The organism is Massilia sp. Se16.2.3 (assembly GCF_014171595.1).
Lineage (GTDB): Bacteria > Pseudomonadota > Gammaproteobacteria > Burkholderiales > Burkholderiaceae_D > Telluria.
In genome coordinates, this window is record NZ_CP050451.1 from 5,287,976 (window position 1) to 5,345,646 (window position 57,671).

At 66.3% G+C, this 57,671-nt stretch carries 46 protein-coding genes, 1 tRNA gene and 6 pseudogenes (2 of these 53 running past the window's edge); 25 read left to right on the forward strand and 28 right to left on the reverse strand.

Annotated elements, in window-relative coordinates; translation table 11 throughout:
• Both waaF and msbA read right to left on the reverse strand, forming a co-directional pair.
• Positions 1–557, reverse strand: a pseudogene (gene waaF, locus G4G31_RS24265) (lipopolysaccharide heptosyltransferase II) (it extends 465 nt beyond the left edge of the window).
• A gap of 2 nt (positions 558–559) precedes the next feature.
• Positions 560–2,219, reverse strand: a pseudogene (msbA, locus tag G4G31_RS24270) (lipid A export permease/ATP-binding protein MsbA).
• 284 nt (positions 2,220–2,503) lie between these two features.
• On the opposite strand from msbA, the gene G4G31_RS24275 reads away from it, so the two are divergent.
• The 7 genes and pseudogenes from G4G31_RS24275 (at position 2,504) to G4G31_RS24305 (ending at position 8,481) form a co-directional block, all read left to right on the forward strand.
• Positions 2,504–3,538 (forward strand): O-antigen ligase, encoded by a 1,035-nt coding sequence (locus G4G31_RS24275; protein ID WP_182989738.1) that lies wholly within the window; start codon positions 2,504–2,506, stop codon positions 3,536–3,538.
• 2 nt (positions 3,539–3,540) lie between these two features.
• Positions 3,541–3,777 carry a hypothetical protein gene (locus G4G31_RS24280; RefSeq protein WP_182989739.1) on the forward strand — a complete coding sequence of 79 codons (237 nt, stop codon included), beginning with the start codon at positions 3,541–3,543 and terminating at the stop codon, positions 3,775–3,777.
• Between the two features lie 47 nt (positions 3,778–3,824).
• Positions 3,825–4,436: pseudogene (locus G4G31_RS24285) on the forward strand (glycosyltransferase family 2 protein); the annotation flags it as partial.
• Positions 4,437–4,735: 299 nt separating this feature from the next.
• Positions 4,736–5,371 carry an SAM-dependent methyltransferase gene (locus G4G31_RS24290; RefSeq protein ID WP_182989740.1) on the forward strand — a complete coding sequence of 212 codons (636 nt, stop codon included), beginning with the start codon at positions 4,736–4,738 and terminating at the stop codon, positions 5,369–5,371.
• A gap of 371 nt (positions 5,372–5,742) precedes the next feature.
• Positions 5,743–6,483 (forward strand): hypothetical protein, encoded by a 741-nt coding sequence (locus G4G31_RS24295; protein ID WP_182989741.1) that lies wholly within the window; start codon positions 5,743–5,745, stop codon positions 6,481–6,483.
• On the forward strand, positions 6,384–7,586 hold the full coding sequence (locus G4G31_RS24300; RefSeq protein WP_182989742.1) for a hypothetical protein: 1,203 nt from the start codon (positions 6,384–6,386) through the stop codon (positions 7,584–7,586). Before G4G31_RS24295 ends, G4G31_RS24300 begins: the two co-directional genes overlap by 100 nt.
• 10 nt (positions 7,587–7,596) lie before the next feature.
• Positions 7,597–8,481, forward strand: a complete 885-nt coding sequence (locus G4G31_RS24305; RefSeq protein ID WP_182989743.1) for a hypothetical protein — start codon at positions 7,597–7,599, stop codon at positions 8,479–8,481.
• Between the two features lie 60 nt (positions 8,482–8,541).
• On the opposite strand, the gene dnaE is transcribed toward G4G31_RS24305, so the two are convergent.
• Complete coding sequence (gene dnaE / locus G4G31_RS24310; protein WP_182989744.1) at positions 8,542–12,039, reverse strand: DNA polymerase III subunit alpha; 3,498 nt, start codon at positions 12,037–12,039, stop codon at positions 8,542–8,544.
• Positions 12,040–12,230: 191 nt separating this feature from the next.
• On the opposite strand from dnaE, the gene G4G31_RS24315 reads away from it, so the two are divergent.
• The 5 genes from G4G31_RS24315 to G4G31_RS24335 all read left to right on the forward strand — a co-directional run bounded on the left by G4G31_RS24315 (position 12,231) and on the right by G4G31_RS24335 (position 20,116).
• Positions 12,231–13,109, forward strand: coding sequence for a sulfurtransferase (locus tag G4G31_RS24315; RefSeq protein WP_182989745.1), 879 nt, complete (start codon positions 12,231–12,233; stop codon positions 13,107–13,109).
• Between the two features lie 248 nt (positions 13,110–13,357).
• Positions 13,358–14,158: an ABC transporter permease gene (locus tag G4G31_RS24320; RefSeq protein ID WP_182989746.1), complete on the forward strand. Its 801-nt coding sequence runs from the start codon at positions 13,358–13,360 to the stop codon at positions 14,156–14,158.
• Positions 14,159–14,169: 11 nt separating this feature from the next.
• Positions 14,170–15,390, forward strand: coding sequence for an ABC transporter ATP-binding protein (locus tag G4G31_RS24325; RefSeq protein ID WP_182991912.1), 1,221 nt, complete (start codon positions 14,170–14,172; stop codon positions 15,388–15,390).
• Positions 15,387–16,904, forward strand: coding sequence for a bifunctional 2-polyprenyl-6-hydroxyphenol methylase/3-demethylubiquinol 3-O-methyltransferase UbiG (locus G4G31_RS24330; protein WP_182989747.1), 1,518 nt, complete (start codon positions 15,387–15,389; stop codon positions 16,902–16,904). The genes G4G31_RS24325 and G4G31_RS24330 overlap by 4 nt, the downstream gene beginning before the upstream one ends.
• A 149-nt stretch (positions 16,905–17,053) precedes the next feature.
• Entirely contained in the window at positions 17,054–20,116 is a 3,063-nt protein-coding gene (locus tag G4G31_RS24335; protein WP_182989748.1) for a glycosyltransferase, read from the forward strand.
• A gap of 185 nt (positions 20,117–20,301) precedes the next feature.
• Here G4G31_RS24335 and G4G31_RS24340 read toward each other — a convergent pair whose 3' ends face one another.
• The 9 genes and pseudogenes from G4G31_RS24340 to rfbB form a co-directional block, all read right to left on the reverse strand.
• Positions 20,302–21,894 (reverse strand): sugar translocase, encoded by a 1,593-nt coding sequence (locus G4G31_RS24340; RefSeq protein WP_182989749.1) that lies wholly within the window; start codon positions 21,892–21,894, stop codon positions 20,302–20,304.
• Complete coding sequence (locus G4G31_RS24345; RefSeq protein WP_182989750.1) at positions 21,858–22,595, reverse strand: hypothetical protein; 738 nt, start codon at positions 22,593–22,595, stop codon at positions 21,858–21,860. Before G4G31_RS24345 ends, G4G31_RS24340 begins: the two co-directional genes overlap by 37 nt.
• A complete protein-coding gene (locus tag G4G31_RS24350; RefSeq protein WP_182991913.1) occupies positions 22,582–23,013 on the reverse strand; it encodes a GtrA family protein in 432 nt (143 codons plus the stop codon). Before G4G31_RS24350 ends, G4G31_RS24345 begins: the two co-directional genes overlap by 14 nt.
• Positions 23,014–23,032: 19 nt before the next feature.
• Positions 23,033–23,854 carry a WxcM-like domain-containing protein gene (locus G4G31_RS24355; protein WP_229425228.1) on the reverse strand — a complete coding sequence of 274 codons (822 nt, stop codon included), beginning with the start codon at positions 23,852–23,854 and terminating at the stop codon, positions 23,033–23,035.
• A 70-nt stretch (positions 23,855–23,924) separates the two neighbouring features.
• Positions 23,925–24,716: a hypothetical protein gene (locus tag G4G31_RS24360; RefSeq protein WP_229425705.1), complete on the reverse strand. Its 792-nt coding sequence runs from the start codon at positions 24,714–24,716 to the stop codon at positions 23,925–23,927.
• Between the two features lie 70 nt (positions 24,717–24,786).
• Positions 24,787–24,990, reverse strand: a pseudogene (locus tag G4G31_RS27270) (glycosyltransferase); the annotation flags it as partial.
• Positions 24,987–26,122 (reverse strand): annotated as a pseudogene (locus tag G4G31_RS29570) (DegT/DnrJ/EryC1/StrS family aminotransferase). The pseudogenes G4G31_RS27270 and G4G31_RS29570, both read right to left, overlap by 4 nt.
• Before the next feature lie 217 nt (positions 26,123–26,339).
• Positions 26,340–27,233: a glucose-1-phosphate thymidylyltransferase RfbA gene (gene rfbA / locus G4G31_RS24370; RefSeq protein ID WP_182989751.1), complete on the reverse strand. Its 894-nt coding sequence runs from the start codon at positions 27,231–27,233 to the stop codon at positions 26,340–26,342.
• Positions 27,230–28,312 (reverse strand): dTDP-glucose 4,6-dehydratase, encoded by a 1,083-nt coding sequence (gene rfbB / locus G4G31_RS24375; RefSeq protein WP_182989752.1) that lies wholly within the window; start codon positions 28,310–28,312, stop codon positions 27,230–27,232. The genes rfbA and rfbB overlap by 4 nt, the downstream gene beginning before the upstream one ends.
• Positions 28,313–28,745: 433 nt before the next feature.
• Here rfbB and G4G31_RS24380 point away from each other — a divergent pair, with 433 nt between their 5' ends.
• Positions 28,746–30,443: a histidine kinase famiy protein gene (locus tag G4G31_RS24380; RefSeq protein WP_182989753.1), complete on the forward strand. Its 1,698-nt coding sequence runs from the start codon at positions 28,746–28,748 to the stop codon at positions 30,441–30,443.
• Positions 30,444–30,485: 42 nt separating this feature from the next.
• Here G4G31_RS24380 and G4G31_RS24385 read toward each other — a convergent pair.
• From G4G31_RS24385 to G4G31_RS24405, 6 genes and pseudogenes are all read right to left on the reverse strand, one after another.
• Positions 30,486–32,032, reverse strand: a pseudogene (locus G4G31_RS24385) (DEAD/DEAH box helicase).
• A gap of 352 nt (positions 32,033–32,384) precedes the next feature.
• Positions 32,385–32,507 carry a hypothetical protein gene (locus G4G31_RS27810; protein ID WP_267873637.1) on the reverse strand — a complete coding sequence of 41 codons (123 nt, stop codon included), beginning with the start codon at positions 32,505–32,507 and terminating at the stop codon, positions 32,385–32,387.
• An 84-nt stretch (positions 32,508–32,591) separates the two neighbouring features.
• Complete coding sequence (locus G4G31_RS24390) at positions 32,592–33,134, reverse strand: anti-sigma factor (protein WP_229425230.1); 543 nt, start codon at positions 33,132–33,134, stop codon at positions 32,592–32,594.
• A 7-nt stretch (positions 33,135–33,141) separates the two neighbouring features.
• Positions 33,142–33,762, reverse strand: a complete 621-nt coding sequence (locus tag G4G31_RS24395) for an LON peptidase substrate-binding domain-containing protein (protein ID WP_182989754.1) — start codon at positions 33,760–33,762, stop codon at positions 33,142–33,144.
• Between the two features lie 362 nt (positions 33,763–34,124).
• Complete coding sequence (locus G4G31_RS24400) at positions 34,125–35,009, reverse strand: acyltransferase (protein WP_229425231.1); 885 nt, start codon at positions 35,007–35,009, stop codon at positions 34,125–34,127.
• A gap of 224 nt (positions 35,010–35,233) precedes the next feature.
• A complete protein-coding gene (locus G4G31_RS24405; RefSeq protein ID WP_182989755.1) occupies positions 35,234–35,524 on the reverse strand; it encodes a hypothetical protein in 291 nt (96 codons plus the stop codon).
• A gap of 503 nt (positions 35,525–36,027) precedes the next feature.
• Here G4G31_RS24405 and G4G31_RS27815 point away from each other — a divergent pair.
• Entirely contained in the window at positions 36,028–36,666 is a 639-nt protein-coding gene (locus G4G31_RS27815) for a CHASE domain-containing protein (RefSeq protein ID WP_267873638.1), read from the forward strand.
• Positions 36,624–38,312, forward strand: coding sequence for an ATP-binding protein (locus tag G4G31_RS27820; RefSeq protein ID WP_267873639.1), 1,689 nt, complete (start codon positions 36,624–36,626; stop codon positions 38,310–38,312). The genes G4G31_RS27815 and G4G31_RS27820 overlap by 43 nt, the downstream gene beginning before the upstream one ends.
• A 78-nt stretch (positions 38,313–38,390) precedes the next feature.
• On the opposite strand, the gene G4G31_RS27295 is transcribed toward G4G31_RS27820, so the two are convergent.
• The gene (locus tag G4G31_RS27295) at positions 38,391–38,534 is read right to left on the reverse strand and encodes a homocysteine S-methyltransferase family protein (protein WP_229425667.1); all 144 of its coding nucleotides are present in this window, start codon (positions 38,532–38,534) and stop codon (positions 38,391–38,393) included.
• Positions 38,489–39,391: a homocysteine S-methyltransferase family protein gene (locus G4G31_RS24415; RefSeq protein ID WP_229425232.1), complete on the reverse strand. Its 903-nt coding sequence runs from the start codon at positions 39,389–39,391 to the stop codon at positions 38,489–38,491. Before G4G31_RS24415 ends, G4G31_RS27295 begins: the two co-directional genes overlap by 46 nt.
• 263 nt (positions 39,392–39,654) lie before the next feature.
• On the opposite strand from G4G31_RS24415, the gene G4G31_RS24420 reads away from it, so the two are divergent.
• Positions 39,655–40,941, forward strand: a complete 1,287-nt coding sequence (locus G4G31_RS24420; protein WP_182989756.1) for a cytochrome P450 — start codon at positions 39,655–39,657, stop codon at positions 40,939–40,941.
• 24 nt (positions 40,942–40,965) lie between these two features.
• Here G4G31_RS24420 and G4G31_RS24425 read toward each other — a convergent pair whose 3' ends face one another.
• Both G4G31_RS24425 and G4G31_RS24430 read right to left on the reverse strand, forming a co-directional pair.
• Positions 40,966–41,823: a sensor domain-containing diguanylate cyclase gene (locus G4G31_RS24425; protein WP_182989757.1), complete on the reverse strand. Its 858-nt coding sequence runs from the start codon at positions 41,821–41,823 to the stop codon at positions 40,966–40,968.
• Positions 41,820–42,911 (reverse strand): cache domain-containing protein, encoded by a 1,092-nt coding sequence (locus G4G31_RS24430; protein ID WP_182989758.1) that lies wholly within the window; start codon positions 42,909–42,911, stop codon positions 41,820–41,822. The genes G4G31_RS24425 and G4G31_RS24430 overlap by 4 nt, the downstream gene beginning before the upstream one ends.
• Positions 42,912–43,196: 285 nt before the next feature.
• On the opposite strand from G4G31_RS24430, the gene G4G31_RS24435 reads away from it, so the two are divergent.
• Together G4G31_RS24435 and G4G31_RS24440 are read left to right on the forward strand one after the other, a co-directional pair.
• Entirely contained in the window at positions 43,197–44,165 is a 969-nt protein-coding gene (locus G4G31_RS24435; protein ID WP_182989759.1) for a ribonuclease Z, read from the forward strand.
• A 203-nt stretch (positions 44,166–44,368) separates the two neighbouring features.
• Positions 44,369–44,869 (forward strand): hypothetical protein, encoded by a 501-nt coding sequence (locus tag G4G31_RS24440; protein ID WP_182989760.1) that lies wholly within the window; start codon positions 44,369–44,371, stop codon positions 44,867–44,869.
• A gap of 77 nt (positions 44,870–44,946) precedes the next feature.
• Here the strand turns inward: G4G31_RS24440 and G4G31_RS29575 are convergent, their stop codons facing one another.
• From G4G31_RS29575 to G4G31_RS24460, 4 genes are all read right to left on the reverse strand, one after another.
• Complete coding sequence (locus G4G31_RS29575) at positions 44,947–45,435, reverse strand: HEAT repeat domain-containing protein (RefSeq protein WP_374011334.1); 489 nt, start codon at positions 45,433–45,435, stop codon at positions 44,947–44,949.
• Positions 45,436–46,003: 568 nt separating this feature from the next.
• Positions 46,004–46,711 carry an alpha/beta fold hydrolase gene (locus tag G4G31_RS24450; RefSeq protein WP_182989762.1) on the reverse strand — a complete coding sequence of 236 codons (708 nt, stop codon included), beginning with the start codon at positions 46,709–46,711 and terminating at the stop codon, positions 46,004–46,006.
• A gap of 179 nt (positions 46,712–46,890) precedes the next feature.
• Complete coding sequence (locus G4G31_RS24455) at positions 46,891–47,652, reverse strand: helix-turn-helix transcriptional regulator (protein WP_182989763.1); 762 nt, start codon at positions 47,650–47,652, stop codon at positions 46,891–46,893.
• A 259-nt stretch (positions 47,653–47,911) separates the two neighbouring features.
• A complete protein-coding gene (locus G4G31_RS24460) occupies positions 47,912–49,078 on the reverse strand; it encodes a diguanylate cyclase (protein WP_182989764.1) in 1,167 nt (388 codons plus the stop codon).
• Between the two features lie 404 nt (positions 49,079–49,482).
• Between G4G31_RS24460 and G4G31_RS24465 the strand changes: the two genes are divergently transcribed.
• The 7 genes from G4G31_RS24465 to G4G31_RS24490 all read left to right on the forward strand — a co-directional run bounded on the left by G4G31_RS24465 (position 49,483) and on the right by G4G31_RS24490 (position 55,281).
• Positions 49,483–50,631 carry an HAF repeat-containing protein gene (locus G4G31_RS24465; protein ID WP_182989765.1) on the forward strand — a complete coding sequence of 383 codons (1,149 nt, stop codon included), beginning with the start codon at positions 49,483–49,485 and terminating at the stop codon, positions 50,629–50,631.
• 214 nt (positions 50,632–50,845) lie between these two features.
• Positions 50,846–52,006, forward strand: a complete 1,161-nt coding sequence (locus G4G31_RS24470) for an HAF repeat-containing protein (RefSeq protein ID WP_182989766.1) — start codon at positions 50,846–50,848, stop codon at positions 52,004–52,006.
• A gap of 424 nt (positions 52,007–52,430) precedes the next feature.
• Positions 52,431–53,516, forward strand: coding sequence for an HAF repeat-containing protein (locus tag G4G31_RS24475; RefSeq protein WP_182989767.1), 1,086 nt, complete (start codon positions 52,431–52,433; stop codon positions 53,514–53,516).
• A gap of 268 nt (positions 53,517–53,784) precedes the next feature.
• Positions 53,785–54,255, forward strand: coding sequence for a PAAR domain-containing protein (locus tag G4G31_RS24480; protein ID WP_229425233.1), 471 nt, complete (start codon positions 53,785–53,787; stop codon positions 54,253–54,255).
• Between the two features lie 8 nt (positions 54,256–54,263).
• Positions 54,264–54,635, forward strand: a complete 372-nt coding sequence (locus G4G31_RS27300; RefSeq protein WP_229425234.1) for a hypothetical protein — start codon at positions 54,264–54,266, stop codon at positions 54,633–54,635.
• Positions 54,626–54,868 (forward strand): hypothetical protein, encoded by a 243-nt coding sequence (locus G4G31_RS27305; protein WP_229425235.1) that lies wholly within the window; start codon positions 54,626–54,628, stop codon positions 54,866–54,868. The genes G4G31_RS27300 and G4G31_RS27305 overlap by 10 nt, the downstream gene beginning before the upstream one ends.
• The gene (locus tag G4G31_RS24490; protein ID WP_182989769.1) at positions 54,865–55,281 is read left to right on the forward strand and encodes a hypothetical protein; all 417 of its coding nucleotides are present in this window, start codon (positions 54,865–54,867) and stop codon (positions 55,279–55,281) included. Before G4G31_RS27305 ends, G4G31_RS24490 begins: the two co-directional genes overlap by 4 nt.
• A gap of 206 nt (positions 55,282–55,487) precedes the next feature.
• Here G4G31_RS24490 and G4G31_RS24495 read toward each other — a convergent pair.
• Positions 55,488–55,566, reverse strand: a tRNA-Ile gene (locus G4G31_RS24495).
• A gap of 180 nt (positions 55,567–55,746) precedes the next feature.
• Positions 55,747–57,671 carry the 3' portion of an RNA polymerase sigma factor RpoD gene (gene rpoD, locus G4G31_RS24500; protein ID WP_182989770.1) on the reverse strand. The gene runs 331 nt beyond the window's last position, so only the last 1,925 of its 2,256 coding nucleotides appear in the window; its start codon lies off the right edge, out of view; it ends in the stop codon at positions 55,747–55,749.

Sequence of the window (57,671 nt, forward strand, 5' to 3'; positions counted from 1 at the left end):
CCGAACTCCGCACCCGGCGCGAACACCACCAGCGTGCGTCCCGGCGCGACGCCAAGCCGCGCGCAGACGGCGTCGATGCGCTCGCCGGGCACTGCCAGGCGCGGACGCGGTGCCGGATGCAAAGGCTGCCTGGGGTCGCCGGCCAGCGCCGCATAGAAGGGCACCATCGGCCGCGGCGGCGTGTCGTCATGGTGCATGACGTTCACCAGGCCGTAGCGCATCTCTCCCTTGTAGCCGACCCGGCGTGGAATGCCGGCCAGCCAGGGGATGAGCGCGTACTTCAGGGTATTCGGCAGCACGTAGGCGTCAAGATAGCCGCGCGCGCGCAGCACCTGGGCGTACTTCCAGCGCTCGCGCAGCTGCAGGGCCTTGTGGCGGAACGGCGTCTCGAGCACGGTATCGACTTCGGGCGCGGCGCGCCACACCGGCGCCACCGAAGGCGGCGCCAGCACGTCGATCGCGCGTTCGGGATGCATCGCCTTCAGGCGCTGCAGCAGCGGCTGCGCCATCACGGCGTCGCCGATCCAGTTCGGAGAGATGACCGGGGTGCGCGCCATGCTCACTCCTGCGCCGTGAACTGCAGGCGATACAGGTTGGCGTACATGCCGCCCCGGGCCAGCAGCTCATCGTGCGTGCCCTGCTCGACGATGCGGCCCTGCTCCATCACCACGATGCGGTCGGCGCGCTCGATGGTCGACAGGCGGTGCGCGATCACGATCGTGGTGCGCCCGGCCATCAGGCCGTCCAGCGCTGCCTGCACGGCCCGCTCGGATTCGTTGTCGAGTGCCGACGTCGCTTCGTCGAGGATCAGGATCGGCGCGTCCTTGTAGATCGCGCGCGCGATCGATCGCCACGCGCTGGCGCTGGCCGCCCGACAGGCGCATGCCGTTCTCGCCGATCATCGACTCGACCCCGTCCGGCAGGCGCGCGACGACGTCCGTCAGGTGCGCCGCCTTGACCGCGGCAGCCAGGCGCTCGTAGTCGATGCGCTCCACGCCATAGGCGATGTTCGCGGCCAGCGTGTCGTCGAACAGCACCACGTTCTGGCTCACCATCGCCAGCTGGGCGCGCAGGCTGGCCAGGGTCAGGTCGCGGTAGGGAATCCCGTCGAGCAGGACGCGCCCGCCTTCCGGATCGTAGAAGCGGGTCGCCAGGTTGACGAAGGTCGACTTGCCGCCGCCCGAGATGCCCACCAGCGCCACCGTCTTGCCCGGTTCGATGTCGAGGCTGACGTCCTGCAGCGCCAGGCCGGCCGCGCCGGGATAGCGGAACGAGACGTTCTCGAACTGGAGGTGGCCGACGGCCTTGCCGATCGTGCGGGTGCCGGTATCCTGCTCGATCGGCGAATCGATCATCTCGAACACGGTCTCGGCGGCGGCGATCCCGCGCTGCATCGGGCCATTCACCTCCGCCAGGGATTTGAGCGGCGTGAGCAGCATCAGCATCATCGTCACGAACTGGGTGAATTCGCCGACCGTCATGTTGGCCCGGATCGCCAGCACGATGACCAGCGACAGCGTGATGGAGGTCGCGATCTGGGTTACCGGCGCGGTGGCGGCAAAGGCCACCGTGCTGCGCTGGGAAAAGCCGAGCAGCGCGCGGCTGCGGGTGTCGAAGCGCTGGCGCTCGTAGCGCTCGCCGGAGAACACGCGGATCACCTGGTGCCCGCGCGCGGCTTCCTCCACGACCTGGGTCATCTCGGCGGTGACGCGCTGGTTCTCGCGGTGCAGGTGGCGCAGGCGCCCGGTGGTGGTGCGCACGATGACGGCGGTGAGCGGCATCACGACGATGGCCACCAGCGTCAGCTTCCAGTTCAGGTACAGCAGGGTGCCGAGCAGGCCGAGCACCACCAGCACGTCGCGCACGCAGGCGATGAACACGGAATTGATCATGTCCACGACCTGGCGCACGTCGCCGATCACGGTGTTGATGATCTTGCCCGTCGATTCTTCATGAAAGCGCGCCACCGGCAGGCGCAGCAGGCGGTCGAACAGCTGGGCGCGCAAGTCGTTCAGGACGCGGCTGATGACCCAGTTGTTCAGGTAGGCGGTGGAAAAGGTACCGATGCCGCGCAGGATGAAGATCGAGACCAGGATCGCCGGAATCCACCAGAGCGAGAATTCGACCTTGTTCTTGAAGCCCTTGTCGAGCAGGAGCTGCAGGGCCTTGCCGAGCAGCGGCTGGGTAGCGGCCGTGAGCGCCATGGCCAGCAGGGCCATGTAGGCGCGGCTGCTGTACGGTTTGATGAACGCCCACAGGCGCTTGACGATGACACTGTTTTCCAATTTGCTTTGTTCCGGTGCGGTGGCGCCGCGGCGCGCCATGATGGGCGGCAGGCCCCAGGGAGGATCAACTCGCCATTTTCGCATACTCCAGTCCGGGTGCGGACGGCCACGCGGCGCACGGATCGGCCAAAGGGCCCGGTATTGCCTAAGGTACAATGCGACAGTTTTGCCGGGCTCGCTGCCACAGCGCTCCGGCAGCTTCGAGAAAAGGAAGACACATGCAGGCCTGGTTCGCCCCCTTCAGCGCTCCCGCGACAACCGACGGTCCCCCCGCAGGGCGAATCGAAGGGCTGGCACGCGCGTTGCTGCTGCTGGCAGTGTTCACCGTGCCGTTTTCGACCGCGCTGATGAACCTGTTCATCGGCCTCTCCCTGATCGTGTTCATCCTGGCGATCGTCGCCACGCCAGCGCTTGCCAGTCCCCTGCGTTCGCCGCCGGCGCTGCTGGCGCTCGCCCTGCTGGGCATGATCCTGCTGGGCTGCACCTGGACAATCGCGCCGCAGGACGACCTGTTCAACGCCGTCCGCAAGTACACCAAGCTGCTGGTGCTGCCGATCGCACTGTGCCTGTGCTGGCGCGCGCCGCGCCTGTCCACGCGCGCGCTGCGCTGGTCGCTGGCCGGCTGCGCGGTGCTGGCCACCTCGGTCTACCTGACGGCCCTGCACGCGATGCCGACCTCGAGCCTGGGCTGGTGGCGCGTGGGCGACGCCAGCGACCCGTTTGTCTTCCGCAACCACATCACGATCGGCATCCTGCTGTCGTTCGCGGCCTGCGCCAGCTTCCTGGCCGCGACCTACCCCATCGAGCGCCGCCTGCGCCTCGCCGCCATCGCCCGGGCCTCTATTTCACCCCTGCCCATCCTGATCGGCAACGGGCGCACCGGCTATGTCGGGCTGTTCGTCGGGATGTTCGCCGTCTACCTGCTGCGCGGACGGGTGACGCTGCTGGGCAGTGCGCTGGTGACGGCGGCGATGTCGTCGCTGTTCGTCGGCGTCTACCTGCTGTCGCCGAATTTCCAGACCCGCACGAACGAGCTGGTGAGGGAAGTGACGCAGCGGGTGGAAGCCTCGCCCAACGGCGTGCGCATGAGCTACATGCGCGTCGGCGCGCTGGCCGTGGCCGAGCGGCCGCTGTTCGGCCATGGCACCGGCTCCTTCGCCACGCTCTACCAGCCCGAAGCCTTGCGCATCTGGCACGGCATCCGGATGTCAGCGGTGTGCGCAACCAGCCGCACAGCGAACCCCTGCTGCTGACCGTGCAGCTCGGCATTGCCGGCCTGGCGCTGTATGTCGCCTTGTTCGTCGCGCTGGCCCGGGCCGCGCTTGCGCGCAGGAACCCGCACGGCGACGTGCTGGCGCTGCTGCTGGCCATCTACGGCGTGACGTCACTGTTCAACAGTTTGCTGTGGGACCCGACCGAGGCATACTGGTTCCTGCTGCTCGCTGGCGCCCTGTATGCGCATTGCGTTCGGCAGCGTGAGGCTTCAGAATAGACGTTTCGATAGAGCATCACGTCCGGCCTTCCAGCCTGCGCCCCACCATGAACAACGATACCCGCATCTCGCTCATCATTGCGACCTACAACTGGCCCGAGGCGCTGCGCGCCTGCGTCGAGGCCTGCTTCCGCCAGACCGACCGCAATTTCGAGATCATCATCGCCGACGACGGCTCGGGCGAGCCGACCCGCGCCCCGGTGGCGGAACTGGCCGCACGCTCGCCGGTGCCGCTGCGCCATGTGTGGCAGCCCGACGACGGTTTCCGCCTGGCCGAATCGCGCAACAACGGCATCCTGGCCGCCACCGGCGACTACATCATCACCCTCGATGGCGACTGCGTGCCCCAGCGCGACTTCATTGCCGCGCACCGCAAGCTGGCCGAGCCGGGCTACATGGTCACCGGCAGCCGCATCCTGCTGAGCCAGGCATTCAGCGCGCGCGTGCTGGCCGAAGGCATCGACCTGCAGTCGCTCACGCTGGCCGACAAACTGCGCTACCGCCTGCAAGGGGGCCTGGGCAAGGCGGCGCAGCTGCTGCTCAAGCTGCCGGACATCGGCCGCCGCCGCCACCGCTTCAGCTTCCGCCGCATCAAGGGCTGCAACATGGCCTTCTGGCGCAGCGACCTGGAACGCGTGAACGGCTTCGATGAGAGCTTCCGCGGCTGGGGCTACGAAGACTCCGACGCGGTGGCGCGCCTGTTCCACGCCGGCGTGATGCGCAAGGATGGCGCCTTCTCCACCGAGATCTTCCACCTCTGGCACCGCGAAGCCAAGCGCGACCAGGCCTCGAGCAACCAGCACATCGTGCTCGAGCGGATGAAGACGAAGGAAACGCAGGCCGCACGCGGATTGCGCGAGCACGGCGTGACGGACCTGACACGGGTCCGGCGGCGCGGATCGGCCTCGGCGGCCCCGCGCTTGCTGTATCATCCCGCTCCTGAAAACGAAAGCCGCGCATGCTCATCATCACCATCAAACAGGGTAAGGAAAAAGGCCTGCTGGCCGGCGACCCCCGGATCTATCTCTCCGCCATCGAGAAAGTCGACGGCAAGCCGCAGGAGCGCAACAAGCCCGGCGCCACGGCGATCGTGCAGTCCTCGTCGCGCCAGTTCCTGGCACGTGCCGCCTACAACGCCAGGTCGCAGATCGCCGCCCGCGTCTGGACCCTGCGCGAGGACGAGCCGGTCGACCATGCGCTGATCAAGCGCCGCGTGCAGGCCGCGTTCGACCGCCGTGCCACCGCCCGGCACATCGCCGATCCGCAGGCGCTGGTGCAGCTGGTCGACGGCGACAAGGACGGTTTATCGGGCCTGCTGGTGCACAGCTATGGCGGCGCCGCCGGCTACCTGGTTTGCCAGTTCAATGCGGCCGGAGTCGAGCTGTGGAAGGTGGCCGTGGTGCAGGCGCTGATCAAGGCGACAGGCTGCCAGAACGTCTACGAACGCTGCGACGAACTGCTGCGCAAGGGCGAAGGACTCGCCATGTTCGCGCGTGCCCTTGCCGGCGACGAGCCGCCCCAGCGCCTGTACGTGCGCGAAGGCGGGCGCCTGCTGCCGATGGATATCCGCACCGGGTTTACCTACCCGCGCTGAGAGTGCAAGCGGGACAATCCGCGCATTTCAAGACCCTGCAATAGTGAAACGCGCCAGCAGACGCCGGCGCCCCGGGCGCCTGTGCGCCGTGTTTCCCCGCCTTGATGCTCGCCGGCTCATTGCCTGCGGCAGCAAAATCCCGGGTGCAAGGAACCACGGCTAGAGTCTTTGATCTTTCTCAAACCTTGATGATCGTGAAAGCCGCCAAACCCCGGGCGCCTATACTCCAACGATAAAACAGGCAATCCATCCTCGGCGATTTTTCTGCCACACGTGCAAGGCGCGCTTTGCACGGTCAACCGCGGCGCGGCACGCGCCGCTCCCGACTTCCCTGACAAGAACGTGTCAAACCACATTCGATCGGAGGCGCCATGATCGACTATCGTGCACATTTGACGGCCCTGGCGGCATGCGAAAAGACGCTGGGCACCTTACCGCTGAGCGATCCCGGCCTCGCTGCGAAGCGGGACGAACAGCTCGACCAACTGAAAGGGGAACGCGCCAGTGCCGTGCTGGGCGCGCTGGCGGACCACCTGCTGGCGCATGCCGCGTCGGACGGCAGCGAGCTGTCCCTGCTGACGCGTGCCGCCGACTTGTGGCGGCAGGGCCTGGACCTGTACGCGGTCGTCGGCGCAAGCCGCGCCGACATCGAATCGGCCCTGCTCGACCCGGCCGCGCCGGGCGCTGCCGACAAATTCAATGACGGCGTCGCGCAGTTTCGCCAGCAGGCGCCCATTGTCCAGCAGGCGGGCGAGGCAATCGAAGCGCTCAGGGCCGACGTGATGCGCCTCGCGCACATTCCGGAACACCCGCGCCAGGCCGACCGCGACATCCCGTCCCGGGGATGGGGCGACATCTTCCTGGCGCGGCGCACCGATGCCATGGTACGCATGAGCTACCGTGCCGCGGGCAATGCCGCCGACCGCGCCTTCGCCTTTGGGCTGCTCTCCGGCTACGGCGCCAATGCTTGCGGCTCGGCCTACCGGGCCAGGTCGTCGGCGGTCCGCGCCGCATGCACCGCTTCCGCGACCGCATTGCCCGCAATGCCGTCGGCAGCTGGTTCGCAGCCCTTGACCCCGGCCTGCCCGGCCCTGCGGCCATCGCCAAGCTGATCCGCTTCGGCTCCGGCGCCGGTGCACCGGTCCTGCCGCCATCGCTCGAATCGCTGCTGGGCACGGCCCTGCTCGAAACCTATGACCCGGCCCGTACGCCCGCGCCGCCCGACCTGCAGCTAGGCTACACGCGCCTGGTGCGCCACCGGAACTGCTCGACAGCTTCGCCATGCCGCCCGCGCCCGCCCTGCCGCTGCCGGCCTTCCCCGGCCAAGCTGTACGGCGACCCGGCGAACCCGGCGCCGCCACTGTTTTCGGTCGCGGCCTCGAATTACGCGGATGGTCCCGGGCAGCCGCCGCCGCTGCATCCGACCAATCACTCCGGCACCCCGCACACGACGCCGACCGAGTCGGACAAGGCGCCGACGACGGGCGAACGCTGCGGCAGTTTCTGGATGGGGGTGATCGCCGCGATCACCTTCCTGGGCGGCGGCTTCATTCCCTGCATCGTCGTCTGGAGCGAGGGTGACCGCTGCCTCGTGTGGGACGAAATCTGGGATAACTTCAGCGATGCGAACCGTCCCAGCCAGGAGCAGATGGAATGGGCCGCCAGCCAGGGCCAGCGCTTGACGGCCGAAGAGTTCGGCAAGCTGGCCACGGTCGACCAGATGACGCGCATGGTGGGCTACCTGTTCGACCTGCAGAACCACCTGTGGGAAGGCCTGTCCAAGGCACGCGCGGTGCTGGCGATCCATGGCCTGATCTATCCGGACGGCCTGCTCGAGAACCCGGCATATGCCCAGTTCCTCGCCATCCCGCCGACGCCCGCGGCGCTGCCGCTGCGCCCCGACCCGGATCCTCCGGCAAACTTCTACCGTTATCCGCCGGCCGTGACCGAACACCCCGCCTCCGGCTGGGGCCCGTACCTGGCCGACGCGCGGCCGGACGCCTTTATCGGACCGGTCGGGCCGAACGGGTGCTGCCGACCGACTGCATGCGACAGCGCCCTCCAGTCGTGGCTGCAGATCGCGCGCGGCGACTTCGATGCCGACAACCTCGACCTCGATGCGGACCGGGGCGTCCGGCATCCCTGCTGGGCGGTCGACGGTTCGATCGCCAGCGATCCGGTGAGCGTGCGCCCCCTGCCCTATCCCGAGACCTGAGGAGACCGCCATGCCCAACAACGACTTCAACGACCGGCCGGTCCTGTTCGTTCCCTGCTATCCGCCGCCCTCCGGTTTTGGTGACGATACCGGGATCGACCGCCCGGTGCCCGGCGGGATTCCCTACTACCTGTGCCCGGGGATCCAGGTCGATACGCCTTACCGTCCCGGTGCCCCTTTGAGTGCCAGGGTGACCGTCGCCAACTGGCAAGGCGGCAACAGCGCGTCGATTGCCATGGTCGCCCTCTGGTGGTCGCCGCCCCTCTCCGGGACAACCGTGCCCGATCCGTCCAGGTTCATCGGCTTCGCCACGGTGCCCCTGCCTTCGCATGGCGCCCGCAACACGACGGCGCCGATGACCGCTACCATCCCGGCCAGCGCGCCATCCCACATCTGCCTGCTGGCCAAGGTGTGGCATGCGCTGGACATGCCGCCGACGACCCAGATTGCCGGAAAAGCCGTGGAGATTGCCGACCCCGTCCGGGACCGGCATTGGGCCCAGCACAACCTGGTGGCCGTTGCGGCGTCGGCAATGCAACTGCTGCCTTTCCTGGCGACCAATCCGCTGGCGGAGGAAACGGTGTGCGAACTCCTCATCCAGCCTGTCGACTTCCGGAAAAGCATGGCGTTCGCCGACCGCGAACACACCGAGCCGGTGCAGACGAATGCGCTGTTTCGGCTGGAGGGCTTGCCTGACGGCGCCCGGCCGGCCGGAGAAAACGGCTTGCGCCACCGCTTTTACCTGCGGCCGGGCGAAGCGCGCGAGCTGGTGCTCTCGGTCGAGCCGGGCCATGAGCTTCAGCCCGGCGCGTTTTCCGCTTTTGAGGTCTTGCAGTTCAACGGGGGAGAGCCTGCCGGCGGCTTCGGTATCGCCATTCGTGCCTCGCCTGCATGACAGCAGCCGTTGCAGCCGCCTGCGGAGGCCGCACTCGCGAGCGCGGCCTCCGCCGGGATCTCAATACTCGACGGCCACGTCCTTCGCCCCCAGGTTGAGCTCGAGCGCCAGCTTGAGCGCATCCGACGGCGCCACGCGCCACTCGTCGCCCAGCTGCATGATGCACTCGACGCCTTGCGGCTTCACGCGCAGGCTGACCGGCAGGCCGTCCGGGTTGCGGTAGGGGCTGAGCACCTCGGCCATCTTCGCCGGGCTCACCGTGCAGGCGATGTCCATTTCCAGCTTGTGGCCGTAGTGGATGCGCGCGGCAGCCAGGTCGAACACTTTTTCGGCCGTGATGCGCAGGCCGCCGTTGAAGCGGTCTTCGGACACTTTACCGACCACCAGCAGGAACTCGTCCTCCTTGAACATGTTCTTGTTGGCCTCGAACACCTCGTTGTAGACGGTGACTTCGACCACGCCGGTCTTGTCGTCCAGCGCCACGATCAGGATTTTCCCGCGCTGGGTCATCTGGGTGCGCACCCCGCTGATCACGCCGCACAGCATGCGCGGCTCGCGCGAGGGTTCCAGGTCTTTCAATTTCGTCTTGGCAAAGCGCCGCACTTCCTGGGCAAACGAGTCGAACATGTGGCCCGACAGGTAGTAGCCGAGCGCGATCTTCTCTTCCGACAGCTTCTGGCGGTCGGTCCACGGAGTCGCCTTGACGTATTCCGGTGGCGCGACCATGTCGCTGTCGTCGCCGCCGAACAGGCTGACCTGGTTGGCCGAGGCCGCGGCCTGGTCGGCCACTTCGACCGCGAAGGCGACGGAGGCCAGCAGGATCGCGCGGTCGACGCCGAAGCAATCCATGGCACCGGCGCGGATCAGGGACTCGATGGTGCGGCGGTTGATCTGCTTGCGGTCGACGCGCTTGCAGAAGTCGAACAGGCTGGTGAACTTGCCGCCGGCAGTCCGAGCCGCGATGATCGCCTCGATCGCGCCCTGCCCCGCACCCTTCACGCCACCGAGGCCGTAACGGATGTTGGTGACGCGCTTGCCGGTGACGGACGGTGCCTCGCCCTCGGGCGTGAAGCGGAACTGCGATTCGTTCACGTCCGGCGGCAGCAAGGTGAGCTTGCAGACATCGATCGCGTCCTCGACCAGGATCTTGATCTTGTCCGTGTCTTCCATCGCCAGCGACATGTTGGCTGCCATGAACGCGGCGGTGTGGTGCACCTTCAGGTAAGCCGTGTGATAGGACAGCAGCGCGTAGGCGGCGGCGTGCGATTTATTGAAACCGTAGCCCGCGAACTTCTCCATCAAGTCGAAGATCTCGTCCGCTTTTTCGGTCGACAGCCCATCCTTGGCGGCACCGGCGCGGAAGATCTCGCGGTGCTCGGCCATCTCCTCGGCCTTCTTTTTACCCATCGCGCGGCGCAGCATGTCGGCGCCGCCCAGCGAATAGCCGCCGACGATCTGCGCCATCTGCATGACCTGCTCCTGGTAGACCATGATGCCGTAGGTCTCGGACAGGATGGACTCGGTGCGCGGATCGGGATAGTCGAACTTCTCGCCGTGCTTGCGCTTGCAGAAGTCGGGAATCAGGTCCATCGGGCCCGGACGGTACAAGGCGACCAGCGCGATGATGTCCTCGAAGCGGTCGGGACGCGCGTCCTTCAGCATGCCCTGCATGCCGCGCGACTCCAGCTGGAAGATGGCGACGGTCTTCGCATCCGACAGCAGTTTGTACGAAGGCCGGTCGTTCAGCGGCAAGGATTCCAGGTTGAATTCGGCGTCGGCCGGATCGAGCGCCCGGATGTAGTTCACCGCGCGGTCCAGGATCGTCAGCGTGGTCAAGCCCAGAAAGTCGAACTTCACCAGGCCCACGGCTTCCACGTCGTCCTTGTCGTATTGCGAGACGACGCCGGTATCGCCGCCCTGGGTGTACAGCGGGCAGAAGTCTGTCAATTTGCCCGGCGCGATCAGCACGCCGCCGGCGTGCATGCCGATGTTGCGGGTGATGCCTTCGACCTGCTGCGCCAGCTCGAGCAGCTGCCTGACCTCTTCCTCGTTTTCCTGCCGTTCCTTGAGCATCGGCTCTTCTTCGATCGCTTCCGCAATCGAGACCTGCTTGCCCGGCTTGAACGGAATCAGTTTCGAGATGCCGTCGCAGAAGTTGTAGCCGAAGTCGAGCACGCGGCCGACGTCGCGGATCGCGCCCTTGGCCGCCATGGTACCGAAGGTGGCGATCTGCGAGACCGCGTCGCGGCCATACAGGTCCTTCACGTGCTGGATGACCAGTTCGCGCTTTTCCTGGCAAAAGTCGATGTCGAAGTCGGGCATCGAGACGCGTTCCGGGTTCAGGAAGCGCTCGAAGAGCAGGTTGTACTTCAATGGATCGAGGTCGGTGATTTTCAGCGCGTAGGCGACGAGCGAGCCCGCACCCGAGCCGCGGCCCGGGCCGATCGGCACGCCATTGTTCTTGCCCCACTGGATAAACTCGGCAACGATCAGGAAGTAGCCCGGGAACTTCATCTTGATGATGGTCTGGTTCTCGAACTCCAGGCGCGCTTCGTAGCGCGGGCGCTCGGCCTCGCGCTTGGCCGGGTCCGGGAACAGCTGCTCGAGGCGCTCCTCCAGGCCCTTCTTGGTCTCGGCGACGAGGAAATCGTCGATGGTCATGCCGGCCGGCGTCGGGAAGTCCGGCAGCTGCGGTTTGCCGAGCGTGAGGACGACATTGCAGCGCTTGGCGATTTCGACCGAATTGGCGAGCGCGCCCGGCAGGTCGTGGAACAATTCCGCCATTTCCGCCTGCGATTTGAAGCACATCTCTTCGTTGAAGCGGCGCACGCGCTTGGCATTGGCCAGCATCTCGCCCTCGGCGATACAGGTACGCGCTTCGTGGGCGATGAATTCGTCCTTGCGGATGAACTGCACCGGGTGGGTCGCCACCACGGGCAGCCCCATGCGCCCGGCCAGCGCCACCGAATGGCGCACGGCCGCTTCCTGGTTGGCGCCGCCGGCGCGCTGGATCTCGATATAGAAGTGGCCGGGGAAGATGCGCGCCCAGCGTTCGGCCGCCTTTTCGGCGCGCACAACATCGCCCTGCTCGAGGGCCTGGCCGACGTCGCCGAAGCAGGCGCCCGAGAGCACGATCAGGGCATTCGCCTGATTGACTTCCGGCTCCAGCGTCGAGACGGTGGTGGCCAACGCCTCCAGCCATTCGACGCGGATCTCGGCGCGGCCCTTGTACTGGTTGGTGAGCCAGGCTTTCGACAGCAGGTCGCACAGCTGCAGATAACCGGTGCGGTTTTTTGCGAGGATGAGCAGGCGGAAGGGCTTCTCGCGGTTGTCGTCGTTGGTGATCCAGGCATCGACCCCGACGATGGGTTTGATCCCCTTGCCGCGCGCCGCCTTGTAGAACCGCACCATGCAGAACATGTTGGCCAGGTCGGTGACGGCCAGGGCCGGTTGCTGGTCCTTGGCGGCGGCGCCGACCAGGTCGTCGATGCGCACCAGGCCGTCCACGATGGAGTATTCGGAGTGGACGCGCAGGTGGGTGAAAGTCGGGGAAGTCATCCTGTCATTTTACCCTGCCCGACCGCGCCGGGGTATGGCCGGCTGACCCGGCTGGCCGCAGTTGCAAAGCTGCAACAAGGTCCGCAACGCATGGCGCCGGCAGCGGCAATGGCGGCGGAAAAGGATGGCGGGATGGATGCGACGGCACGGCCTGCTCTATAATGTCGGCCTGACTTTTGCACCCTGCCGCCATGTCCTCCGCTACCACCCACGTCAATATCGCCGCCTACAAATTCATCACCCTCGACAACCTGGAAGACCTGCGCGCCCAGTACCAGGCGCAGTGCACGGATCTGGGCCTGAAAGGCACCGTGTTGCTGACGCCCGAGGGCATCAACATGTTCGTGTCCGGCCCGCGCGAGCAGATCGACGCGTATCTGGCCTGGGTGCGCAGCGATGAACGCCTGGCCGACCTGGAAGTCAAGGAAAGCCTGTCGACCGAGCAGTCGCACAAACGCATGCTGGTGAAGATCAAGAAGGAAATCATCACGATGCGCATGCCGCTGATCAAGCCGGAACTCGGCCGTGCGCCGGCGGTCGAAGCAAAGACCCTCAAGCGCTGGCTCGACCAGGGCCACGACGACGCCGGCAAGCCGGTCGTGATGGTCGACACCCGTAACGACTTCGAAGTCGATGTCGGCACCTTCACGAATACAGTCGACTATCGCATCAAGAAGTTCACCGAGTTCCCGGAAGTGATCGCCGCGCACAAGGAAGATTTCGATGGCAAGACGGTGGTGACCTTCTGCACCGGCGGCATCCGCTGCGAAAAGGCGGCGATCCACATGCAGAACATCGGCTACGACAACGTCTATCAGTTAGAGGGCGGCATCCTGAAGTATTTCGAGGAAGTCGGCGGCGACCACTATACCGGCGACTGCTTCGTGTTCGACTACCGCACCGCGCTCAATCCGAAACTCGAGCCGACCGAGACGGTGCAGTGTTTCGCCTGCCGGGCCGTCGTCACGCCGCGCCAGCAGCTCGCCCCCGAGTACGTCTATGGGGTGTCCTGCCCGCACTGCGCCACAGGCGCAGCAGACGCAACAGGCGCAGCGGGCGCGGCAGCCTGACCGTAGCCTGGAACACCGGCCACCCGGCCCGCGCACACGCCCCTGCGTGGCGCGGGAATGCCGATATTGTCGTGTTATAATTGTTGTTTAAATTTTCAGGCTTTCGGATTCTGCCGCAGCCAGCACGCCAGGGCATTTGAGCAGCATTGCCGGCAACGCAGACGCGGCGGTATGTGATTCTTTCTGCTCTTTATGATCCTGTCTTCGGTCGGTGCCGCGCTCCCGCGCGCATACAGGGGCGCGCCAGCATGATCTCCCCTTCCCTGCTCAGCAGCGTCTGGCGCTACCGTGGCTTCATCAGCGGCAGCGTGAAGCGCGAATTCCAGGCCAAGTACCGCAATTCCATGCTGGGCGCCGTCTGGACCGTGCTCAATCCGCTGGCGATGATCCTGGTTTATACGCTGGTGTTCTCGCAAGTCATGGGCAACCGCCTGGCCGGTTCGATTTCGCCCTATGCCTACAGCATCTACCTGTGCGCCGGCACCCTCACCTGGGCCCTGTTTGCCGAGATTACCGGGCGCAGCCAGACCGTCTTCCTCGAGAACGCGAACCTGCTGAAAAAACTGCAGTTCCCGCGCCTGTGCCTGCCGATCATCGTCGTGCTCAATGCCCTCGTCAATTTCGGCATCGTGTTCGGCCTGTTCACGCTGTTCCTGGTGCTGTCCGGCTCCTTCCCGGGCTGGGTGTTCCTGGCGCTGCTGCCGGTGCTGCTGATCCAGATCGTGTTCGCCATTTCGCTCGGCATCATCGTCGGCGTACTGAACGTCTTCTTCCGCGACGTCGGCCAGTTCTTCGCCATCCTGCTGCAGTTCTGGTTCTGGTTCACCCCGATCGTCTACCCGGTGACGGCGCTGCCGCCGGAAGTGCGCGCCTGGCTGGTGTGGAACCCGATGGCGACCCTCGTCATGGCCTACCAGACCGTGCTGGTGCACGGCGCCCTGCCCGACTGGGCCAGCCTGTGGCCGGTGGCGCTGCTGTCGCTGCTGCTGTGCGTGTTCGGCCTGCTGCTGTTCCGCAAGCGCGCCGGCGAAATGGTGGACGAACTATGAGGGGCAGCGTGATGGGCAGTGTTATCGTCTCGCACCTGGGCAAGGCGTACAAGCAGTACCACACGCGCTCGGCGCGCCTGCGGGAATGGCTGCTGCCCTTCCGCGGCCCCCGGCACACGCTCAAATGGGTGCTGCGCGACATCAGCTTCCAGCTGGCCCCGGGCGAAGCGGTGGGCATCATCGGGATCAACGGCGCCGGCAAGAGCACCCTGCTCAAACTCATTACCGGCACCACCCAGCCGACCACCGGCGGCGTCACCATGCACGGCCGCGTGGCCGCCCTGCTCGAACTGGGCATGGGCTTCCACCCCGAATTCACCGGACGCCAGAACGCCTACATGGCCGGCCAGCTGATCGGCCTGACGGCCCTGGACATGGACGAGCTGATGCCGGAGATCGAGGAATTCGCCGGCATCGGCGACTACATCGACCAGCCGGTACGGGTCTACTCCTCGGGCATGCAGGTGCGCCTGGCCTTCAGCGTGGCCACGGCGCGCCGCCCCGACATCCTGATCATCGACGAGGCGCTGTCGGTGGGCGACACCTATTTCCAGCACCGCAGCTTCGAGCGCATCCGGGGCTTTCGTGAACTCGGCACCACCTTGCTCATCGTCAGCCACGACCGGGTCGCGATGCAGGCCATCTGCGACCGCGCCCTGCTGCTCGACGGCGGCAGCCTGGTCAAGCAGGGTGCGCCCGAGGAGGTGATGGATTACTACAATGCGCTCATCGCCGAGCGCGAAAATTCCAGCGTCAAGCAGGTCGTGACCGGTGAAGGCCGCGTGCAGACGACATCGGGCAGCGGCGAAGCGACGGTCACCTCGATCACGCTCGAAAACGCCGCCGGCGCTCCGCTCGAGATGGTCAATGTCGGCGAAGCCGTTACCCTGCGCATCCGCGCGCGCGTGCATGCCGCGCTGCCGCGCCTGGTGCTGGGCTACATGATCAAGGACCGTCTCGGCCAGCCCATCTACGGCACCAACACCCACCACCTCGAACAGGCGCTGACCGACCTGCGGCCCGGCGAAGAAGTCGAGTTCCGTTTCCGCTTCCCCCTCAACCTGGGCGACGGCAGCTATTCGATCACCACGGCGCTGACCAGCACCGAGACGCACCTTGCAGACAATTATGAATGGCGCGACCTCGCCTACCTCTTTATCGTGACGAACATGAACCGTAAGCCATTCGTGGGCAATACCTGGCTCGAACCCGACCTCGAGATCGCGCGATGAGCGGCGGGTTCTATCGTGCATTCGAGGACCGCTACCGCGGCAGCCGCGACGTCATCAGCGCGCGCCTGGCTGTGTACCTGCCCTTCGTGCGCCCCCTGGTGCACGAGGGCGCAGCCGCGCTCGACCTCGGCTGCGGCCGCGGCGAGTGGCTGGAACTGCTGACCCAGGCCGGCTTCGCAGCCGAAGGCGTCGACCTCGACGAGGGCATGCTGGCCGCCTGCCGCGAACGCGGCCTGCGGGTCGTCAACGGCGATGCGCTGGAGGCGCTGCGCGCCCGTCCCGACGGCAGCCTGGCGGTGGTGTCGGCCTTCCACCTGGTCGAGCACATCCCGTTCGAACAGGTCCAGGCCCTCATCGCCGAAGCCTTGCGGGTGCTGCAGCCCGGCGGTCTCCTGATCATGGAGACGCCGAACCCCGAGAACCTGGTGGTCGGCACCTCGTCGTTCTACGACGATCCCTCCCACCTGCGGCCACTGACGCCGAAGCTGCTGGGATTCGCGGTCGAATTCGGCGGCTTCGGGCGCCACACGATCCTGCGCCTGCAGGAGGCGGAGCACCTGCGCGACGCGGCCGGCGTCGGGCTGTTCGATGTCCTGGCCGGCGTCAGTCCCGACTACAGCGTGGTGGCCCAGAAAGCGGGCGCGCCCGCGCACCTGGCCTCCATCGACAACGCGTTCGCCGCCACCCATGGTCTCGACCTGCACGACCTGGCCCAGCGCTACCAGCAAGGGCAGGATGCCCTGCGCGGCGAGCTTATTGGCGTACGCGAGCAGCAGACTGCCACCGGCCTGGCGGTACAGCAGCAACTGGCCACGGTCGACGCCCAGATCGCGCATGTGCATGCGAGCACGGTGGGGCTGGGCGAGGAGCAGGCGCTGCTGACCGCGGCACAAGCCGGCTTTGGCGAGCGGTTGCTCGAATGCGAGCGGAGCCAGGAGCAGGCAGACCTGCGGCTCGACGGTCTCGAGGAGAACGTACAGCGGCTCGCGCGGGCAACCGACGAACCCGTCGTCAAGCGCCTGCGCACACGGGTCCTCGAGCTGGAAGCCTCGCACCAGCATGCGGTCGACGAAAGCGCCAGGCTGGCCCAGCACGTGGCCTGGATCGAAGGCCGCCTGACCCATGCCGAGTCGGAAGCGGCGGCGCTGCGCCACCAACTCGGCGAGCTGCTGCTGCGGCGTGGCGGCATCAAGGTGCGCCTCGTGCGCATGCTCGGCAGTGGCCGGCGCCGGCTGCTCGATGCCGCCAGGACGAGCCGCCTGCGCCAGCCCGCCTACGCCCCGGTGCGCCGCGTCGTCCGGGGCGTGCTGCGGCGCCCGGCGCTGAAACGCGTCGCGCGCCGCCTGGTCACGCATTTCCCGCGCCTGCATACCCGCTTGATGCAACTGATGTATGCACCGGCGGCCGCCGCCAGCGCCGCCCCGGCCGACATCGACCCGCTGGCGCTGCAGATGTCGCCGCGCAGCCTGTCAATCTACCGCGCCCTGCGCGCGGCATCGAAACCGAAGGACTGATTGATGCGTATCGTCATCGATTTGCAGACGGCCCAGCTGCATGGCCACGAACACGACCAGGGCCAGCGCGCGCTCGCGCTTGCCATGGCGCTGCTGCACGCGCCCGGTGCGCACAGCTTCCGCATCCTGCTCAACGGCGCCCTGCCCGGGTGGCCGAGCTGCGTGCACGCTTGGCCGGCCTGCTGGCGCCGCAGCACATCCGCGTATTCGATCCCCTGCTCCCGCTGCAGCTGCGCCAGGCAGCCAGTGCCGAGCGCCGCCGTGCCAGCGAGCTGGTGCGCGAATTCACGATCGCGCAGCTGGTTGCCGACGCCGTGCTCGCCTGCGGGCCGTTCGACGGCTGCGACGACGCCAGCGTGCTGTCGATCGGCGAATTCGGGCACGGTCCGCTGGTTGCGCTGCTGCTCGACCCGGCCGCGGCTGCCGCCGCGCCGTCCGACGCGGCCGAGCAGGTCTTCCGCGACAGCCGCTTGGCCCTGCTCGGCCGCGCCGACCTGGTGCTGGCGCTGTCCGACGCCGCGCGCGAGCAGGCTGCCGCCCGGCTTGACGAACGCCGCGTGCTGCAGCGCGATGCGGCCGATCCGGCCGGCGCGGCGCGCGCCCTGCTGGCCGCCCCGGAACAGCGCCATGCTGGCGGCGACACGGCGCCTGTTCCTCCCCGCACCCGGCGCCGGCTCGCCTTCGTCACGCCGCTGCCGCCGGAGCGTACCGGGATTGCCGACTACGCGGCCCAGCTGCTGCCGGCCATGCTCGACGATTTCGAGATCACCCTGATCGTCCAGCAGGAAGAGGTCGTGCTGTCGCCGGCGCTGGCCGCCCTGCCGCGCCACGATACCGCCTGGCTGGCCGAGCACGCGCACGAATTCGACCAGCTGCTCTACCAGTTCGGCAACAGCCCCTTCCACAGCGACATGTTCGGCCTGCTGAGCCAGCACCCGGGCGTGGTGGTCCTGCACGACTTTTTCCTGAGCAGCGTGCTGGCCTACGAGCAGATGACCGGCGGGATCCCGAACGCCTGGAGCGATTCGCTGTTCCACTCGCACGGTTTCGGCGCCCTGCAGGCCAGCCAGCTGCCCGACAACCACGCGGCGGCGATGAACGACTTTCCGTGCAACCTCGAGGTGCTCGAGGGAGCGACGCGCATCATCGTGCATTCCGAGCACGCGCTCCAGCTGGCCCAGCAATGGTATGGCCCCGAGGCTGCCCGCAACTGGACCGTGGTGCCGCTGCCGCGCGCGGCCCCGGCGCTGCAGGACCGCCAGGCCGCCCGTGCCGCGCTCGGGATCGCCGACGATACCTTCCTCGTGTGTACATTCGGCTATATCGGCCCGAGCAAGCTCAGCGACGTACTGGTGGATGCGTGGCTGGCCTCGAGCCTGCACCAGGATCCGAACTGCATGCTGGTACTGGTCGGCGCCAACCACGCCGGCGAGTTCGGCGCGCGCCTGACCGACACCATCGACGATGCCGGCGCCGGCCGCACCGTCCGCATCGCCGGCTGGACCGACGACGCCGCCTATCACCAGTACCTGCAGGCGGCCGACCTGGGCGTCCAGCTGCGCAGCATTTCGCGCGGCGAGACCTCGGCCGCCGTGCTCGATGTCATGAACTACGGCCTGCCGGCCATCGTCAACGCCAACGGTTCGATGGCGGCCCTGCCGCACGACGCCGTGTGGATGCTGCCCGACCATTTCGAGAAGGCCGAGCTCGTCGCTGCGCTGGAAACCCTGCACCGCGACCGCGAACGCCGCGACGAGCTGGGCGGCCGCGCGCGCGACCTGCTGCGCAGCCAGCATCGCCCGGACCACTGCGCCGCGCGCTACCGCGATGCGCTCGACCTGGCGATGGTCGAGGCCGAGTCGAGCTCCCACGCGCTGCTGCCGGCGCTGGCATCGCTCCCGTCGGTCGGCGCCGACGACACGGCCTTGCGCACCCTCGCCGCGGCGCTGGCGCGCGCACCGTCCCCGCTGGCGCCACGCCAGTTGCTGGTCGACGTCTCGACAATCGTCCAGCACGACCTGAAGACCGGCATCGAGCGCGTCGTGCGTACCCAGCTGCTCGAGCTGCTGCGCCTGCGCCAGCATGGCGTGCGCATCGAGCCGGTCTACCTGAGCGCCGAGGGCGGCAGCTGGCACTACCGCTACGCGCGCCGCTACGCGGTGCAGCTGCTGGGCATCCACGCGCCTGCCCTGCACGACGCGCCAATCGACTTCCAGCCCGGCGACCTCCTCTACAGCGCCGATTACTCCCCGGTGGCGGTCTGCGAAGCGGCCCGCGCCGGCGTCTATGCGCAGCTGCGGGCCCACGGCGTATCGATCAATTTCCTGATCCATGATTTGCTGCCGGTCCTGCGCCCCGAATTTTTCCCGAGCAAATCCGAGCGCATCCACGCCAACTGGCTGCGCTGCATCGCCGCCAATGCCGACCGCCTGCTGTGCATTTCGGCGGCAGTCGCGCGCGAGGCCGAGGACTGGCTGGGACGGCAGGACAACCCGCCGCCACGCCCGCTGAAGCTGGCGGTACTGCACCATGGCGCCGACATCGACCACGCCCCTGCAAGCGGCACCAGCCCCGCGGCGGCGGTCGAGATGGCGGCCACCCCGGGCGCGCGCCCGAGCTTCCTGATGGTGGGCACGATCGAGCCCCGTAAAGGCCATTTGCAGACCCTGGCCGCGTTCGAACAATTGTGGGCGGAGGGCGAACAGGTCAACCTCGTCATCGTCGGCAACGAAGGCTGGAAAGGATTGCCGGAAGCCGAGCGGCGCACCATCCCGACCATCGTCGAGCGCCTGGGCAAGCACCCGGAAGCGGGCAAACGCCTGTTGTGGCTGCAGGGCGTGGACGACCAGCTCCTCGAAACCATCTACCGCAACAGCACCTGCCTGCTGCAACCGAGCGAAGGCGAAGGCTTCGGCCTGCCGCTGATCGAGGCGGCACGCTACGGCCTGCCGATCCTGGCGCGTGGCCTGCCGGTGTTTCGCGAGGTCGCACAGGAGCATGCACTCTACTTCGACGGCATGGAACCGGCGGCACTGACCGCCGCGGTGCGCGACTGGCTGGAACGCCGCGCCGCCGGCACCGTCCCGGGCTCGGGCGCGATGCCGTCGCGGACCTGGCGCCAGAACGCCGAGCAATTGTTGCGCGTGCTGGACGGCGAGCCGTCCGGATTCGACCTGTCGCTGCCCGCGACAGCATTCGCGGCGGCAGCCTGAACGCCCGGCCGGCCTGGCGCGCTGCCGCGCCCAGGCTGGCACCTTTTCCCCATGACATGGCCGCCTGCGCGGCGCGCCCGCGCTCAGCGTGTTCCGGGCTGCGGCGCGCATGCCGCAAGGACCCATCCTGCCCATGAAACGACAACGGCCGGGAGACCCCGGCCGTCGATACCGCCTGCTGCCGCCTACTCGATCGCCAGGCGGGCGATGCCGATGCCCAGCTTGCGCTGGTCGCCGTTCTGGCCGAGTTCCTGCGGCGACGTCGGCTGCGGCGGTACCAGTTCGATACGGCTGACCGACTCGTCCGCCAGGTCCACCACCTGCCGGTATTCGGCCGGCCCATCCTGCAGCTTGATGCGCAGGGTATGGCTTCCCATGCGCACGATCAGCTCGCGTCCCGCATTCGGGCCGAATGGCCGCGCGTCGAGCACCAGCGTGAAACGGCGCGGCAAGGGAGCGGCGAAATCGATGCGCAGGGCCGGCGCGAGGCTCGCGTCGGTCCAGCGTCCCCATGCCTCGGGAACGGAGAGACCGGCGATGTCCCGGACGAATATGGGGTAGTCGGGCCGTTTGAAATCGATCCCCTGCGCCAGGCTCGCCTCGTAGCGCAGCCCGTGCCGGTCGGCGATGAAGCCGGCCCTGGCCGCCAGCTCGACGTCGCTCAGTCCCGCCAGTTCGGCCTGGGGCGTGCTGCCGGGCCCGAGCGGGAAGAACACGATTTCCTTGTCCGCGCGCTCGATGGCGGGACCGTGCCCGAGTGCCTCGGTGAAGCGCTGGACGATCGCCTGGCCATTGTCGGCATAGCCGCGGCGGTCGATATACACGCCCGCGAAGCCGAGGCGGCGGATGACCTTGATTTGCTTCTCGACCGGTTCCTGCGCCAGTGCGCGGAAGAAGCCGTCGCCGTTGCGGCCCTTCATCCCTGCATAGCTCCACTTCAGGGAGCGCGAATTGAGCACGCCCGACGCCAGGTCGTAGCTTGCCAGGCGTACCTGGTTGGGCACCTCGGGAAACGGCATGTAGGGCAGCTGGTAGACGGCGCTGCCCGGGGCCAGCGAACGCTCGATGGCGGCAACGAAGTCGCTGTCGCGCTCGAAACGGGTCTGCGTCGCCGCAATGCAGCTGCGGCAAGCGGTCGTGGTCTGGTCGTACAGGCCGACCAGCGTGACGGCCGCGGCGACGGCGGCCAGCGCCAGCCGGCGCTCGCCCAGGAAGCGCCGGCACAGCGCCTGCAGTACCATGAAGAAGAACAGCAGGGCCCCGAACGCGATGAAGATGCTGATCCGGCTCCAGCCACGCAGGGCCGACGTGACCAGCTGCGCGAACAGGGAACCGAAGCCGCCGATGGTACCGAACATGAAGAGCACGAAGCTCAGCAAGGCGACCAGCTGGAGCTTGCGATCGACCTTGCGTCCCGCCAGCACGGCGCACAGCAGCAGGAACATGCCGAGGAAGCCGGCTGCGCCAACGGCGCCCAGGCTGGACGTAAAGTTCTCGTTCACGAGCGGGAAGGTCTCGTTGTAGCGCTTCGTCATGTTGCCGGCGCGCGAACTGCGGTGGTCCGGCCTCGGGTACACCAGCTGGACCAGCTTGAACGCATACAGTTCGGCGTCGACCGCGCTGCGCTGGGCCACCTCGGGGTTCGGTCCGTTGCGGTACTTGTGCACCACGTTCGGTGCGACATTGGCGAGCACCCCGAGCACGACCAGGCAGATGGCCAGCGCCGCCAGGCGCACGGCTTTCAGGTCGAGCGGCCCCAGCAGCCCCGCCGGGAACACGACCCCAGCAGGATCAGGCCGAAGGCGGCGTAGTACACGCCGAAGCAGCCCAGCGCAAGCAGGCACGCCGCGGCGAGCCATCCGGACAGCCGCCCTTGCGGCCCATCCGGAGGCGCCGCGCGCGAGGCGTTCGCGATGCGCAAGGCGATATGGAAAAACAGGGGGGCCACGAAATACCAGGTGTAGAACAGGTGGTCGAAGCGCAGGAAGTGGAAGGGCACGAAATTGAACAGCATCGCACCGGCCAGTGCGAACGGCCGATGCAGCCCGAAAGCGCGCATGGCGCCGTAGGCACAGACAAAGGTCACGGCGAAACCGGCCAGGAAATACAGGCTGACGGCCGCATACGGGCTATCCGTCACCAGCCCCAGCAGTTTGAGCACCAGCAGGTTGCCGCTATCGGAGCCGGGGTAGTCGAGGAAATTCGAACCGAAGGGATAGCCGCTGCGGGGATTGTCGAAGATCCAGCCTTCGATCACGCGTTGTGCCATCCACGCATGGCTCATGCCATCGCCCGAATAGCTGTATGGCACGCGCAGATCCGGCAGCAAGCCGTTCGGCCAGCCGGACATCAGCACGCTCGCCAGCACGACGCTCACGATGGCGCCGGCCAGCCACCACGGCCATTCGCGGCGCAGGATCGAACGCATCGATACGGGTGCGAACAGCACGGAGCCGACGTTTTGCTTATTGGTTTTCATGTTTCGAAGCTGGTACCGGGACGGCCGGGCGCGCACTGCGCCTCAACACGACTTTGTTCATCAGATAGGTAAGCGGCAACAGCACCGCGGTGACCACCAGCGGGGCGTAGGCCGGCGGCACCCCGCCGAGCTTCACCAGCACCTCCAGCAAGCCGGCCGCCACCACGTACTGCACCAGGTAGACCACGGGGTACGCGAACAGCCCGCGCCAGGACAGGGGCACCTTGAAGACGAAGCGGGCATTGAGCCAGTAGGCGAGCACGATGCCGACGACGTAGGCGGCAAGATAGGCCGCCTGGTAGGGCAACAGCTGGATCAGCCCCAGGTACAGCAGGTAGGTGAACAGCGTATTGGCCGCGCCTCCGCACAGGAAACGCAGCCAGCGTTGCCAGTCCGGGCCCCTGGCGGCAGGCGTCATCGTCAAGGCTTGTCCTTCATTATTGCGCTTGCTTGCCGCGCACGATGTCGACGAATTCGGCATAGTCGCGGATGTAGTCCTCGGCCTCGTAGTAGTGCGAGGTGAACACCAGCAGCACCGCATCGCTCGAATACTTGTACTGGATGCCCCAGGTCAGCGGCGGCAGGTGGATGCCCATGTCGGGCGACTCGAGCAGCACTTCGCAGCGGTCGTGGCCATCGTCGACGACGACGGCGCAGCTGCCTTTCACGCACAGCAGGAACTGGTGGCACTTGTGGTGGGCGTGCTCGCCGCGCGTCTTTTCGCTGGGCACGTTGAACACGAGGAAGTAGCGCTTGACGTCGAACGGGATGTCGCGCGGGAATTCGCCGACCGAGAGATCGCCGCGCGGATCGCGCACCAGCTTCGTGCGATGCAGGGTCACGTCCCCGACGCCGAGAGGCACCACAGCCTGGCGCTCGGGGAACTCGGCCTGGTTGTGCCACAGGCGGGCACCCGAGCCCGGCGACTTCTCGACGTAACCGGTAATGCGCGCCGGCACGCCCGAGACGATCGCATACGGGGGAACCGATTGTGCCACCAGCGTGCCGGCCTCGACGACCGCACCGCCGCCGATGGTCACGCCGCAGCGCACCGTCGCGCCGGCGCCGATGCGGGCACCCGCGCCGACGACGATGTCGGCCGGCGCACCGTCGGCGCCGCGCTCGAAGGTCACGCCAGGGCCCGGGGACGCCCCCTGCTCGAGACGCACGCCAGGCCAGAGCTGGGTGAAACCCTCGACCCGGCTGCCGCCGGCCAGGCGGGCGCCGGCATAGACGACGACGAAATCCCCAGATGGCAATCGCCGGCAACCTCGGCACCGTCGTGCACGAATGGGGAAACAGCTTGCGTCATAACATTACCGCTTTCGTTCATAAATAGGAAAGATGTGAGTGCGGCGACCGCGCCGCCCTCCCCGCTGCATCGCCCCTCCGGGTACCGCGGCCGGCAGCGATCATCGGCGCGCCAGCACGGTCCCGCTGCCGAACCCGGCCGGCATCACCCGACCCGGTTGGCAACCCGCATCGCCACCACGGCCAGCGGCCGCTGCTTGCTGTTTTCGTAGGCACGCCAGGCGTAGGTACCGACCAGGAACCGAGGCCGAGCAGGTTGAGTGCGCCCAGCACCAGCACCGCGAGCATCGTCGCCGCGTAGCCCGGTACCGAGATGGCACCGACGAGCCGGGCGACGGCCACCATGAGGGCGACGCCCAGCGACGCGGCCGAGCCGAGCGCGCCAATGCGCATCAAGAGGCGGATCGGATAGTCCGTGAATGCGAAGATACTGTCCATCATGTAGTCGATCTTCTTGCTCAGGGTCCAGGCCGACTTGCCCTCCTGGCGCACCAGGCGCTCGTAGCCGACCAGCTTGCGCCGGAAACCGAGCCAGAAGATGAGCGCGATCAAGGAAGAGCGCGACTCGTCGAGCGCCAGCAGTTGGTCGCGGAAGACGGTGTTGCAACCGAATACGTCGACGCCACCCGGCGGCATGTCGGGCACGACCAGCTTGCGGTACATGCCCCAGAACAGGGACGACGCCAGGCGCGAGGACGCCGGATCGTTGCGGGCGTTGCGGGTACCGATGGCGACATCGCATTCGTCGGCGGCAAGCGCCCTGAAGAACGCGACGAGCAGCTCGGGCGGCTCCTGCAAATCCGCCGCCATCACGCCGAAAAAAGCTGCCGCGGGCGGCCTGCAGGCCGGTCCGGATGGCCGGGAACGAGCCGAAATTGCGCGAGTGCGCCAGCAGCTGGGCCGGGAAGTCGAGGCGTTCGATGTGCTCGCGCAGCAGCGCGAACGACTGGTCGGGACTGCCATCGACGACGAACACCGCTTCCATCTCGCCATCGAGCGCGCGGTTCATGCCGATCAGCGCCTCGACCAGGCGCGGAATCGATTCGGCGTTCCGGTAGACCGGGATAACGACGGAATACTTCATTTGCCCCAGCCGTTGACAGCCTCCACGACGCGGTCGACGTCGGCGTCGCGCATCTCGGGGTAGCACGGCAATGTCAGGATTTCGGCGGCGAGACGCTCGGTATTGTCGAGGCGCACCTCGGCATAGCGCCCACCGAACACCGGCTGGCGGTGGTCCGGAATCGGGTAATGGACATCGGAAGCGATACCGGCCTCGCGCAGGTGCGCGCGCAGCGCGTCGCGCCGTGGGCTGCGGATCACGTACAGGTGCCCGACGTAGGCCGAACCGCCGGCTTGCGGCACCTGGACTTCCGGATGGGACAAGCCGGCACGGTAGCGTTCCGCGATGGCGAGGCGGCGCGCATTGGCGTCGTCCAGGCCCGGCAGGAAGGCGCTGAGGATGGCCGCCTGCATCTCGTCGAGGCGGCTGTTGCGGGCGCCCGCGACATCGACCTTGTACTTGTCCGACCAGCCGTACTGGCGCAAGGCGCGCATGCGGCGCGCCACATCCGGGTCGCTGGTGACGACGGCGCCGCCGTCGCCCGTGGCGCCGAGGTTCTTGGTCGGGTAGAAGCTGAAGCTGGAAGCGAGGCCGAAGGTGCCGGTGCGCTTGCCGCCGATAGCCGCGCCGTGCGCCTGGGCGCAATCCTCGAACAGCGGCACCCGCGCTGCGCGCAGAAAGCGGCGATCCCGGCGATCTCGGGCGCCGCCAGGCCGTACAGGTGGGTGACGACGACGGCCTTGACCCCGGCATCGACCGCGCGGGTGACTTCGGCCAGGCTGGCGCAGCGGCTGTCGAGGTCGACGTCCATGAACACCGGCTCGGCGCCGATGGCCAGCAGTGCCGTGGTGGTGTACATGCTGGCATTGGCGACGGTCGCGACACGGTCGCCCGCGGCCACGCCGATCGCCTTCAGGCCGAGTTCGATCGCATCGGTGCCGTTGGCAACGCTGATGCAGTCGCTGGCGCCGATGTAGGCGGCGAAGGCCTGCTCGAACTGCTTCACTTCCGGTCCGAGCACTACCCAGCCGCTGGCGATCACGCGCGCCACCGCTGCCTGGATCTGCTCCTGGTACTGGCCGATCCGCGCGGACAAGTCATTAATTTGCTGCATTCGTATTACCCTCACTGGAACCTGCGCGGCGAGGCGCATATTGAAATTGTAAGATAGAAAATTTTACTATTGTAATCTGCACATTGCGCCGGCGCCTTTTTTGTTCGTGGCAACAGCCGACATGGCAGGCAAGGGCGCACGCAAGCGCTTGCCGGCCAGATTCCATCCTCGATATCGCTGAACGACCCGCAAGGCGGCAAGGCACCGCCCTGCCGGGCAGGCGCACCGCCTTCGACGCTGCGCCGAGCAGATGCGCTCAGACGCCCCGGTCGTTCAGCACGCGCTGCAGGTACTGGCCGTAGCCGTTCTTTTCCAGTGGCGCGGCCAGCCTGGCGAGCTGCTCGCCATCGATGTAATTCTTGCGGTAGGCGATTTCTTCAGGGCAGCAGATTTTGAGGCCCTGGCGCTTTTCGATGGTCGCGATGAACTGTGCCGCCTCGAGCAGCGAATCGTGGGTGCCGGTGTCCAGCCAGGCCGTGCCGCGACCCATGATTTCGACATCGAGGCGGCCGCGTTCGAGGTAGACCCGGTTGACGTCGGTGATTTCGTATTCGCCACGCGCCGATGGCGTGATGCCGGCGGCGATATCGCAGACATCGTTGTCGTAGAAATACAGGCCCGTGACGGCGTAGTTCGATTTCGGCACGGCCGGCTTCTCTTCGATGCTGATCGCGCGGCGCTCCTGGTCGAACGCGACGACGCCATAGCGTTCGGGATCGTGCACGTGGTAGGCGAACACCGTGCTGCCTTCAGGCTGCTCGCCGGCCGAGCGCAGCTTCGCCTCGAGGTCGGTACCGTAGAAGATGTTGTCGCCGAGAATCAAAGCCGAGGGCGATTGCCCGACGAAGCTGCGGCCGATCACGAAGGCGCGTGCCAGGCCGTCGGGCGTGGGCTGGACGGCATAGCTCAGGTTCAGGCCCCACTGGCTGCCATCGCCCAGCAATTCGGCAAAGCGGCCGGTGTCTTCCGGCGTCGAGATGACCAGGATGTCGCGGATCCCGGCCAGCATCAGGGTCGACAGCGGATAGTAGATCATCGGCTTGTCGTACACAGGCAGCAATTGCTTCGAGACGCTGCGGGTGACCGGGTACAGGCGGGTACCGGACCCGCCCGCAAGAATGATCCCCTTGCGCTGGATGTTTGTCGTCATGGCGATACTCCGGGTGTAGCGTCCCTGGCCGTGTAGTTCCGGTCGATCCATGTCAGGTACTCGCCCGACTGGATGTCGCGCACCCAGGCATCGTTGGCGAGGTACCACTCGACCGTCTTGCGGATGCCGGTCTCGAAGGTTTCGACCGGCTTCCAGCCCAGTTCGCGTTCAATCTTGCGGGCGTCGATGGCATAGCGGCGGTCGTGCCCTGGCCGGTCCGTGACATAGGTGATCTGGTCGCGGTAGCTGCCCTGGGCTTTCGGCTCGAGTTCGTCGAGCAGCGCGCACAGGCGCGTTACCACCTCGAGGTTGGTCATTTCGTTCCAGCCGCCGATGTTGTAGGTCTCGCCCGTCCGCCCGCCAGCCAGCACGGTCCGGATCGCGGCGCAGTGGTCGCCCACGTACAGCCAGTCGCGCACCTGCAGGCCGTCGCCGTAGATCGGCAGCGGTTTGCCGGCGCGCGCATTGGCGATCACGAGCGGGATCAGTTTCTCGGGAAAGTGGTACGGCCCGTAATTGTTCGAGCAGTTGGTCGTCAGCGTCGGCAGGCCATAGGTGTGATGGTAGGAACGCACCAGGTGGTCGGACGCTGCCTTGCTTGCCGAGTAGGGGCTGTTCGGCGCGTAAGGTGTCGTTTCGGAGAATGGCGGCGCAGCGGCGTCGAGGGTGCCGTAGACTTCGTCCGTCGAGACGTGCAGGAAACGGAAAGCAGCTTTCGCGTCGCCGTCGAGGCCGCTCCAGTACGCGCGTGCGGCTTCCAGCAGGGTGAAGGTGCCGTTGATGTTCGTGCGGATGAATTCGGCCGGCCCGTGGATCGAACGGTCGACATGGCTTTCGGCGGCGAAGTGCACGATGGCGCGCGGCTTGTAGGTCCTGAAGAGTTCGGCAACGAGCGCGGGGTCGCAGATGTCGCCCTTGACGAAGACATGCCGCGGGTCGCCCTCGATGCTGTGCAAATTCTTGATGTTGCCGGCGTAGGTGAGGCGGTCGAGGTTGATGACAGGCTCGTCGGAATGCGCCAGCCAGCCAAGGACAAAATTCGAGCCGATGAATCCGGCCCCGCCGGTAACTATAATCATTCCATTTTCCATGCATGAGGTTGGACATTGCCAACAGGACGCGTGGTGTATCCACCTGAGCTGCCAGCGGCGTGCCGCTGGTACTCGGACTGGCGTTCGCATGCACGCGTCTGGCACGGGCAGTTCATGTTGATACGGGGGCCTGTCGGCAGGCGTCGAGGTATTGGCACAAGATCGCCCACGATGCGGCTGTGCGAGTTACGGCCTGTCGCCCTAAGTCATCAGCACGCAATAGCGAATGTTAGCATGATGTGCGCGTTGTTACTCAATTACTAAGGTGCGCGCTGTTGATCCGCCTCCCGCCCGTCGGCTTTTTCGTTTCGGACATTCGGTGAAGACGCGCACAGTTGGCGAACCCGCCTCCGCGTTAGCATCGAGCCGGTACTACCTCGCAACGACATACGGCCGCCTGCGGAAGGCGCGAAAGGAACCCATGGCTACCGGATCGACCCCTGAAGAGAGTGCGGGCAAGGCCCTTGACCTGCAGGGTAAGGGCCAGAGCGTCGGCGTGCCTGCCGACGGCGAGGTCGAGGGCAGCGCTTTCAATCCGCTTGGCAATCCGGGCATGAAGCACTGGCAGGCCGGCTATATCGAAAACCCGAGCCTCCAGGACCGCGGCAACATCTTCTTCGCCGCCGTCGAAATGACGCGCATGCCGATGGTGGTGACCGATCCGCGCCAGCCGGACAATCCGATTGCCTTCGCCAACCGCGCCTTCCTCGACCTCACGCTCTACGAAGAGAAGGACGTCATCGGCCGCAATTGCCGCTTCCTGCAGGGACCGCAAACCGACCCGAACACGGTGGACGAGATCCGCGCCGCCCTGGCCGAGCGGCGCGCCGTGGCCGTCGACGTCCTGAACTACAAGGCCGACGGTAGCGCCTTCTGGAACGCCCTGTACATCGGACCGATCTTCGACCAGGACGGCGAGCTGCTGTATTTTTTCGCCTCGCAGATGGACATCACCCAGCGCCGCGCGATCGAACAATCCTCGGTACAGGCGCAGAAGATGGAAGCCATCGGCCAGCTGACCGCCGGCATGGCGCACGACTTCAACAATTTGCTACAGGTGATCAACGGAAACCTGGAGCTCGCGATGCTGGCACTCGGCCCCCATACCCGGGCGGCCGAGCCGATCCAGCGCGCCCAGCGCGCGGCGATGAAGGCCGGCAAGCTGACCCAGCAGTTGCTGACCTTCGCGCGCAAGCAACGCCTGGAGCCGCGCCGGGTCAACCTGAACGCCCTGCTGGCCGAATTTTCCGACCTGCTGGTACGCACCCTGGGCGACCGCGTGCGGCTGCAACTCGACCTGCATCCCGGCCTGCCCTCCTGCTGGCTCGATCCGACCCATCTCGAAATGGCCCTGCTCAACGTCATCATCAATGCGCGCGATGCCATGCCAGAAGGCGGCGCGGTGTGGGTGCGCACACAGTGGCAGCCGGACAGGCCGGAAAGCCAGGACGGGCCGGCCGCCAGCGGCCAGGTGATCGTGTCGATCATCGACGAAGGCGAAGGCATGGCCCCGGAAGTGATGCGGCGCGCGACCGAACCCTTCTTCACCACCAAGGGACCAGGCACGGGCCTCGGTCTGGCAATGGTGCATGGTTTCGTGCAGCAGTCGCGTGGACGCCTTGAACTCGACAGCACGCCCGGCCGCGGCACCACGGTGCGCATGATCTTCCCGGCCGACAGCAAGGAAGAGGCAGCGACCCGCGCCGATGCCACGCAACCGGCCTCGGCAGAAGAGCAAGCGAGCAAGCCGCGCATCCTGGTCGTTGAAGACAACGAGGACGTGCGCGAATTGGCCGAAAGCGTGCTGGGCGGAGCTGGCTACGCGGTGATGGCGGTGCCGAGCGGCGAGCAGGCGCTGGCGCTGCTCACGGAAGGCAAGGAAGTCGACCTGATATTTACCGATGTGATGATGCCGGGCGGGATGAATGGCCTGCAGCTGGCCGACCAGGTACGCGCGCGCCGGCCGGATACGCCCATCCTGATCACCACCGGCTACATGGACGAACTGCCGGCAGTGTCGCGCACCCAGCCGTTCGATATCCTCACCAAGCCCTACCACCAGGAAGAGCTGTTGTCGCGGGTGCTCGCGATCCTGCCACGGGCCGCCGCGACCGAGTGAATCGATGCCGGCGTTGATCCGGCCAGATCTTGCGCCGGCGGCTTACTGCGGCTGCGGCTTCGGCAGGCCACCCAGCAGCGCGGCCAGTTTCTGCTTCGGCTTGCCCGGGCGTTGCCTGAAGCCGCCGGTGCGGCTTCCTGGCGCGGTGCGCTGGCAGGCTCGTAGGGCTTGAGGAACCACGGATCGACCTTCTCGCGGCGCGGCGACGGACCGGCGCCGTAGCTGCGTGCCGGACGCACATCGGCGTCGGCGCGGCGCGGTGCACTGCGTTCGCCGCCACGCTCGCCACCGCGTTCGACGCGTTCGCCCCGTGGCGCACGTTCGCCGCGTTCGGCATCGCGGCCGCGGCCACGTGGTGCGAAACCGGCCAGCTCGCCGCGCGTGATGGTCTGCTTGATCAGCTTCTCGATGTCGGCCAGCAAGCGCTCGTCCTTGTCCGAGTACACCGACAGGGCGTCGCCCGAGGCGCCGGCGCGGCCGGTACGGCCGATGCGGTGCACGTAGTCCTCCGCGTTGTAGGGCAAATCGAAGTTGATCACGCACGGCAGGTCGGAAATGTCGAGGCCGCGCGCGGCGACGTCGGTTGCCACCAGCACTTCGATCTCGCCCTTCTTGAAGGACTCGAGGGCGGCCATCCGTTCCTGCTGGGTCTTGTCGCCGTGGATCGCCGAGGCCTTGATGCCGGTTTGTTCCAGGTGGCGCGACAGGCGCGAGGCACCGATCTTGGTGTTGGAAAACACGATCACCTGCTTCAGCTCGCGCTGGCGGATCAGGAATTCGACGACGTCGCGCTTTTGTTCTTCGTCGACCTTGTAGACGACCTGCGTGACCTTCTCGGCGGTGGCATTGCTGCGCGCCACTTCAATCAATACCGGTTTGTCGAGGAAGCTGTTGGCCAGCTTCTTGATTTCTGGCGAGAAAGTAGCCGAGAACATCAAATTCTGGCGCTTCTTCGGCAGCAGGTTGATGATGCGCTGCAGGTCGGGCAGGAAGCCCATGTCGAGCATGCGGTCGGCTTCGTCCATGACCAGCATCTGCACCTGCGCCAGGCTGACGTTCTTCTGCTCGATGTGGTCGAGCAGGCGGCCCGGCGTGGCGATCACGATCTCGACGCCGCTTTTCAGGATGGCGGTCTGCCCCTTCATGTCCATGCCGCCGAAGACGACGGTCGAACGCAGCGGCGTGTGGCGCGAATACGCCTTGACGTTGTCGGCCACCTGCACCGCCAGCTCGCGCGTGGGCGTCAGGATCAGCGCGCGCACCGGGTGGCGCGCAGGCGACATGCTGGGGTTGGCGTGGGCCAGCAGCAACTGGATGATGGGCAGCGAGAAACCGGCGGTCTTGCCGGTACCGGTCTGGGCGGCGCCCATGACGTCGCGGCCCTGGAGGACGATCGGAATGGCCTGGGCCTGGATCGGGGTCGGATGGACGTAGCCCTGGTCGTTCAGGGCGCGCTGGATCTCGGGTGCCAGACCGAAGTCGGCAAAGCGGACATCCGCTACGGCGTCCGGTACGGCGTCCGGCACGGTGTCGGGTACGGCGGCGCCCGTTACTTCTCCAGCTTCGTTGTTCATCGGTGTTTCAGACATTATTCTTTCCGGGCATTAAATCAATGGCTCTACGCGCGAGGCGGCTGCGGCAACGCGCCCACGCTGGGGCCGGCGCTGACAAGTCTGGAGGGGCGGGCGAGCCGCCGGCTGGGGCACGGCGCGCGGCCGGCTCGGTGGCAGGTTGCGCCGGCAAAAACCGTGGCGCGGACGTAGAGATTACTCTATAGCGCCCTCAAGGTTACCGCAAAATCAAGACAGTGTATATGGAATCGTGCTGGCTTGCCTCGGGAGGCTCTCCTCTGCCTGGCCGGAAATTGCTCCGGCGGGCGACTGCGAGGTCCGGGCGCAGGCTGGCAAGCGCCGCCAATGGCGGGCGCAAGGTGGCGGGCGTCTACCCTTCCCGCTTCCAGCCGCGCGCACGGGCAGCGCGTTCGGCGGTGCTGTCGAGCGGCGTGCCGGCGATGCGCTGGCCGATGGCGTCGAGGACGGCGGGCGGCAGGCCATTGCCATCCATCCAGGCGGCGCCAAGCGCACCGGGCCAGCACCGGTATCTTCCAGTGCATGCCGTCGCGGCAGGCCAGGCCCGCCGTGGTGTCCATCACGAAGCTGCGGCAGTACTTGCCGTCCTTGCCGAGGAAGCTGATGCCGATGCGTACCCGCCCCGAGGGACCGGGACTGGCCAGCTGACCACCCGGGGCCCGGGCAAGGTGCCCCTTGGCGACGATGGCGCCGTCGGCACCGCTGAGCGAGGCCAGTTCCCCTCGCCCTGCCAGGCGCGCCAGCCGAAGGCACCCGCGAGCGCACCGGCAGCCAGCGCGGCCACGACGGCGGCGACGTGGCGGCGCGCCCAGGTCGGCGCAGGAGGTGCCGGCGGCGGCGGCAGCACACCGGTGCGCGCGGCGCGCACGGTGTCGAGCTGGACCACCTTGGCGCCACTGTGGGCGCCGTGGGAAGGGCCGTGGGAGCCGGTGTCGCGTCCGCCGGCGACGACGCCGTAGACGCGGCTGCGGCGGGCGCGGTGCTGCGCCACCCGCGCGGCAATGACGGGGTCGGCGCGGATTGCACGCTCGACGGCCGCACGGGCCGGTTCGGCGAGTTCGCCGTTGACGAAAGCAATCAGGAGTTCGTCCGAAAATTTCATGGCAGCGCTAGGAAGTGATCAAGCCATGTTCGTCCAGCACGTCGTGCAACAGCTCGAGCCGGATCACCGGATTGTCGAGCATGAGCATGTTCTGTTTCTGCGTGTTCGGCAGCGGCAGCAGCTCGCACCAGCGGTTCGCCACCCAGCCGCAATCTTCCAGGCGGAAAGGCGGCTGTACCGGCCAGCGCTCCTGAGGCACATCGTGCAGCGAAGCGAGCACACGGTCAAGCGCGTCGGCCGCGCCTTGCAGTTCGGCAGGGATGCGCACCGCCTGGTCGCCCTCGATGAGTTCGACATCGGCCATCCACAGTCCGTTCAATCGTTGTTGCGAAGACTTCACTTCGAAGCGGGCGCCGCCGCGGCAGACGACTTGCAGCAGGCCCGGCGTGGTGGCGGTGGTATCGCAGACGGTGGCAAGGGTGCCGCCCTCGACGAAACGCTCGGGCGCATTGCCGCGCGCACGCACTTCATGTCCCTGGGTCAGCAGGACGATGCCGAAGGGCGTGTCCTCGGTCAGGCAACGGCTGACCATGTCGAGGTAGCGCGCCTCGAACACCTGCAGCGGCAGCACCCCGTCCGGGAACAGCACCGTGCTCAGTGGGAACAATGGTAGGGAAATCGTCGCCATGCCCCATCATGACAGAATCGCCGACCTGAGGGCAGCACGATTGCGGGGCATCGGTGCCCGCCTCGGAGCGACTTGCCAGCCCCCCCAATCCGAGACGATGTGCAGCGTCGAGAGGGACATCTCCCCGCCTGGCGTGAATTCCTCAGGTGGCAATTATTCAGGCAGGAAGGTCACGGTCGCGGGAGCCGCGTTCGCCTGGAAAGCGGGCCCCGGCAGCGTCGACTGGCTGGGACCGGCAGCATTGGGATCGGAAAGGCGGCTGGGGCATGTGGCCGCCCATGCACAAGGAATCCGCAGGCGAAGCGGGGAAGTACCAGGCCTGCCGAGCCTGCCAGGCAGCAGGCGCTACGGGCCGGCGCCCTTCAAGAGGCGCTCGGATCCTTCGACGAACGCGCCGACCCGGTATCGGCGGAGGCAAACTCGGCCACCCAGGCTGCTACCGCCGCCTCCGGATAGCCGCGATGGAAATGCCTTCTCCACGGATAGGCACTTTCGCCCGACCCATCCTTGAGCTTGATGGCGCTGGTATGGCAAATGAACTTGGCAGGGCTGCCGGCAACGACGCTGTCCGGCTCGACGGTCCTGTTGACCGAACTGTGAGCGCCAACCAGCGCCCCTGACTTCACCGTCACGCCCGGCAGGATTGTCGTCATCGTGGCAATCGCGACGTAGTCTTCGATCGTCACCCCCATCATGACATTGCTCGGCGGATGCGGATCATTGGTCAATACGACGTAAGGGAAAATCCAGACATAATTTCCGATGGTCGAGTGCTGGCCAATATGCACATTGCTGTGGAACTTGACATAGTCGCCAATCTCGCAATGTCCCTGGATATCGCCCAATGTGCCGATTTGGAAAGCTTCGCCGGCTTTCGTCTTTTCGCGAACGGTGACGCTGTGGCCCGTCGACAGCTTGTCGCCGAACTCGGAACCTTCGTAAAAGACGCTGTGCGAACGAATCAACGAAGCCTTTCCGATCACCAACGGCGTACCGCCAGACAATGCGGAAGGGACACCGATTTCGCAGTGAGAACCGATCACCGTGTCGTCACCAATGATGACGTTTCCATGAATGATAGTGTACGGGCCAACGCTCACATTGGAACCCAGTTTTGCCTTGCTGTCGATTAGCGCGGTGGGATGTATCATGGATAAGCCTTTATTCAGCAAATTGATTTTTCTAATTCCGGGGCAGGAAAGCAGTTTCAATCGGAACGCAAGCAGTTGATCGCTCGCCTCGTTCAATCGATTTACCCGTTTCGTTCACGACAGGGGTGCGGCTTTGCCGCCTCAAGCATTCGACATGGCCGTCGTTCATCCATCCATGACATAAATTTGACATCGCGCAGTGTACGAGCATTATTGCAATCAAGGCAAGCAGGGTCCAGGTCCTGCCCTGGTCGAAGGTGCGTGACAGATGCCGCTGGTGCCCAGGATCAAGGACGCGGGGAACAAGGTGTCGCCAGGCCCTAGCCTTCCGGCGCCACCAGCGGCAGCGTGCGCAAGCCGTTGACGAGCGCGGCCAGGCGCCAGCGCAGGCGCTCCCAGCCGGGGTCGGGCAGGGGCACGACGTGCACCGTCAGCTCGCCGCCAGGCACCGCCGGGCAGGCGAAAGCATAATTGCCGGCCTGCTCGAACGGCAGGCGGAACTCCTGGCCGGGCGGCAACTGGACCGGCCCGAACACGTGGGCGACGCGATCGCGGTTACGCAGCAGCAAAACGTCCTGGACACCCGGGGTCAGCCGCACTTCGGTCGGCAAGGCCAGCGTGCGCAGGGGGCGCGCCCTTCGCGCTCGTGCGCGCAGGGAAGGTCAGCAGGCGTTCGTGGCTGGGGTCGCGCAGGGGGCCAGCGCCCCCCACAGGATGGCCAGCAACAGTGCGCCGGCCAGCGCGCCCGGCAGCGGATGACGGCGCAGCAGGGAAGACATGGGATTCATGGAAAGGATTCGGTCAGCCGCCGGCGGGCGGCCCGGGATTGTAGCATTCAGGATAGATTTTTTGCGGGCACCGGCCCTGGCGGCACGCTTGCTGGCGGCGACGGCACGATGCCGCCGGGGACAAGCCACGGCGCCCGCATCGGAATGCCACCGCACCGGCAGGGTCCCGTCCGACGCCGGCGCGGACGCGCGCTGAACCCTGCGATAATCCAGCTTCGGCCTTCCTAAAAGCGTGCGCCCCGCAGCGGCGCCGACGCGTATGCTCGCTGGGCGAGCCCGCATCGTGGTGTTGCGTCGCAAGCGTGCCGCTCACTCATCCAGACTACATGCCCCATCCGGAATCCAAGCAGACCAGCCCCCTCCCCGGCGTCCCCACCCAGCGCGGTTGGGCGCCCCTGGCGCTGGCTGGACTGGTTTTCCTTGCCTCATTGTTGCTCACCTATTGGGCCTGGAACAGTGCGCGCCGCGATGTCGTGGCCGACCTCGGCGCCCAGTTCGACTACCGCGCACGCGACCTGGCCAACAGCACAGGGCGGCGCATGGCCGTCTACGAACAGGTGTTGCGCGGCACCCGTGGCTTCATGCGCGGCAATGTCGCCATCAGCCGCGCCGAGTTCGCCGAGTATTTTCGTATCCAGAATCTGCAGGAACATTTTCCCGGCATCGAGGCGCTCGGCATTGCCAGCATCATTCCGCCCCGGCAGGTGGCCGAGCACCAGGCGGCGGTGCGGGCCCAGGGCTTTCCCGACTACACGACTCATCCGGACACGAGCCTTGGCCTGATCACCTCGATCACCCATATCGAACCGTTTGCCGGGCGCAACCTGCGCGCCTTCGGCTTCGACATGTACGGCGAACCGACCCGCCGCGCCGCGATGATCGCCGCGCGCGACAGCGGCGCCGCCGCCGTCCGGGCAAGGTGGTGCTGGTGCAGGAAGGCCGCAATGCCCAGCCGGGCTTCCTGATGTACCTGCCGGTGTACCGCGCCGGCATGCCGGCCGCGACCATCGAACAGCGCCGCGCCGCCATCGCCGGCTGGGTGTATGCCCCGTTCCGGATGGCCGACCTGATGCGCGGCATCGGCGGTACCCACGCGGCCGATTTGCAGGTGGCGGTCTACGACGGCCCGCGTGCCGATCCGGCGGCGCTGCTGTACCGCTCCGAAGACACGGCGGGCTGGCGCCGGCCGCTATTCCAGCAGACGCTGCCGGCCACGGTCGCCGGCCGTCCGTGGACGCTCGAGATCGCCTCCTCCGCCAGTTTCGAAGCGCGCCTCGACAGCCGCCGTCCGCGCGCAATCGCGGTGGCCGGCGTCGGCCTGGGCTTCCTGCTGTCCCTGATCGTCTGGCTGCTGGCCAGCGCCCGCCGCCGCGCGATGGGGCTGGCGCGGGCCATGACGCTGGAGCTGCGCGAAGCCTACGAACATATCGAGGCCGAGCGCGCGCGCATGTACGTGATCCTGCAGAACGCCTACGACGCCTTCGTTGCCGTCGATGCCCGGGGCCGCGTCACCGACTGGAATGCCCGGGCGGTGCAGCTGTTCGGCTGGCAGGAGCTGGAAGCAGTCGGGCGCGACGTCGGCGAACTGCTGCTGCCGCCCCAGCAGCGTGCAGCCGGCCGCGGCTTTGCCCAGTTCGCGCCCGACGGCCGGGGCCTGGCCGTGGGCGTGCCGCTCGAGATCGTCGCGCAGCGCCGCGACGGCAGCCCGGTGCCGGTCGAGATCGTCGTCGCCGCCCTGCCCGCCGAAGTGGGCGCCGGCGCCAGCGCCTTCCTGCGCGACCTGCGCCCGCGGCGCGAACTCGAGGCGCGCGAGCGGCTGCGCCAGCAACGCCTGGACGAGGCGCGCACGGCGCTGGCCCGATCGCAGAAACTGGAAGCGGTGGGCAAGCTGACCGGCGGCGTTGCCCACGACTTCAACAATATCCTGCACATCATCAGTGCCAACGTGCAGCTGCTGCTGAAGTCGAACAACAATGCCGAGAAGCGCCTGCGCAGCATCCTCGACGCGGTCGAGCGTGGCTCGAAACTGTCGGCGCAGCTGCTGGCGTTTGCCCGGCGCCAGCCGCTGCACCCGAGCGTGGTGAACGTGCGCAGCCTGCTCGAACGCATGGACAGCCTGCTGCAGCGCGCGGCCGGCGAATCGGTGGCGATCGACCTGGCCGGCGGCGCCACGCTGTGGAATGCCCTGGTCGACCCGAACCAGCTCGAGAACGTGATCCTGAACCTCGTCATCAACGCGCGCGATGCCATGGGCGGCAAGGGCAAGGTGACGATCGCGCTCGACAATCTGTCCATCGACAGCGCCGCCGCCACGGCCGACCCGGAGATCGAACCGGGCGAGTACGTGCGCATCGCCGTGACCGATACCGGCGAAGGCATGCCGCCGGAAGTCATGGAGCGCGCCTTCGAACCCTTCTTCACCACCAAGCCCGAAGGCAAGGGCACGGGCCTGGGACTGTCGATGGCCCATGGCTTCGTCAAGCAGAGCGGCGGCCACATCCGCATTGCCAGCGTGCCCGGCGAAGGCACGACGGTCAGCATCTACCTGCCGCGCACGATGGCCGAGGCGGACGACCTGGCGACGGCACTGGCGGGCAAGCCGGCGCAGTAGCAACGCAGGGCACGGGCGACATGCTCTTCGTTCGCACCTGCCAGCGGCTTGCCGAGCCACAGCGATTGCCGGCCCGTATCACACGTCTTCCCTCCTTTCGCGCTGCACGGCCAGCAGGCGGCGCGCGATCGCCTCGACGTGGCGTTCATCCGTGCCGCAGCAACCGCCGACGATGTTCAGCCGCGGCAGCAGCCCATGGAGGGCCAGGTAGTCCTCGCCCAGCTGCTGCGGGTCTCCATCGCCCTGCTCGGTTGATTCGTCGAGCTCGGCGTGGCTGCGGCGCGAGGCGTTGGCGCGCAGGCCGCGCAGGCGCCGGCGCCAGGCCCCTCGGTTTGCAGCGCCGGCTCGACATGGCTCGGATGCGCGCAATTGATCATGTAATAGGCGGGATAGGCCCCGGTCTCGGCATCGGTGCGCGCAATCGCTTCGTCCAGCGGGTCGCCCGAAGGCAGCCGGCCTCCGTGTTCGAGGGTAAACGAAATGGCCACCGGCATGTCGCAGGCCGCGGCGGCGTCGACGATGCCGATCGCCTCGTCCGGGTAGGTGATGGTGAAGGCGGCGACCATGTCGGCATCGGTGGCGGCGAAGGTGGCGATCTGCGCCAGGTGGTAGTCGTGCGCCTGGGCCGCCCCCATGCGCTCGCCAGTATGGTAGCCATCGCCGCGCGGGCCGACCTTGCCGCTGATGACGATGGGGATGGCCGCGCCTGCCTGGGGCGTGGCGCCCGGCGCCGGGGCGGCTTCGCAGGCATCGCGCACCGCCGCCACCAGCGCCACGGCGTCGCGGTTGGCCTCGGCCAGGGCGAGCTCGTTGTAGCCGAGCTTGCGGCCCCAGTCGGGGTTGGCGCGCCAGGTCGGCGTTTCCAGCACCAGACCGGTGCGGTGCAGCTGGGCGAGGCGCACGAAGCGTTCGAAATAGGCACGCAGGGCGGCGCGCCCCTCCTCCTCGCGCAGCAGTACGAAGGAGGCGAACGAGGGCAGGTGAAGCCCCTGCTGGAAGCTGAGCATCGTTTCCAGCCCGGCGTCGGCCAGGAACAGCCGGCCACCCTGCTGGGGCAAGCGCTTGCGGTAGCGGTTCATAGTGCCTCCAGGAAAAACTCGCCGTGCCGGCATCGCTAGCTTGGAACACATCGCCCTGCCGCTGGTTCCCGCAAGTGCGTGGCGCGCGCCTGAGCTGCCACAACACGCCCGCCTCCAGCGCCTTCACTGCGGCGGCAACCGGCTGCTGTTGCATAAAGTGCGACATTGGCGCGACATGAGGCGGGACAAGCTGCCGAGCGCGCGCCAGCGCACATTGCGCGCGGGCGCGCTCTGGCACACTCGGCATCAAAAGGAGAGCGACCATGACCGAGCACCATCGATCCGCCCAGCCCGTACATCGCGCCGTGCCGCAAGCGCCCGGCTTCGACAACACCACCGCGCTGCTCAGCGAAGGCTACCGTTTCATCGGCAACCGCTGCGACGCCCTCGGCACCGACATGTTTTCCACCCGCCTGATGCTCAAGCGCGTGGTCTGCATGCGCGGCGAAGCGGCAGCGCGCATGTTCTACCAGCCGAATCGCTTCACGCGCCGCGGCGCGATCCCGCCCACGGCGCTGGCCCTGCTGCAGGACCACGGCAGCGCCCACACCCTCGACGGCGAGATGCACCGGGTGCGCAAGGCGATGATGATGGCGATCCAGTCGCCGGAAAGCCGTGCGCGCCTGGTGGCGCTGGCCGAAGCCGAATGGCGCCGCCACTTCGCGCGCTGGACGCGGCTGCGCAAGGTGGTGCTGATCCGGGAAGCGCAGGCCGTGCTCTGCCGCGCCGCCTGCGCCTGGGCCGGGGTGCCTTTGGTGAACGAGGAAGAGGCCGTGCTGCGCACCGCCGAATTCTCGGCCATGATCGACGGCGCCGGCGCGGTCGGTCCGCGCAACTGGCTGGGGCAATCGCTGCGGCGCCATACCGAGGAGTGGGCGCGCGGCCACATCGAGGCGGTACGGATGGGGCGCCCGGTCGATCCAGCCAGCCCGCTGGCGACGATCGCCTTCCACCGCGACGCCGACGGCGAGGTGCTGTCGATGGAGCATGCCGGCGTGGAGCTGATCAATATCCTGCGGCCGGTGGTGGCGGTGGCACGCTACATCGTCTTCGGCGCGCTGGCGCTGCACGAGTTCCCGCAATGGCGCGCACGCGTGGGCAGCGACGATGCCGCGCTGCAGATGTTCGTACAGGAGGTGCGCCGCTACTACCCCTTCTTCCCGGCCATTGGCGGACGCGCCAGCACCGCCTTCGAGTGGAACGGGCTGCAGTTCGCCAAGGGCGACTGGGTGCTGCTCGACATGTTCGGCACGAATCGCCATCCGGGTACCTGGGGCGACGGCGACAGCTTCCGCCCCGAGCGTTTCGATGGCTGGCAGGGTAGCGGCTTCGACCTGATTCCCCAGGGCGGCGGCGAATATGCCACCAGCCACCGCTGTCCGGGCGAGATGGCGACCGTGGAGCTGACGAAGTCGGCCCTGCGGCTACTGGCCACCGAAGTCGACTACGACGTGCCGCAGCAGAACCTCGACATCAGCCTGGCGCGCATGCCGACCCTGCCGACCAGCGGTGTCGAGATCGGCCACGTGCGCCTGGCGCGCGCCAGCTGAGGGCGGACGCTGCCGGGACGCGGCTCAGGCGGCGCGCGCGGCGGCCTGCGGTGGCGCGACGCAGGCCTGGGAAGGATCGTGCACGGCCACGCGCCCGCGTCCGTGCAGCTTGGCATCGTACATCGCCGCATCGGCGCAGCGCAGCAAGCCGTCGGCATCGTCGCCGCAATCGGGCGCGACCGCCACGCCCAGGCTGGCGGAAATCGACAGCGTGAACCCTTCGGTGACGAAGGGCCGGTTCAGCTCGCGCAGGATGTCCTCGGCCACCTTGCGCGCGTCGCCGCTGTCGGACACGCGCGGCAGCAGCACGACGAATTCGTCTCCGCCCAGGCGTGCCAGCGTGTCGCTCGCGCGCAGGGTGGCGCGCAGGCGCGTGGCCACCTGCTGCAGCAGGATGTCGCCGACCGCGTGGCCATAGGTGTCGTTGACGGGCTTGAACTTGTCGAGGTCGAAGAAGATGAGGCCAAGCTTGTGCCCTTCGCGCTGCGCCGCCAGCAGTGCCTGGCGCAGGCGGTCGGCCAGCAGCAGGCGGTTCGGCAGGCCGGTCAGCATATCGTGATGGGCCTGGTGGCGCATCGCGTCTTCCTGCAGCTTGCGCGCATCGATATCGGCCACGGTGCCGACGATGCGCAGGGGTTCGCCGGTGACGGCACGGCCGGCGACCTGGCCGCGCGCCAGTACCCAGCGCCAGTTGCCATTGCCCAGGCGGGTGCGGTACTGGACGACATAGTCGGGCGTGGCGCCGGCCAGGTGGGCGTCGAGCGCGCGCAGCACTGGCGCGGCGTCGTCCGGATGGGCCATCAGGCGGAAGGCGTTGCGGTCGAAGGGCATCAGGGTGGCGGGCGCATCGACGATGCCCCGGGCGCTCGGCGACAAGGTCACCAGGCCGCTGGAAAAACTGTAGTCCCAGACGCCCCGCCGGCCGCCGCGTTCAGCGCCAGTTGCCAGCGCGCCTCGGCTGCGGCCAGCGAGGCGATGCCGCGCTGGCGGTTGTCCGAGGCCGCCACGGCTGCCCAGCCCGCCAGTGCCAGCACCGGGGAGACCCCGATCCCCGTGTAGAGCAGGCTGTCCTGCTGGCGGGCGTACTGGGCGTCGGCCTCGCGCACCGACTGGCCGACCGTCACCACCAGGCCATAGTCGGACAGCCTGCGCCAGCCGTAGTGGCGGTCGACGCCGTCGAGCCGGCTTACCCGCTGGAACGTGCCGTAGGAGCCGCTGCCCGGCATGTAGGGAAAGCCCGTCAGCACCTTGCCGCTGTCGCGCATGGTGAGGTCGTGCGTGGTGCGGGCGATGACGACGCCGCCCACGCGTACCAGTGCGATCGAGGCATCCGCGCCAATCTTGATGTTGCTGTAAAAGCGGGAAAAATAGTCCGGCGCGACGCCGGCGATGATGACGCCGGCCAGCTTGCCGTCGCGGTCGAGGATGGGACGCGAGAACTGCACCGTCCAGCGTCCGGACAGGCGGCCCTTGACCGGTGTGCCGATGTAGAGGCGGTCGGGCGGCGCATCGCCAGGGTAGCCCAGGTGCGCGCGCACATGGTCACGGTCGCCCAGGTCGACCTGGGCAGGCGCGCCGGCGATATTCGAGAACACCACCCGCCCGCGCGCATCCGTCACCGCCAGGTTGATCGCCAGGGTGCCGTGCAGGTGCGAGTTGAGTTCGCCTGCGATGTCGGCGAAGTGCTCGGGATTGCGCAGCCAGCTCAGGCGCAACTGGCTGAGCGACAGGTCGATCGTCACCATGCTCGAGCGCACTTCCTCGGCAAAGGCGTGCGCCAGGTTCTGGACATTGCGCTGGCTGTCCTCGCGCGCCGTGTCGGTCAGTTGCAGGCGCTGGTAAACGACGAAGCCCCAGACCAGCGGCAAGCCGATGGCGAGAAACACCGCCAGGCGGCGCAGCACGCCGGGACGGAAATAGGCCCCGGAAGCGCCGCTGGCACGCAACGATTGGATGGTTTGGAGGGGCATGGCCGGGATGACCCGGCATGATGCTGCCGGCCTGTCGATTGACGAAAGATTATTTGAGGAAATTCTACCGGTGCGATATATGCAGGACAAGTAAAACTGATGAATTGTTGTTTGTAGGCATCATCCTACAAGCTGTGACCTGAAAGAAATATACTTTCATCCCCAGACCACCATGAAATAATATTTCACCGCGTGGCCGCTGCCTGTCCAGCCGTGCCTGATCGGCAATCCCGTGCCGCTCCCCCGGCCTTGCATCCATAATCGCCCCAGACACTGGAGGATGATATGGATGTGCAGTTCCTGGGCACCTCGTCGGGCACGCCGAGCCGAAGCCGCAATGTCGCCGGCCTGGCGCTGCGCGCGAGCGGTTCGAAACATTGGTACCTGGTCGATTGCGGCGAAGGCACGCAGCACCGCCTGCTGCGCACCAGCCTGTCCGTGATCGGCCTGCGCGCGATTTTTATTACCCATATCCACGGCGACCATTGCTACGGCTTGCCGGGCCTGCTGGCCAGCGCCGGCCTGATGAACCGCAGCGAGCCGCTGCTGATTGCCGGTCCGCCAGCGGTGGAGCGCTTCGTGCGCGCGGTGATCGACACCACCGAGCTGCGCCTGCCCTACCCGCTCGACTTCGCCACCGTCGAGCCGGGCTGGACGAACGACACCCTGCCCGACCTGCGCATCGACGCCGCGCCGCTGTCGCACCGGGTGCCCTCCCATGCCTACGGCTTCACGGAGAAGGCGGTCGAGCGCCGCCTCGACATCGGCCGCCTCGAGCGCGACGGCATCTCCTCCGGTCCCGGCTGGGGTCAGTTGCAGCGCGGACAGGACATCGAATTGCCTGACTGCCGCGTGGCGCGCAGTGCCGACTACCTGCTGCCTGGACGGCAGCCGCGCCGCATCGTCGTCGCCGGCGACAACGACACACCCATGCTGCTCGCCGAGCAGGTGCGCGATACGCACGTGCTGGTGCATGAAGCCACCTACACCGAGGAAGTCCTGCAAAAGGTAGGACCCGGCCCCCAGCACAGCTCGGCCCAGGCGGTGGCCGCCTTTGCCGAAACGGCCGGCGTGCCGAACCTGGTGCTCACCCATTTCAGCCCGCGCTACCAGCAAGGCGAGGGCAAGCTGTCGATGAACGCGCTCGAAGACGAGGCGCGCGCCGCCTACCATGGCGCCCTGTTCCTGGCCAGCGACCTGCAACGCTATGCGCTCGACCGCCACGGGGTGCTGGCGGCGCTGGCGGACGCCTGACTGTCCACATGCCTGAGCTTGCCCAGCCTGTGGCATGGACAGGCCCTTTGATGGTGTCATTTGACAACAATGTGAATATTCGTGAGGTTAACAGACGAATTGGCCGTTAGAATCGCGGCTAGTTTCCGAGCGGCAATAGACGCCACCGGAATGGCACTGGCAATCCTGCCGGTGTTTCGCCCCGATTTTCACGGATTACTCTCATGTTCTGCTCAGTATGTGGCACCCAGCAAGCGGACGCGGCGCAAGCCTGCGCCGTCTGCGCCGGTGTACCCGTTACTTCCGCCAACACGTCGACCGTCACCCCGGCTTCGGGTTACGAACCGCTGCCGCCCGGCATTGCCGGCTGGAGCTGGGGCGCCTTCCTCATGAATTGGATCTGGGCAATCGGCAACCGCACCTGGATCGGGCTGCTTGCGATCGTTCCCTTCATCGGCTTCTTCGTTTCCATCTGGCTCGGCGTCAAGGGCCGTGAAATGGCGTGGAAAAACAAACACTGGGACAGTGTCGAGCACTTCAAGCGCGTCCAGCGCACGTGGACGATCTGGGGCGTGGTCCTGTGCCTGGCGCCTGCCGTGCTCATCACGATATCGATGGTGGCAGTGGCCATCCCGGCCTACCAGGGTTATGTCGAGAAATCCCGCCAGGCCCAGCTGCGTTTCGATGCGCAGAAGGCGGCGGACGCCGCCCCAGCTGTGCAATAACCGGCACAGCCCATCCGACTGCGCCATGTCAGGCGCGCCAAGCGCAAGCCCACACCGATGCCTCGGGTGGGCTTTTTTCATTGCGCCTGCAGCTGCGCCCGCAGGCGGGCAAAGTGGGCATAGTCTTCCTTGCTGAGCGGAAAGCGCTCCAGCACCTGCAAGGCGCTGCCGCGCACGTCGCGGCTTTCCTGGCCATTCGCCGCCAGCGCCAGCAGGCTGTCCTTGACGCCCGGGTCGCGCGCCCCTGTCTGGGCAATCGCGAAAATCGCCGCCTGACGCACCTCTGGCGCGCTGTCGCCCGGGGCCTGGGCCAGGCGCGGGCCGCTCTCCCCGCTCTTGTCCCACTGCCCCAATTGCTGCAGGCTGCGGCTGCGCACGACGGGATCGGCGTGCTGCGACAGCGTGGTCAGTTGCGCGACCACCTGCGCCGCTTCGTCGGGATCGGCCGCACCGGCCTGCAAGGCGGACAGGGCGCCGATCAGCACCGCGGGCGACTGTTCGCTCGCCAGTACGCGCCGCGCCAGGCTGCGCGTCTCGGGCGCGTTCGGCGCCACGCTGCGCAGCATGTCGAAACCGAATGTGCGGTCGACCAGGTTGCCGCTGTTGGCCAGGCGATTGGCAAGGAACACGACGTCCGGCGCCTGCACGGTGGACAGGATGGTTTTCAGGAGGTCGCGCGCCTGGGTGGTCTGCGCCGTGTCGTAAAAGCCGATCAGCTTGCGCCGCGCCGCCGGGTCGGTCTGCGCCAGCTTGCGTAGCCGGTCTTCCGCCTGGTAAGCCGCTTCGCCGCGCTCGCCCGGCTGCAGGGCGCTCGCCCACAAGGCGTCGACACCGGCGGCGGGTGGCAGGGTTGCCGCGGCGAGGTGTGCGCTCGCCTGCGCGGCCGCCGGCGGCGCGCTCCGTGCATCGCCAAAGCCCGGGCCGGCAGCCGGCTGGACGGTGGACGCCACCGGTCCGGGGGGCGCGGCGTCGGGAGCACGGATCAGCCAGGCCAGGCCGAAGCCGACGGCAAAGCTGAGCAGCACAGGGACGAGGCGCGATGGCAGGGATGGTACGTTCACGGTGCTGCTTTCCTTCTGCGACATGTTTTGACCCATGATCAGGCTGGACGAGCACGCCCGCCCAGCCCCGGCTTTAGTTCATCAACAGATCGGCCTGGCGGCTCGTGGTCTGCGTCTGCAAACCGAAGTGCCCGAGCGCATAGTCGGTGGTCGAGTTCTGCAGGTCGACATTGCTGGTATGCGCACCGTAGACATAGCAGCTGCCATAGCAGACCACCTCGTCGATCCAGCTCTTGATCGAATACATCTTCGCACCATAGCGTTTGCCGCGCACGGATCTGGTCAGCGGGCTGTCGATCGACAGGCCGTTCGCGCCACAGGTGGGCGTGATGACATTGTAGGGATACACGCCGCAGGAATTCAGGCCCCACTGCGCGCCGGCGACGCTGACGAAGGAATTGACGCGGCTGGCGTAGCCGAGTTCGTTGATCGCTTTCATCGCCAGGGTCACGCCCATCGAATGGCCGATGACGTCGATCTTGCCGGTGCAGGAGCTGGCATGGGCCGAGGTCATGGCGCTCTTGACCGGACTCGTGTTCGCGGTGCCGTGATCGTTGCTGGCGGGATTCGTCTTCGAGCCCCAGTTCGGCAGGAACAGCTGCGAAGCCAGGTAGCCGCGGCCCTTCAGGGTGGCGACGGTGTTGTTCCAGTCGGCCGGCGAGCCGGTATTGCCGTGCACGAGCACGACGTTGTCGAGGCAGGCGGCCTGGGCGCCCGCCCCGGCCAGGGACAGCAATGCGGCGGCAACGAGCCGCGTAAAACCCAACGGTTTTCCAGACATGGTTTCTCCTCCGTGTTGTCGTGGTATGGCGGACGCTTGTCGTTGTTATGGCGTCCGTCCCTTGCCGGCGGCATGGGCCCGCAAGACGATCCACTCTAGGAGGAAGGCCAGCCGTATGCCACTCCCCGTTCAGGGAGTCATGTTGCATGAAAGGGACCGGCGCGTCGGGTGCGCGCGTGCTAGCAGGCGCGCCCGCCGATCCAGTCGCGCGCCTTGGCCACCGCATGGGCGCGGCTGCGCACTTCGAGTTTCAGGAAGATCTGGTCGATGTGGTATTTCACGTTCAGCTCCGACAAATCGAGGATCTTCGCGATTTCCCAATTCGTCTTCCCCTCCTGCAGCCAGTGCAGGATCTCGCGCTGGCGCTCGCTCAGCGCCTTCCTGTTCTTGACGGGACGAGCCTGGTAATCGTCGACCGCGGCGAGCACCCGCGCCAGCGCGAAATGCAGGTGCGGCGTCAGCAGCTTCATCAGGTAGGCATGCTCCTGGCCGATCTCGCCGGGCAGGCGCGAAAAAATGAAAAAGCTGGAAAACACCCCGCCCAGGTCGAGCACGCCGTGCGCGATCGTATTGCGCAGATCGTACTTATTGAAAAGGCGCACCCAGTCGCCCGGCAGCTGGTCGTCGTCGCGCCCGCTCTGGAACCATTGCGGCTCGAGCGTTTCGCGCCAGCGCTTCATCAGGGGACTGTCGAGCCGCCCGTCCTCGTCGCGCAGGGGCTCGAAATACTCCATCGGATAATTCACATGCAGGACCTTGCGCACGTGATTGCCCTGACGGCTGACGCCGCCGATTCCGCACAGCATCGCCTCATGCGGCAGCACGGCGCGGCACGGCCCCTCGATCACGCGCGTGAACTCGTCCACCGTACGCACCTGCGTACAGCCGACCAGCACGTCCATGATGCGCTTGTCCAGATCGCCCTGTGCGGCGTGGTTCATCTCGGTCTCCCCCAAGATTCTGATGCTTTTTTTGTGTGGACAGTGCCCCGGTTCCGCCTGCCGCCAGCCTGTCGAGGGCCTTGCATGCTGCGCCAGGGAACGAGAAGGACTCGGAAGAGAATAGTTGAGCCGCGTGGATTGTCAAATGAAAAAACGTGCTAGTGCCATAGCCTGGCAGCGCAGGGCGAAGGGCTGGACGATGCGTGTCATCCACGCCGTGCATGTGACGGCGATAGGCCGGGATAGTGCGGGCGCCGGGTCAGGCGCTGCAGCGCAGGTTTTGCGGGATGGCGGCCAGCTGCAGGTGCTCGACGCGGTCGCGGCCATTGCGCTTGGCCTCGTACATGAGCTCGTCGGCAGCGGCAATCAGCTGGCGCAGCGGGTCCTCGCCGGTCGCCGCCCCCAGGTCGACGGTGGCCACGCCAAAGCTGGCCGTGGCGCGCAGGCGTACGCTGCCGTCCTGGGCGGCCAGTTCGGTCGCGCCAAAGCACGTGCGCAGGCGCTCGGCCAGGGCGATGCCGCCGGCCAGGCTGGTACCCGGCAGGACAATCAGGAATTCCTCGCCGCCGTAACGCACGACACTGTCGACCTCGCTTCGGACGGCGCCCTGCAGGATCTGCGCAAAGGCGCGCAGCACGACGTCCCCGTAATCATGGCCATGGGTATCGTTGATGTTCTTGAAGTGGTCGATATCGCACAGCAGCACCGTCAGGCTGTCCGGCCGGGCGCTACTGCCGACCCAGCGCCCTCCCATCAACTGCTCGTGCAGGTAGCGCCGGTTGAAGCAGCCGGTCAGGTGATCGCGCTCGGCCGCATGTTTCAGTACCGACCAGGAGCGGAACTCCTCGCGCGACACATGGTTGAAGCGGCGCGCGGCCAGGAAGCCGAAGGTATTGACCAGCACCAGCAGCATCCCCATCGTCAGGGTATCGGCAAAGGACATCTGGCTGTGCAGGTCGGCCAGCGCAACGAAAACCACCGTGGCGACGCTGGCCAGCGCCAGGGCGTAACGCAGGCGGTTCGGGATATACAAGTAAATGACCACGAGCATGATCGCCAGCGACATCGCGTGCCAGTGGAATTCAGCCGGGCGCGTCACGGCAATGAACATGAAGCAGACCATTGCCACGCTTTCGGCCATCGTCGCCGCCACCCGCGTGAAATGCACCGACAGCAGGCGGCGGTAGGCCAGCCAGGCGAAGACGCCGGCGGTGGCGGCCACCAGCAGGCGCGCCGCCGGGATGGCCCGCGTCTCCACGCCCCAGCCGAGCGCGGCGAGATCGGTGACGAAAAAGCCGAGGTAGAACAGCGCGCAGAAGGTCAGCGTGAACGAGAGCAGGGATTGGGTCTGGTCCTGCTTGTGCTTCAGGTAGGCGGCCTCCACCGGCGCACGCACGAACTCGGCGGTCAGTGAACTGATTTCCATGGTGTCTACTCCAACGCGGCCACGCCTACTGAACAGGACGACATTGTGCCAGTAATATGACCGGGAGGAAATCACAGATTCTCACCAAAGGTTAATTGCCGGAATGTCCAGGCGCCCTCCACGACCACTGCTTCCCTCCATCGGCCAAGCCAGCCGCATTTAACGCCTGCCGCATTGCGCCATCCCAAACCCCTCCGCCAGTGCAGGCGTACCTTGATGAGCGAAGGCGTGAATCCGATTGCAAGTCATTGTTTCTTAAAGATATTTCATTCCTTTTTGAAATAGCGATGAGGATATTGCAGCTTGAGCGCAACCGGGTGCCGTAGCTTGCGAGCCCGCGACGGTGGGCGTTCCGGCCGGACGCCCATGCCTTGTCCGGCCGTTATCAGACTCTGGAGATCGTCATGCTAGTACGCAACCGCATTTCCTTGTTCCTGCTGTCGCTTGCAATGGGCCTGGCCCAGGCCCACCCGTCCTATCCCGAATACCGGGTTACCATCGTCGGCCCACCCGACAGCACGCCCACCGACATCAACCAGGCCGGCGTAGTGGTCAGCAACGTACCGACCGGCATCACCACTTCGCGCGCCTACATCAGCCGCGGCACGGGTTACCGCGAAATCGTCATGCCGGACAGCACGTCCAATCGCGCCGTCGCCATCAACGACAAGGGCGTGGTGCTCGGCAACTGGACCGCCGCCAGCGGCGAGAACCGCGGCTTCACCTTCTATCGCGGTACGCGGCGCGACATCCCTCCCGTTCCCGCGCGCGCCGGCGTGTTCGTCGACATCAACAATGCGGGCTACATCCTGACCCTGGCCGGCCCGCCCCCTGGCGCCCCCACCGACATTTCCCCGTTCGCCTTCCTGCGCGCGCCGAACGGCAGCTTCCGGCCGATCGGCATCCTGCCCTATGAAAACGCCATCAATCAGGCCGAGGCACTCAACAACCGTAACCAGGTCACGGGCGAGTCCGGCACCTTCTTCCGTCCCGAGCTGCCGTTCAACGCTTACGTCTGGACCAACGGCGTCATCCGCGAGCTGCCGGACCTGGGCTATACGCCGAACTATGGCCTGGACATCAACGACCGCGGCCAGGTGTCGGGCTATGTCGCGATCGCCGAGTTCCGCCAGCAGCGGGCCGCGCTATGGAGCCATGGCCGCCTCACCCTGGTCGACACCCGCCCGGATAGCGCCATGCCTTTCAGCACCGGGGAGGCCCTCAACAATTATGGTCAGGTCGTCGGCAGCGCCAATGGCGGCATCGGCGCCTTCATCTACCGTGGCAGGCGCATGGAAAGCCTGCAGGCAAAGATCGATCCCACATCGGGCTGGGGCATTTCCTTCCCGCGCGCCATCAACGATGCGGGGCAGATCGCAGCCACCGGTTATCGCGCCGGGGTGGCGTATGCGGTGCGGCTCGACCCCATCCGTCCGCACCTGATGGCGCCGCCACCGCTGGACGAGGGTAGCGAGGCCGGTCCGCTGCTCGAGACGACGCCGGCGGCCGATGCGGCGCAGGCACAGGCGTCGGCGCAACCCGTGACGCAGTAACGCACGGGCGGCCGGGGCAAGCACGCGGCGCCGTGGCGACCTTGCTACGACCTTGTTGCAGCCTTGCGTTCTCCGGCTGCCCGCCGTGGCCCGCCGCTTCGTCGGCACCACGTCCGCCTGATGAACGTGTTGCATCCGCAAATGCGTGCCGTGGCCAGCCGGGAGCCGCGGCGCCCCCGTCGCGACGTACCCGGCTTCACTCATGGAGATTGTGATGAAACTAGCGTATCGCCTGTCCCTGTTCCTGCTGTCCCTCGCCGGCGCCGGCGCCCATGCCGGCCCGGTTCATCCCGAATACCGGGTCACCATCGTCGGCCCTGTCAACAGCGTGCCCTACGACATCAACAAGAGCGGCGTGGTCGTCGGCAGCTTTCCGGTCTCCGGCACCACCCACGCCTTCCTCAACCGCGGGCCGGGCTTCGTCGACCTGGGCACGTTCGGCGGCACGGACAGCCGCGCCGTCGCCATCAACGACAGGGGCCAGGTGCTCGGCAACTTCACCAGCGGCGGCGAGGGTCGCGGCTTCATCTATTATCGTGGCGGCGCACGCGACATCGGCACCCTTCCGGGCCGCTACAGCATCTACAGCGACATCAACAACGCCGGCTACATCACGGTGTACGGCGCCATCCGCGATTCGCTGGAGGGACCACGCGCCTTCCTGCGCTCGCCAGGCGGCACCCTCACCGATATCGGCACGCTGCCGTTCGAGAACCCCTACACCGAAGCCCTGGCACTGAACAACCGCAACCAGGTCACCGGCCACTCCTCGCCGCTCGTTTTCCCCGACCAGCCGCTGCGCGCGATCATCTGGAGCCGGGGCGTGCTGCGCGACCTGGGCGACCTCGGTTTCTCGCCCAACAGCGGCCAGGACATCAACGACCGCGGCCAGATCACCGGCTATATGTCGGTGCCGACCGGTTTTCGCGACCGCGTCGCCTTCATCTACAGCCACGGCCGCCTGATCGATATCGACGGCCGTCCGCCCACCGTCGAGCGCTACAGCATCGGCGAAGCCATCAACAATTACGGCCACGTCGTCGGCTCCAGCAACCACCTGTCCGGCTTCGTCTATCGCGGCAGGAAGATGCAGAGCCTGAACGCCCTGATCGACCCCAGGCTTGGCTGGGATATCGCCTTTCCCCGCGCCATCAACGACGCCGGCCAGATCGCAGCCCTTGCCTACCGCCGCGGGGTGCAATACGCCGTGCGCCTGGACCTGATCCGTCCACACCACCTGGCGGCACCGGACGTCGAGTCGGGTGACGAGGCCGATCCAGCCGCCAAGGCCGTCTCGCCTGATGCGGCCGCGGACGACACCAGGGCGGACGCCGCGGCACAAGCGCGCGAGCTGGTGCGTCCGCTGGCACAGTGAAGTCCTCCAGCAAGGGGCTGGCGCGGCGACGGAGCGGCGCCAGCCCCTTGCGATGCTAACGCCGGCACTAAGTACTCGACCAAAAATAAATGGGAATTTTGGCAAACAGAACCGGATGCGGTGCAAGACGGCGAGAGCGCCGCAGTGCGAGCACTGCAAGCGCGAGCCGACGCAGCAACGCGCCGGTTCTGGAAGCCAAAAACACATTTATTTTTGGGTGAGTACTTAGCGTCGCAGGCAGGCACCAGGCCTGAACTGCGCGCGATTGCCCGCGCGCGGGCTGGAACGTGCGCGGGCTTCGTGCCCGCGTTTCATGCCCGCACCAGCGAGTCGGCCCGCCACTGCAACACATCGCGACCGACTCATCCGGCGGTGGGAAGGCAGAGTCCTGCCCGACCGTCCGTCATCTACTTCAGGAGTCCGTATGCAAGCACCTTTACGCATTTCCCTGTTCCTGCTGTCGTTCAGCATGGCCGTGGCGCAGGCCGCCCCGGCCTATCCCGAATACCGGGTCACGGTGGTCGGCCCCGCCAACAGCAGGGCCGCCGACATCAACAGTGCCGGCGCCGTCGTCGGCACCTACCCGTACAGCGCCACCTCCTCGCACGCTTTCCTCAACCGTGGCAGCGGCCTGGTCGACCTGGGCGCGCCCGGCGGCAGGTCCAGCACGGCCGCCGCCATCAACGACAAGGGCGTGGTGCTCGGCAACTGGACAACGGCCGGCGGCGAGCAGCGCGGCTTCATCTACTACCGCGGCACACGGCGCGACATCGGCGTCATCCCGGGCAGGCGCACCACCTACACCGACATCAACAATGCCGGCTACATCACCGCCACTGGCGCCTCGCCCGACTTTCCGGACGGCGTGCGCAGCTACCTGCGCGCACCCGGCGGAGCATTGCGCGACATCGGCAACCTGCCCTTCCCGGAACCGACGCTCAACAACGCCCTGGCGCTCAACAACCGCAACCAGATCGCCGGCGAATCGGGCGAACTCACCTTCCCCGACCAGCCCCTGCGCGCCTTTAGCTGGACCCGCGGCACGATGCGTGACCTCGGCGACTTCGGCTCCGGCCCCAACGGCGGCCAGGCCATCAACGACCGCGGGCAGATCACCGGCTACATGTCGGTGCTGACGGGTTTCCGCAGCCGGGTCGCCTTCCTCTACAGCCATGGCCGCCTGATCAACATCGACGGCCGTCCCTCCACGGTCGAGGAAAGGTCGAGCACCGGTAACGGCATCAACAACTACGGCCACGTCGTCGGCGCCAGCGACCACCTGTCCGGATTCATCTACCGCGGCAGGACGATGCAGAGCCTGAATGCGCTGATCAATCCGAAACTGGGCTGGGATATCGCATCGCCGGAAGCGATCAATGACGCCGGGCAGATCGCGGCGACGGCCTACCGGGGTGGCGTGTCGTATGCGGTGCGGCTCGACCTGATTCGTCCGCATGGAATGGCGGCACCGGAGATTGACCTGAGCGAGGAGGCTGCCGCGCTCGAGTAAGGCGCTACTAGCCGCCGCTGATTCCACATCGAAGCGGCGGCGCGAGCCTTCGAAGCGTTCTGCCCTCCAAGCAAACAACACAATTCCTCAGGTCGCTTGAGCCCGCTCAACTGCATAACCGCACTTCGCCCTGCACTCTCCCACGCCTTGTATCGTTATCCGAGATCAAAGCCTGGTGGCGAACGCACATGACCGGCGAAATCATTCGGCCGGGAGATCCCACCAGTCACGTGGCAAAGTGTTAGAAGGCTCGCTCTTCGACATCTGCATGGGAAAACCGATCGCTTTCGTCGGTCACAAAGTCTTGTGTCCGAAGTGCAAAGGGGTTTTCCCGATTGTCGAAGGCGCGCCGACCACAACGTTCTACGGGAAAGGCGTCGCACTCGCGGGAATGAAAACGGCGTGCGGTGCCTCTCTCATTGCGACGCAGTTCACCGATATCGTGGAGTGTGGCGGAGGCGATGCCTCTGCAGCCAGCCAGTCGACGACCTCCAGTTTCTCCACTGCGCCGTCCTTCCAGCCCATGAAGAATGCGATAGCGCCTGCGGAAGCCAGCGCCGCGCACTTCGACGACAAGTTCGTTCTGCTCGATGACGATACTGGCGATCCTCTTTCGAATACCGAATATGCCATCCGCCGAGCGTCGGGTGAGATCGAGCATGGCACCACCGATGCACATGGCTGTACCCATCTGCTGGCCGCAACAGTCAACGCGGAACTTGTCGAGATATACGTCTAGGGCAGACTATGACCACTCAAACAATCACTTCGCCCTCGGGGCGTACCTTGGTTCGGCGTACGGAAAGGACAACCACGCCCAGGGAAAGCGCGGAAGGGAAGATTGTCCGAATCAAGCTGAAGCAATCGACGCGATTGGCAGAGAATGAAGCGTTCCTTGCTGATCGCAATGTCGCTGCCTTTATCAAGGCAATTGCTGTGGCGGAAGGGGGCGGCTACGACTTCAAATACGGCGCATTCAAAGGCAAACGAAACGATCCATGGCGTTTTTCCGATTATTCGACCCACCCTGGTCCCGGAATGGGTGGACGGACGACCGCTGCTGGCATGTATCAATTACGGTGGCGACTTGGCGTGAACACGGCGGAAAAATGGGACTGACAGATTTCTCACCTAAAACCCAAGACCTTATTGCCATCGAGTTGCTGCGCTCCGTCGGTGTCATCGAGAAGATCAAGGCAGGCGACATTGCAGGTTCCATGGGTGGTGCTGCCGCGAAATGGGCTGCGCTACCGATGGGGCCAGGACTAGCCAATCACAACCCGCCTCAACCGTTCGTATCTTACGAAGAGTTTTATCGAAACTATCAAGCTGCTGGAGGAACAGGACAATGACACCAAACTACCTGAAATTTTTGAACATCGCCGGCATAGTATTCCTTTTGTCGTCTCCGTTAATCGAAGCCAAAGCTGTCGGTAATTCTGGAACAGACAACGCAGCTGCCACACGTTCAGTCCCTTTGAAGGTTGGCGTGCCGCTCCTTCAAGCACGCGCACGCATTCTGAAATCAGGACGGAAACCTGTTCCAATGCATCAAACGGATGGTTATGAGTATGACGGCACGGAGAAACAACTAGTTCAACGACACATAGTTGAAGTCGAGTTCTGTACCCTGGATGCAGGAGTCCTCTGCACGTTTTACTACATCAAAAATGCAACGGGCCTTCGCGTCGAAACAATAGGAGAAAAAGTTTCTTACATGACAGTAGTGCAGTGGACAAACGAATGTCCGAAATCGTTTCAATAGAGTAAAAGGATGCGGATTCTGGACAGTACGGCTACAGACAATGGACAGGAAAGCCGTCGAAGGATACATGCCTCAGGCCGACGTCAATATTGTAGCAAGACAGAATTTGCAACAAGGAAACAAGCGACAGAGTGATGCGTCTGTGGACGCGGCCACGCAGGCCAACTCGACGTCGCCGTCGACCTTGTTGGTACTGATGGAAATTTTGGTAGGCCTCCCCGGAGTCGAACCGGGCACCAACGGATTATGAGTCCGCTGCTCTAACCAGGCATGAGCTAGAGGCCCAGAAATCGGGACAGTGGCAAGAAGTGATCTCGCCACCCGCTCGCACGGCGCGGTACCGTGAAGCAGAGTGGCGAGAGGATATTGCTTTTACAGTAGCGCCGTCAAGCACTTGCTAAACTCAGCCGCCGACCTCAGCCACTGAGGCAAGCACCTGAGCCGACGACCGGCAGCAGCCAACAATCAGCTGCTCCCCTCCAGGAAGCTCTTCAGCTTGTCCGAACGCGACGGATGACGCAATTTACGCAGTGCCTTCGCTTCGATCTGGCGAATCCGCTCGCGGGTGACGTCGAACTGCTTGCCCACCTCTTCCAGCGTGTGGTCGGTCGACATCTCGATGCCGAAGCGCATGCGCAGCACCTTCGCTTCGCGCGGGGTCAGCGAGTCCAGCACGTCCTTCACAACGCCACGCATCGAGGCATGCAGGGCCGCGTCCGACGGTGCCAGCGTGTTGTTGTCCTCGATGAAGTCGCCCAAGTGCGAATCGTCGTCATCGCCGATCGGCGTTTCCATCGAAATCGGCTCTTTCGCGATCTTCATGATCTTCCGGATTTTGTCTTCCGGCATTTCCATCTTGATCGCGAGCGTGGCTGGATCGGGCTCGGCACCGGTTTCCTGCAAGATTTGGCGCGAGATGCGGTTCATCTTGTTGATGGTCTCGATCATGTGCACCGGAATACGGATGGTGCGCGCCTGGTCGGCGATCGAGCGGGTGATGGCCTGGCGGATCCACCACGTCGCATAGGTCGAAAATTTATAGCCGCGGCGGTATTCGAACTTGTCCACGGCCTTCATCAGGCCAATGTTGCCTTCCTGGATCAGGTCAAGGAACTGTAGGCCGCGATTCGTGTACTTTTTCGCGATCGAGATCACCAGGCGCAGGTTGGCCTCGGTCATTTCGCGCTTGGCCTTGCGGGCCTTCATTTCACCGGCCGCCATCTGGCGGTTGATGTTGCGCAGGTCCGGCAGCGGCAGCACGACGCGCGACTGCAGGTCGATCAGACGTTGCTGCAGTTCCTTGATCGTCGGGATGTTGCGTCCCAGGATGGCGCTGTAGGCATGGCCGGCGTTGACTTCGCCGTCGACCCATTCCAGGTTCGTTTCGTTGCCCGGGAAGACCTTGATGAAGTGGGCGCGCGGCATGCCGCAGCGGTTCACGGCCACATCCAGGATCTGCTTCTCGATGTGGCGCACCTCGTCGACCTGGCCGCGCAGCGTGTCGCACAGCTTTTCGACGACTTTTGCCGTGAAGCGAATGCCCAGCAGCTCGTTCGAGATGGCTTCCTGCGCCTTGACATAGGCTTTCGAGTTGTAACCGTCCTTCTCGTAGGCCTTGCGCATCTTGTCGAACTGCTGTTCGATGGTGCCGAATTTTTCCAGGGCCGAGGCTTTCAGGGCCTCGAGCTGCTCGGCCGAGTAGCCGGCGGCGCCGGTGCTGGCGGCGGCTTCTTCTTCCTCGCCCTCTTCCTCGTCCCCGGCCTCCTCTTCCTCGTCCTCATCGCTGTCGGCATTCGATGGGCCGATGGCCGAGGGCGAGGTTTCTTCCGAGGCTTCGGCGTCGACCATGCCGTCGACGATCTCGTCGATCTTGATTTCGTCGGCTTCGATGCGCTGGGCAGCCGAGATGATTTCGGCGATCGTGACTGGGCAGGCGGAAATTGCCTGGATCATGTCGCGCAGGCCGTCTTCGATGCGTTTCGCGATTTCGATTTCGCCTTCGCGTGTCAGCAGCTCGACCGAGCCCATTTCGCGCATGTACATGCGGACCGGGTCGGTGGTGCGGCCGAAGTCGGAATCGACGGTGGAGAGCGCGGCCTCGGCGGCGGCCTCGGCTTCGTCGTCGCTGGTGACGGTGGCAACGTTATCGGACAGCAGCAGCGTTTCGGCATCGGGCGCGTGTTCGTACACGGCAATGCCCATGTCGTTGAAGGTGCCGATGATGCCTTCGATCGCTTCCGGGTCGACGATGTTGTCGGGCAGGTGGTCGTTGATTTCCGCGTAGGTCAGGAAACCGCGTTCCTTGCCGTTCTTGATCAGCGTCTTGAGCTTCTGGCGGCGCAGCTCGATTTCTTCTTCGCTCGCTTCGGTGTCGGACGCGAAGGCGTCTT

Bases quoted from the DNA above. Each gene is read 5' to 3' on its own strand.
- G4G31_RS24295 (WP_182989741.1), top strand. From the start codon at position 5,743: ATGATCGACTATCGTGCACATTTGACGGCCCTGGCGGCATGCGAAAAG.
- G4G31_RS24455 (WP_182989763.1), bottom strand. From the start codon at position 47,652: ATGAACCACGCCGCACAGGGCGATCTGGACAAGCGCATCATGGACGTG.
- G4G31_RS24435 (WP_182989759.1), top strand. From the start codon at position 43,197: ATGGATGTGCAGTTCCTGGGCACCTCGTCGGGCACGCCGAGCCGAAGC.
- G4G31_RS24480 (WP_229425233.1), top strand. From the start codon at position 53,785: ATGGGAAAACCGATCGCTTTCGTCGGTCACAAAGTCTTGTGTCCGAAG.
- G4G31_RS24415 (WP_229425232.1), bottom strand. From the start codon at position 39,391: ATGAACCGCTACCGCAAGCGCTTGCCCCAGCAGGGTGGCCGGCTGTTC.
- G4G31_RS24430 (WP_182989758.1), bottom strand. From the start codon at position 42,911: ATGCCCCTCCAAACCATCCAATCGTTGCGTGCCAGCGGCGCTTCCGGG.
- G4G31_RS24390 (WP_229425230.1), bottom strand. From the start codon at position 33,134: ATGAAATTTTCGGACGAACTCCTGATTGCTTTCGTCAACGGCGAACTC.
- G4G31_RS24320 (WP_182989746.1), top strand. From the start codon at position 13,358: ATGATCTCCCCTTCCCTGCTCAGCAGCGTCTGGCGCTACCGTGGCTTC.
- G4G31_RS24440 (WP_182989760.1), top strand. From the start codon at position 44,369: ATGTTCTGCTCAGTATGTGGCACCCAGCAAGCGGACGCGGCGCAAGCC.
- G4G31_RS24305 (WP_182989743.1), top strand. From the start codon at position 7,597: ATGCCCAACAACGACTTCAACGACCGGCCGGTCCTGTTCGTTCCCTGC.
- rfbB (WP_182989752.1), bottom strand. From the start codon at position 28,312: ATGATTATAGTTACCGGCGGGGCCGGATTCATCGGCTCGAATTTTGTC.
- rfbA (WP_182989751.1), bottom strand. From the start codon at position 27,233: ATGACGACAAACATCCAGCGCAAGGGGATCATTCTTGCGGGCGGGTCC.
- G4G31_RS24475 (WP_182989767.1), top strand. From the start codon at position 52,431: ATGCAAGCACCTTTACGCATTTCCCTGTTCCTGCTGTCGTTCAGCATG.
- G4G31_RS24470 (WP_182989766.1), top strand. From the start codon at position 50,846: ATGAAACTAGCGTATCGCCTGTCCCTGTTCCTGCTGTCCCTCGCCGGC.
- G4G31_RS24315 (WP_182989745.1), top strand. From the start codon at position 12,231: ATGTCCTCCGCTACCACCCACGTCAATATCGCCGCCTACAAATTCATC.
- G4G31_RS24360 (WP_229425705.1), bottom strand. From the start codon at position 24,716: ATGGCGGCGGATTTGCAGGAGCCGCCCGAGCTGCTCGTCGCGTTCTTC.
- dnaE (WP_182989744.1), bottom strand. From the start codon at position 12,039: ATGACTTCCCCGACTTTCACCCACCTGCGCGTCCACTCCGAATACTCC.
- G4G31_RS24420 (WP_182989756.1), top strand. From the start codon at position 39,655: ATGACCGAGCACCATCGATCCGCCCAGCCCGTACATCGCGCCGTGCCG.
- G4G31_RS24345 (WP_182989750.1), bottom strand. From the start codon at position 22,595: ATGAAAACCAATAAGCAAAACGTCGGCTCCGTGCTGTTCGCACCCGTA.
- G4G31_RS27810 (WP_267873637.1), bottom strand. From the start codon at position 32,507: ATGGATGGCAATGGCCTGCCGCCCGCCGTCCTCGACGCCATCGGCCAG.
- G4G31_RS27300 (WP_229425234.1), top strand. From the start codon at position 54,264: ATGACCACTCAAACAATCACTTCGCCCTCGGGGCGTACCTTGGTTCGG.
- G4G31_RS24325 (WP_182991912.1), top strand. From the start codon at position 14,170: ATGGGCAGTGTTATCGTCTCGCACCTGGGCAAGGCGTACAAGCAGTAC.
- G4G31_RS24300 (WP_182989742.1), top strand. From the start codon at position 6,384: ATGCACCGCTTCCGCGACCGCATTGCCCGCAATGCCGTCGGCAGCTGG.
- G4G31_RS24380 (WP_182989753.1), top strand. From the start codon at position 28,746: ATGGCTACCGGATCGACCCCTGAAGAGAGTGCGGGCAAGGCCCTTGAC.
- G4G31_RS24275 (WP_182989738.1), top strand. From the start codon at position 2,504: ATGCAGGCCTGGTTCGCCCCCTTCAGCGCTCCCGCGACAACCGACGGT.
- G4G31_RS24450 (WP_182989762.1), bottom strand. From the start codon at position 46,711: ATGTCTGGAAAACCGTTGGGTTTTACGCGGCTCGTTGCCGCCGCATTG.
- G4G31_RS24395 (WP_182989754.1), bottom strand. From the start codon at position 33,762: ATGGCGACGATTTCCCTACCATTGTTCCCACTGAGCACGGTGCTGTTC.
- G4G31_RS24490 (WP_182989769.1), top strand. From the start codon at position 54,865: ATGACACCAAACTACCTGAAATTTTTGAACATCGCCGGCATAGTATTC.
- G4G31_RS24290 (WP_182989740.1), top strand. From the start codon at position 4,736: ATGCTCATCATCACCATCAAACAGGGTAAGGAAAAAGGCCTGCTGGCC.
- G4G31_RS29575 (WP_374011334.1), bottom strand. From the start codon at position 45,435: ATGCTGCGCAGCGTGGCGCCGAACGCGCCCGAGACGCGCAGCCTGGCG.
- G4G31_RS24330 (WP_182989747.1), top strand. From the start codon at position 15,387: ATGAGCGGCGGGTTCTATCGTGCATTCGAGGACCGCTACCGCGGCAGC.
- G4G31_RS27305 (WP_229425235.1), top strand. From the start codon at position 54,626: ATGGGACTGACAGATTTCTCACCTAAAACCCAAGACCTTATTGCCATC.
- G4G31_RS24350 (WP_182991913.1), bottom strand. From the start codon at position 23,013: ATGACGCCTGCCGCCAGGGGCCCGGACTGGCAACGCTGGCTGCGTTTC.
- G4G31_RS27815 (WP_267873638.1), top strand. From the start codon at position 36,028: ATGCCCCATCCGGAATCCAAGCAGACCAGCCCCCTCCCCGGCGTCCCC.
- G4G31_RS24460 (WP_182989764.1), bottom strand. From the start codon at position 49,078: ATGGAAATCAGTTCACTGACCGCCGAGTTCGTGCGTGCGCCGGTGGAG.
- G4G31_RS24465 (WP_182989765.1), top strand. From the start codon at position 49,483: ATGCTAGTACGCAACCGCATTTCCTTGTTCCTGCTGTCGCTTGCAATG.